Genomic DNA, 57,350 nt, shown 5'->3' with positions numbered 1-57,350 from the left:
TTCCCCTTGTTGAGCAGCCCCGGGAAGTTCCGCATGCCGTAGTAGACGCCGCCGACGTCGTCGCGGGCCTCCACCACCTCGCCCGCCACCGGCGCGTGGTACCAGTGGTAGGTGTCGGGCATCAGCACGCAGGACACCGCCGTGCCGCCGGGCCTGACCACCTCGCCCGCCGCGTCCCGCTCCGGGACGAACCTCCGGTAGTGCGGGGAGTCCGCGAGGAGCTGTCGGACGTTCATGGTGACCGTCTTGACGGGGATCGGCGTCTCCTCCGTCAGGTCGTCGACGATCATGTTGATGACGCAGTCGGTCGGCGCGACCACCACGCTGTCGTCGTCCTCGGCGTCGATCGGCCGCCTGGTGTCGTCCCGCAGGTTCCGGGTGAAGAAGTCGTTGAAGCTCCGCCACGGGCCCGGCTCGAAGTCGTCCATCCGGGAGCCGAGTTCCTCCCGCCAGCTGGCGATGAGCCGCTGGCCCCGCTCCCCCTCGTCGTCCATCTGGGCGCCCTGGAGGGCGGTGAAGTCGGCCGTCATCCGCAGCCCGGGTCCGGTGGTCACGAAGACCATGCCGTAGTCGTTCTCGTAGGTGAGCCAGCTGAACTTCTCGATGTGGTGCAGGCCCTCGCTCGGTCGGGTCGTCCACCCCGCCTCGTACCACTCCCGGAAGAAGTCGCACAGGTCCTCGATCGACCTGCCCCGCCAGTCGTACCGCGCCTCGGGCGGCGTGTCCTCCGGGTACGGCACCACGTTGGCGATCGCCGCGTCGTACATGGTCGCGAAGCCGTCACGGTCCTCGCCGTACCACCGCCTGACCCTGCCGAGGAACTCGTCCAGGGTCCTCGAACAGCTCTCTTCGCCCGTCATCGCCTCTCCCGGTCGTCGGACACACACACGGCACGACGGATATGTGCCCGTCCAGGGCCCCGGCCAGGGGCAGATCCGGTCGCTTCACCGAAAAGTGGCCGCCTTCCCACGCATCCGAGGGGGCCCTCTCGCCATCCGGATGACGGACGTGACCCGCCGCGCCCGACGGCGGCCCGTAGGCTGGCCCACGCAGCTGGTTCGCCCCGTCCGCCAGGCGGGAGGCGTCGCAAGAGGGAACCCGGTGGGAATCCGGGACTGCCCCGCAGCGGTGAGCGGGAACGACCGCCGTCATACGCACTGGGTCCGGGAACCGGGCCTGGGAAGCGACGGCCAGTAGGTGTCCTCCGGTCCGGAGGGCGGGCCCGCGAGTCCGAAGACCTGCCAACTGCCCGCGCCCGGCCACCCGTGCGCGGACCTCCCGGTGACCCCGAGGGCGGGTCGGCGACACACCAGGCGGACGGCGGCGCCTCGCGCGCCAGGCCATGCCCGCCCGGTCACCGTCCCCCTTCGCGTCCTCGTCCCGTCGCCGGGATCCCAGGGAACCATCTCGCGAAGGAGAGCTCCGTGACCCCCAAGCCCGCAGCCGCGGCAGCACGGGCCACCGTGTACGGCTACCCCCGACAGGGCCACGACCGGGAGTTGAAGAAGGCCACCGAGGGCTACTGGAAGGGCCGCGTCACCGCCGACGCCCTCCGGGCCACCGCCGCCGAACTGCGCCGCGCCACCTGGCGACGGCTGGCCGAGGCCGGCGTCGCCGAGGTCCCCACCGGTGACTTCTCCCACTACGACCACGTGCTGGACACCACCGTCATGGTCGGCGCGATCCCCGACCGGCACCGCGCCGCCTTCGCCGCCGACCCGCTCGACGGCTACTTCGCCATGGCGCGCGGCACCCGGGACGTCGCGCCGCTGGAGATGACCAAGTGGTTCGACACCAACTACCACTACCTGGTCCCCGAACTCGGCCCGGACACCGTGTTCTCACCCGACTCCACCAAGCAGGTCGGCGAGCTGACGGAGGCCCTCGCGCTCGGCCTGACGGCCCGTCCCGTCCTCGTCGGCCCCGTCACCTACCTGCTGCTGGCCAAGCCCGCGCCGGGCGCGCCCGCCGACTTCGAGCCGCTGACCCTGCTGGACCGCCTGCTGCCGGTGTACGCCGAGGTCCTCGCGGACCTGCGGGCGGCCGGCGCCGAGTGGGTGCAGCTGGACGAGCCGGCCCTGGTGCAGGACCGCACCCCGGCCGAGCTCGACGCCACCGCCCACGCCTACCAGCGGCTCGGCTCCCTCGCCGACCGGCCGCGGATCCTGGTCGCCTCCTACTTCGACCGGCTCGGCGACGCCCTCCAGGTCCTGGCCAAGGCCCCCGTCGACGGGCTCGCCGTGGACTTCACCGGCGCCGCCGCGGCCAACCTCGACGCGCTGGCGGCCGTCGGCGGGCTGCCGGGCAAGCGCCTGGTCGCCGGCGTCGTCGACGGCCGCAACATCTGGATCAACGACCTGTCGAAGTCCCTCACCACCCTCGGCACCCTGCTCGGCCTCGCCGACCGGGTCGACGTCGCCGCCTCCTGCTCCCTGCTGCACGTCCCCCTGGACGCCGCGGCGGAGCGCGACATCGACCCCCAGATCCTGCGCTGGCTCGCCTTCGCCCGGCAGAAGACCACCGAACTCGTCACCCTCGCCAGGGGCCTCTCCCTGGGCACCGACGCCATCGCGGCCGAACTCGCCGCCAACCGCGCCGACCTGGCCTCCCGCGCCGGCTCCCCCATCACCCGCGACCCGGCCGTCCGCGCCCGCGCCGGCGCGGTGACCGCGGCCGACGCCCGCCGTCCCCACCCCTACCCCGAGCGGGCCACCGCCCAGCGGGCCCGACTCGGCCTGCCGCTGCTGCCCACGACGACCATCGGCTCCTTCCCGCAGACCGCCGAGCTGCGCGCCGCCCGCGCCGACCTGCGCGCCGGCCGCGTCGACCCGGCCGGCTACGAGGAGCGCGTGAGGGCCGAGATCCGGGAGGTCGTCGCCTTCCAGGAGCGGGTCGGCATCGATGTCCTGGTGCACGGCGAGGCCGAACGCAACGACATGGTCCAGTACTTCGCCGAGCAGCTCACCGGCTACCTCGCCACCCGGCACGGCTGGGTGCAGTCCTACGGCACCCGCTACGTCCGCCCGCCGATCCTGGCCGGCGACGTCTCCCGCCCCGAGCCGATGACGACGCGCTGGACGACGTACGCCCAGTCCCTCACCCCGCGCCCGGTCAAGGGCATGCTGACCGGCCCGGTGACCATGCTCGCCTGGTCCTTCGTCCGCGACGACCAGCCGCTGGCCGACACCGCGCGCCAGGTCGCCCTCGCCCTGCGCGACGAGGTGGCCGACCTGGAGGCGGCCGGCACCGCGGTGATCCAGGTGGACGAGCCCGCGCTGCGCGAGACCCTCCCGCTGCGGGCCGCCGACCGGTCCTGGTACCTGGCGTGGGCCACCGAGGCGTTCCGGCTCACCACCGCCGGCGTGCGCCCCGACACCCAGATCCACACCCACATGTGCTACGCCGAGTTCGGCGACATCGTGCGGGCCATCGACGACCTCGACGCCGACGTCATCAGCCTGGAGGCGGCCCGCTCCCACATGCAGGTGGCCCGCGAACTCGCCGCGCACGGCTATCCGCGGGAGGCGGGCCCCGGCGTCTACGACATCCACTCCCCGCGCGTGCCGAGCGCCGAGGAGGCCGCCGAACTGCTGCGCACCGGGCTGCGGGCCATCCCGGCCGAACGCCTGTGGGTCAACCCCGACTGCGGCCTGAAGACCCGCGGTTGGCCCGAGACCCGCGCCTCGCTTGAGAACCTGGTGCGGGCCGCGCACGCCGTGCGCGCCGAGCTGTCCACGGCCTGACCCGAACCCGCCCGCCGGGGCCGGCTCGCCAACCGACCGGCCCCGGCGGCGTCACCCCGCCGCGCGGGTTGACGGTGGCCGGTCAGGCCGTTACGTTGCCAGCGCGCGAGTGGGAGCGCTCCCAAAGCGGTGACCGCGAGCGTTTCAGTGACCCCGAGCGTTCAGGAGGCGGAACAGTGACGTTACCTCCCAACGAGTCCACGGGAACGGGTCCCGGATCGCCGAGTCGGCGGTCGGTGCTGGCGACGCTGGGCGCCCTGCCGGTCATCGCCACCGCCACGCCGGCCGTGGCGGCGCCCGGGGCACCGATCACGGCGGCGGCCACCGTGGTCGTCGACCCCTCGGCGTCCCGGCAGACGATCCGGGGCTTCGGCGGCATGAACCACACCGTCTGGATCAGCGACCTGACGGCCGCCCAGCGCGACACGGCCTTCGGCAACGGCACCGGGCAGCTGGGCTTCACCGTGCTGCGGATCCCCGTCCACGAGGACCGGAACAACTGGAGCCGCGAGGTCGCCACCGCCCGCCGCGCCGTCGAACTCGGCGCGACCGTCATCGCCTCCCCCTGGAATCCCCCGGCCAGCATGGTCGAGACCTTCGTGCGCGGCAGCCAGACCGACGCCCGGCGGCTGCGGTACGACAGCTACGGCGCCTACGCCCAGTACCTCAACGACTTCGTCGTCTTCATGCGCAACAACGGCGTCAACCTGTACGCGATCTCGGTGCAGAACGAGCCCGACTACGCGCATGACTGGACGTGGTGGACCCCGACCGAGATGGTCCGCTTCCTGCGCGAGAACGCCGGCTCGATCAGCACCCGGGTCATCGCCCCGGAGTCCTTCCAGTACGTGAAGAGCTTCTCCGACCCCATCCTCAACGACGCCCAGGCGCTGGCGAACATGGACATCCTGGGCGCCCACCTCTACGGCACCCAGTTCCAGAACTTCCCCTACCTCCTCTTCCAACAGCGGGGCGCCGGCAAGGAACTGTGGATGACCGAGGTGTACCACCCCAACAGCAGCGACTCGGCCGACCTCTGGCCGCAGGCGCTCGACGTCGGGGAGCACATCCACCGCGCCCTGGTCGACGGCCAGTTCCAGGCGTACGTGTGGTGGTACATCCGCCGCGGCTACGGGCCGATGCGCGAGGACGGGCAGATCAGCAAGCGCGGCGCCAACATGGCGCACTTCTCGAAGTTCGTCCGCCCGGGCCACGTGCGTGTCGACGCCACCCCCAGCGTCCAGTCCAGCCTCTACACCTCCGCCTACCGCGCCCCCAACGGACAGATCACCATCGTCGCCGTCAACAAGGGGACCTCGGCGGTGAGTCAACCGTTCACCCTCACCAACAACGCCTCGGCGCGGGTCTCCTCCTGGGTCACCGACGCCGGCCGCAACCTCGCGTCGGGCACCGCGCTCACCATGTCCAACGGCTCCTTCACCGCCCAACTCCCCGCCCGCAGCGTCACCACCTTCGTCACCGGGTGAGGTCCGCCCATCCGGCCGGGGGCCGGGTGGGCAACCTCCGGGGGCGCCGGATGGTCAAACCGGGCGACATCCGCCCCGACCTCGTTGGAGGACCCATGTCCGCACGCCGACTCCTCGCCACCGCCCTCGCCGCCGCCTGCGCCCTGGCCGCGGCGCTCACCGTCTCCGATGTCGCCCCGATCCTCATCGGCGGTGTGCTGATCGGAGCCTGAGCCTTCCCCGACGGGCCCGTGGGCCTCGCGGACGGCCGGTCAGGCGCGCGGGGCCCGGGGTCCGCCGACGCGGCGGACGGAGCCGAGCTGGTTGCGGTCCAGGTTGGTGTCGGTGAACCGCTCGGCCACCGCGTGCAGGATGTCGATCATGGCGAGCGTGGCCGGCGTGGGCATCCGGTTCTCGGGGCGGGCCAGCAGGATCCGGCGGATCGGCGCGGGCACGTCGGCGCCGAGCCGCACCAGTCGTACGTCGTTGCGCCGGTTGGTGAGCGCGAGCCGGGGCGCGATGGCGATGCCGAGGCCGGCGGCGACCATGGCCTGCGCCTCCTGGTAGTCGTGTGACTCGTAGGCGATCCGTGGCTCGAAGCCGGCGAGCCGGCAGCTGCGCCGCAGCACCTCGGCGACCGGATGGTTGTCGGCCCGGATGATCCAGTGCTGGGCGGCCAGGGAGCGCAGGCTGACCTCGGGCTCGTCGAGGAGCCGGGAGTTGGCCGGGACGACGAGCACGGTGGGGTCGTTGAGCAGGTGGGTCAGGGCCAGGGCCTCGTCGCTGACCCGGTTCCACCGGTAGTCCCACAGCAGGGCGAGCTCGACCTCGCCGGTGTGCAGCATCTCCCGCAGCTGGGCGAGCATCGCCGACCTGACCACCACCTCGGCGCCGGCGTGGGCGCGGGCGAACCGGGTGAGGGCCAGCGGCAGCAGCGAGGCGCTGACGGTGGGGAAGGAGCCGAGCCGCAGGGTGCCGCGGTCGAGTCGGGCGAAGGCGTCGAGATCCGCCTGGGCGGCGCGCAGCTCGCGGCGGATCGCCCGGCCCCGGGCCACCAGCGCCTCCCCGGCGCCGGTCAGCCGCACGCCGCGGGGCAGCCGTTCGAGCAGCGGCTGGCCGACCTCGGCCTCCAGCCGGGACATCTGCTGGGAGGCGGCGGACGCGGTCATCCCGGCGGCGGACGCGGCGCCGGTCAGCGAGCCGTGTTCGGCGATCTCGGTGAGCAGCAGCAGTCTCCGTACGTTGAGCACGCGTCGAGTCTAGCCTTTAGCTGCGCTAAACCCCTTCTAAGAAAATGGGTATTGTTCTCAACTCTTCACGGTGCCATCGTGAGCGCGTCCACGGCCCGTAACAAGCACAGAAGGACGGCTGAGGTGCGCGTTTCCGCGAGTCTGGTGCGTGGTGGCACGAGCAAGTGCTGGCTGTTCGACCACCGGCACGTCCCCGCCACGCTGGACGGTCTCGAGCGGCTGCTGGTCGACGCGTACGGCGCGAAGGACCCGGTCCACCTGGACGGCGTCGGCGGTGCCACGCCCACCACGTCCAAGGCCGCGGTCGTCAAGCCCTGCCCGGACGAGGGTGTCGACGTCGAGTACCTCTTCGGCCAGGTCGGCATCGGCGTCGACCGGGTCGAGTGGGGCAGCAACTGCGGCAACTGCGCCACGGCGATCGCCCTGTGGTCGGTGACCAGGGGGCTGGTCCCGATCAGCGGCGACCTGACCAGGGTCGTGATGCGCAACACCAACACGGGCGCGCTGCTGGAGGCCACCGTCGACACCGCCGGCGGTCTGGTGCCCGAGTTCGGCACCCAGACCGTGCCGGGCACCAGGTCCGGCGGGGTCGCGGTCGGCCTGACCTTCCTCGACCCGGCGGGGCGGACGACGGGCGCGCTGCTGCCCACCGGTAACGCCGACGACGAGCTGCGGTTGGCGGGCGAGACGGTCCGGGTGACCATGCTGGACGCCGGCGCGCCGGTCGTCCTGGTCGACGCGGCCGCGGCCGGCCTGACCGGCGCCGAGCCGGTCGCCGCGCTGCGCGGCGAGGTGGGCTGGCTGCGCTCGGTGCGGCACGCCGCCGCGCCCCGGATGGGACTGCTCCGTGCCGGCGAGGAGCCGGGCGACGCGGTGCCCAAGGTGGGGCTCGTCGGCGCGCCGGTGCCCTACGTCAGCTCCACCGGCGACCGGGTGGCCGCGAGCGACTACGACGTCTCGGTGCGGATGCTCACGATGAACGACCCGCACCCGGCGATCGGCCTCACCTCGGCGGTCGCCATCGCCGCGGCGCACCTCGTTGACGGATCGGTGGTGCGGCGGGTATCAACGGCCACAGCCGACTCCCAGCTGCGCATCGGCACACCCGCCGGTGTGGTGCTGGTCAGCGCGACCGACATCGGCCCATCGGGACCTCACCGGGTCACCGTGCGTCGTGCCGCACGCGTCCTGTGCGACGCCGAGATCCTCGTGCCGGAACCGGCCCTTCCGACAGCGGCCTGACGGTTCCGCCCCCTCTCTCCCCCGGTAAGGACGACAACGATGTCTGCTGAAGCCATATCCATCGCCGCGCTGTTGGTCATGTTCCTGGTCGGCACCGTGCTGCCGATCAACATCGGCATCCTCGCCTTCGTCGCCACGTTCGTGGTCGGCACCTCGGCGCTGGAGATGACCGAGGACGAGATCTTCGCGGGGTTCCCGGTGAACCTGTTCGTGACGATCGTCGGCGTCACCTATCTGTTCTCGATCGCGCGCCGCAACGGCACCATCGACCTGCTGGTCGCCGCCGGCGTGCGGCTGGTGCGGGGGAAGGTCGCGCTGATCCCCTGGGTGCTCTTCGTCGTGGCCTCGGTGTTGACGGCGTTCGGCACCTTCACGCCGGCGGCCGTGGCCATCCTGGCGCCGATCGGCATGAACTTCGCCTTCCAGCACCGGCTCAACCCGCTGATGATGGGGATGATGGTGATCAGCGGGGCCCACGCGGGCGCGTTCTCGCCGATCGCCGTGTCGGGCGCGCTCGTCCTGGACATGGTCGAGGACACGACGCTCTCGGTGTCGGCGCCCACCCTGTTCTTCGCCAGCTTCGGCTTCAACCTGCTGCTGTCCGCCCTGACCTTCGTGCTCCTGCACTGGCGGGCGCGCGTCCGGGTCCCGGCGGCCGCGGCCGCGGACACCACCGCCCCCGAGGGCCCCGGCTCAGCGGAGGACCCCGGTACCGGCGTGACCTGGCGGCAGGCGCTGACGCTCGTCGCGCTGCTCGTCCTGGTGGTCGGCGCGCTGGTCTTCGAGCTGCAGATCGGCTTCCTCGCCCTGGCGGCCGGCGCGGTGCTGGCCCTGGTCGACATGAAGAACCAGGAGAAGGCCGTCGAGGGCATCGGCTGGTCCACCATCCTGCTCGTCGCGGGCATGATGACCTACGTCGCGATGCTGGAGCACGCCGGGACCATCGAGATGATCTCCGAGCACGCGGCCAACGTCGGCGCGCCGCTGGTCGTCGCCCTGCTGCTGTGCTTCACGGTGGCGGTGACCTCGGCCTTCGCGTCGTCCACGGCCATCCTGACGGCGATCATCCCGATCGCCGTGCCGCTGCTGCTCGCCAGCCACCTCAGCCCGGCCGGCCTCATCGCGGCGCTGGCGATCTCCACGACCATCGTGGACGTGTCGCCGTTCTCGACCAACGGCGCCCTGGTGCTGAGCAACGCCAGGGGCGTCGACCGGCAGGGCTTCTACCGCCAGGTCATGAGCTACACCGCCGGCATCGTCGGCCTCGGCCCGGTCCTCGCCTGGGGCACCCTGGTGCTGGTGCCGTGGTCCTTCTGAGCGGGTCGTAGGGGACGCGGCGGGCGCGTCGCCACTCCGCCGTCAGGCCGTCAGTAACAGAACCAGGCGTCGGGCAGTTCGTCGTACGCCTCCCGCGACTCCGTGACGTCGTCGTCGTAGGTGACGTACCCGGCCGACAACCGCTCCGGTCTGAAGGCCAGACCACCGCCACGCCCCGAGACCGTGCTGGCGCGTATCTCGTACGTGGTCCCGGCGTGGAGCTCGACGGTCAGCGGATGCCGGGTGGTGTATCCGTCCGGCTCCCCGCCGAGGCCGAGCTCGCGCACCGGCTCGCCCCCGTCGGCCTCGACGCGCCATAACAGCAGCCGCTTGCCGGTCCTCCCCGTCGAGGCCGAGCTCGTGTCGCCGCGCAGGTACAGGCTCATCTCCGTGATGCCACCACCGGACTGGCAGTCCCGCACGCCGATGACCGCGTTCTCGGCGTCGTCGCCCTGGACGAAGAACACGCCGTAGTACGGGCCGCACGCGCTCAGCAGGGGCATCAGGCAGAGGGCCGTGACCGCTCTTCCCCACCTCATGCCGTGGAGCCTACGAGCGGCAGGGCACCGTGCGGTTCCGCGGGCGTCTCGGTCCGGCGGCGATCGGTGCCCCGACGTCGCTGCCGGGGGTCAGACGGCGAGGGTGGCGACGATCGTGCCGTAGAGGGCGATGAGGAGGACGCCGTCGAAGCCGACGCGCAGCCAGCCGCGTTCCTGGCGGACGAGGAGGCCGCCGAGCAGGATCGTGGTCATCACGAGGGCGCCGGCGGTGAGGAACAGCTCGTCGGGGCTGGCCGCGTGGTAGAGGGATCCGCCGCGGTAGGCGAGGTCGCCGACGACGAGGTTGAGCGCGTCGAGGCAGTTGCCGCCGATGACGGCGGCGACCGCGAGGGTCACCGCGCCCCGGCGGACGGCGGCGATGGCGGTGACGGTCTCCGGCAGCGCGTTCACGATGCCCAGCAGGACGGCGCCGACGAAGCCGGCGGCCAGGCCGGTGGCGGCCACGAAGGTCTCCGCGGCCCGGACGACGACCCAGCCTCCGGCCACCACGACGACCGCGATGCCGAGGAACTCGGCCCACAGCCGGCCGTTGCCCCGCCGCGCGGTGGCCGGTCCTTCGTCGGGCACGTCCGGCACGGTCTCGCTGGTCCTGACGGCCACCCACAGGGCGCGGCGCCGGTCGCTGATCAGCCGCAGGCCGCCCCAGTAGAAGAACACCAGGACGGCGGAGGCCGGGTGCACGCCCCACAGGGTGACGTCGGGGCTGAAGGCGGCCATCAGCGCGATGCCGAGCAGGGCGATGAGCAGGCAGCCGAAGAGCAGGTTCGGCAGCGAGGCCGCCGCGTGTTCGAGGTTGACCCGCCGGTAGGCGAGGTCGGCGGCGGCGACGGCCAGGGTCTGCGCGGCGATGCCGCCGACCGCGTTGGAGTAGGCGAGGTCGGGGTGGTTGTCGGCGGCGCTCACCGCGGTCATGACGATCCCGGAGAGGGACGTCACCAGGCCGAAGAAGACGGCGCCGAACAGCGCCTCGCCCTGGCCGGTGCGGTCGGCCAGGACGTCGCCCAGGGTCGCCAGGCGGACGCTGCACAGCACGGTGAGCGCGCCCGCCACCAGGAAGAGGACGATGCTCCAGCCGAGCGGCCATTCTCCGGTCACCAGGTCGGACACCGTCAACTCCTCGTCTCGGAAACGCCGTACCGGGACCGTTTCGGGTACCCGGGGCACGGTGTCGCACGCTTCCGAGCCGGAGTTCAGCGGGCCGTGGGCCTCACTCCCGCGCCACGGAGCCGGGCCGCACGGCGGGTGCCCCGACCAGTTCCGCCAGGACGTCCTCCATGGTCACGAAGCCGAGCAGGGTGCCCTTGTCGCTGGTGACGGCGGCCAGGTGGGTGGAGGCGGCGCGCATCGCGGTGAGCGCGTCGTCCAGCGGGGTCTCCGGCCGGACCCGGATCACCGGGTGCGCGGCCTCCCGGGGGAAGGGACGGTCGCGCTCGACGGCGGCCAGCGCGTCCTTGACGTGCAGGAAGCCCAGCACGGTGGCGCCCGGGCCGGTCACCGGGAAGCGGGAGAACCCGGAGGTCGCGGCCGCCCGTTCCAGCTCCCGCGGCGTGACGCGGTGGCTGACGGTCGTCATCCGGCTCAGCGGCACGGTGATCTCGGCGACGGCGCGGGTGCCGAGTGCCAGCGCCGTGCGCAGCCGCTCGCTCTCCGCGGTCTCCAGCAGGCCGGCGTCGGACGAGCTCTGGACGATGCGGGCCAGTTCCTCGTCGGTGAACACGGAGGCCACCTCGTCCTTCGGCTCGACCCGCAGCAGTCGCAGCAGGGCGTTGGCGAAGGCGTTGATCCCGAAGATCACCGGGCGCAGCGCCCGGGTGAGGCGCACCAGCGCGGGGCCGAGCGCGAGCGCGGTGCGCTCGGGCGCGGCCAGCGCGATGTTCTTCGGCACCATCTCGCCGACGAGCATGTGCAGGTAGGTCGCCACCGAGAGGGCAATGGCGAACGCGATCGGGTGCACCAGGCCGTGCGGCACGTGGGCCGCCTCGAACCCCGGCTCCAGCAGGTGCGCGATGGCCGGTTCGGCGACCGCGCCGAGCACCAGCGAGGAGACGGTGATGCCCAGTTGGGCGGTGGCCATCATCGGCGAGAGGTGCTGCAGCGCCCACAGCACGGTGCGGGCCCGCCGCTCGCCGGCGGCGGCGCGCGGCTCGATCTGGTCGCGGCGCACCGAGATCAGCGCGAACTCGGCGGCCACGAAGAACGCGTTGGTGAACAGGGTCAGGACGCCGAGGGCGAGTTGGAAGGCGGTCACCGGTCGTCCTCCTGGCGGGTCTCGTCCCGGCGGGTCTCGTCCGGGCGGGGGGCGGTGATCCTGACCCGGTCCGCGCGGTGGTGCTCGGTGGCCAGCACGGTCAGCCGCCAGCCGGTCACGTCGGTGGTGTCCCCGGCGTCGGGTATCCGTTCGAGGCGGTGGGCGACGAACCCGGCGACGGTCTCGTACGGGCCCTCGGGGACGGTCAGGCCGACCGCCTCCCGCAGCTCGTCCACCCGCAGGCCGCCGTCGACCTCCCAGGCGCCCGGGCCGGTGGCGGTCAGCTCGGGGCGCTCGGCCGGGTCGTGCTCGTCACGGACCTCGCCGACGACCTCCTCCACGATGTCCTCCAGCGTCACCACGCCGGCGGTGCCGCCGTACTCGTCGACGACCACCGCCATCGGGCCCTCGTCGCGCAGCCGCTCGAGCAGCCGGTCGACCGGGGCGCTGTCGGGGACCAGCGGCGGCTGCCTGACCAGCTCGGCGACCGGGGTGGTGCGGCGCTTCTCCTCGTCGAGGGCGAGGACGTCCTTGATGTGCACGATGCCGTCGATGTCGTCGAGACCGGTGTCGTAGACCGGGAACCGGGAGTGGCCGGTGGCCAGCGTGAGGTTGGCCGCGTCGGCGGCGGTGGCCGAGGCGTGCAGGGCGTGGACGTCCACCCGGGGGGTCATCACGTTCTCCGCGGTCAGCTCCCCGAGGTGCAGGGTGCGCACGAACAGCTCGGCGGAGTCGCGCGGCAGCACCCCCTCGGCGGCCGAGTGTCGCGCGAGGGCCACCAGTTCCTGCGGGGTGCGCGCCGACGCCAGCTCCTCGGCCGGCTCGAGGCCGAACCGCCGCACCAGCCGGTTGGCCGTGTCGTTCAGGTGCCGGATCAGTGGGCCGAACGCGGCGGTGAAGCCGCGCTGCGGGCCGGCGACGACCTTGGCGACGGCGACCGGCCGGGAGATCGCCCAGTTCTTCGGGACCAGCTCGCCGATGACCATGAGCAGGATCGTGGAGACGGCGACCCCGAGGGCGACGGCGACCGAGGAGGCCGCGCCCTCGGGCAGCCCGGTCGCGCGCAGCGGGCCGGCCAGCAGCCGGGCCAGCGAGGGCTCGGCGAGCATGCCGATGACCAGGGACGTCACCGTGATGCCGAGCTGGGCGCCGGACAGCTGGAACGTCAGGCGGCGCACGGCCGCCAGCGCGCCGGCCGCGCCCTTCTCGCCGGCCTCGGCGGCGCGCTCCAGCGCACCGCGCTCCACCGTGGTCAGGGAGAACTCCGCCGCGACGAACACCGCGCAGGCCAGCATCAACGCGACGGCCAGCGCCAACAACAGCACTTCGGTCACCGTGTCACCCCCCACCCCGGCTGCTCGGTTCGGTCGTTCGGGGGGACACGGCGGGTACTGGGTGGCTCGTCCACGGGGAGTGAGCACGCTCCGTTCGGTCGTCCTGGGCTGTTCGGGTGAGCCCATGCTAAAGGGACGACCGGCGAGCGGCCTCGTGGCCGTCGTCACCCGGAACGCGAGCAGGAACGCGAACCGGGGCCCGCACCAGACGGTGCGGGCCCCGGTGGGCGATGCTTCGAAGGCGATCAGGCGGGGGTGATGTTCTCCGCCTGCGGGCCCTTCTGGCCCTGGGTCACGTCGAAGGAGACCCGCTGGCCCTCCTGCAGCTCACGGAAGCCCTGAGCCGCGATGTTCGAGTAGTGGGCGAAGACGTCGGGGCCGCCGCCGTCCTGCTCGATGAAGCCGAAGCCCTTTTCGGAGTTGAACCACTTAACGGTGCCCTGAGCCATGACATTCTCCTTCGGTAGGCAGAGGCCCCATCCGGAGAAGCCGGAAAAACAAATAATGCGCCTGAGCGAAGCAATCTCGTCAGGCGCACATAAGTCTATGGGTACCACAACTGCAACTGCCTTCAGCCTAGCACGATCCGGCCCGGAAGGGGCTCGAAGGCCGGCACCTCGGCGTGTTCAGTCGGGCAGGGGTTCCGCGTAGTGGCGGAAGGCGCCGCGGGTCCGGTGTATGTCGTACAGCCGCTCGGCCAGCGCGGTGGGGCTGCTGTGCTCGGCGTCGGCCCGGATGGCGCCGGGGACGATCAGCTGTGCGGCGTGGATGTTCTCGGGGGTCAGGGCGTCGTGGAGCATGCGGGCGTAGGCGCTCTCCGCGGCGAAGGCGACGGAGGTGCCGGCCCGCTCGGGGTGGGGGCGCACCGCGCTGCCGCCGTTGACGAACAGCAGGGTGCCCCCGCCCAGCTCGCGCATCCCGGGCAGGACGGCGTTCACGCAGGTCACGGGGGACCTGAGGGAGAAGGTGAGCGGGTCCTCCAGGTCGTCGGCGCCGGTGTCGAGGACCGGCCTCATGAAATCGGCGCGGGGTACCGGGCTGTACTGCAGGATCTCGACAGGGCCCAGCGCGGTGGCCGCCTCGGCGAGCGCGGCGGTCAGCGAGGCGGGGTGGAGGGCGTCCGCGGTGAAGCCGCGGGCGGTGATGCCCGCGCCGGCCAGCTCGGCGGTCAGCGCGTCCAGGTGTCGGCGGTCACGGGCGACGAGGGCGACGGAGTGGCCGGCCGCGCCGAAGCGGCGGGCGGCGGCCAGGCCGAGGCCGGGTCCGGCGCCGACGAGGGCGTAGGTGGTCATGACGGGGCTCCCTGAGGGGGGACGGGTGGGGTGGCCGGCTTCGCGGCGGGTCAGTCGTGCGTCGTCGTGGTGGGCCGGGCGCTCTCGGCCCGCGCCCGGTCGCCCGTGGCGCCGGACTCGCGGGTCGCCGCCCAGCTGGCGAGCAGTGCGAACTTGTCGGCGGACTCCGTGCCGGGGTCGACGCTGTAGGTGACGATCTGGAGGCCCGCCTCGCCCGGCATCTCGAAGACGTCGAACGAGACCTCGACCACGCCGACCTCCGGGTGTCGGAAGGACTTGACGCCGGTGCGGTGCGCGTGCACGTCGTGTCCAGCCCAGTCCTTCCTGAACTGCGGGCTGCACGCGGAGAGCTCGCCGATGAGCGCGGTGAGCTCGCGGTTGAGCGGGTCGCGGCCCGCTTCGAGGCGCATGATGGCCGCCACCGTGCGCCGGGCCTGGGGCCAGTCGACGTAGTAGTCCCGGGCGCGGGGGTCGAGGAAGACGAACCGGGCGATGTTCGGCTGCCGCTCGGTGTCGAAGTGTGGCGCGTACAGCGCCCGTCCCATGAGGTTGGCGGCGACCAGGTCCTGGGTGGCGTTGTGCACGATCGCCGGGACCGCCAGGTTGTCCAGCACGCGCCGGACCGACGCGCGGACCGACCGCTGCGGCCCGCCGCGGCGCGCGGTCGGCGCTGCGGGGGCGGTGCGGGCCAGGTCGAACAGGTGGGCGCGCTCGACGTCGTTGAGCTGGAGCGCCCGCGCGATGGCGTTGAGCACGCTCTCGGAGGCGCCGCGGATGTTGCCCCGCTCCAGGCGCGTGTAGTAGTCCACGCTGACCCCGGCGAGCAGGGCGACCTCCTCGCGGCGCAGCCCTGGCACCCGCCGCTCCCCGCCGAAGTCGGGGAGGCCCGCCTGCTCGGGGGTGACGTTCGCGCGGCGGGAGACCAGGAACTCCCGCACCTCGTCCTTGGTGCTCATGACCTCAACGGTAGATCGGTCCCCGGCCCGGGTGGGGGGCCCTGTCGGAACCCCCCACCGGGCGCCCTCGCGGGCGAAGCTCAGGCCGCGGCGAAGGTGCTGGCGTCGATGACGAACCGGTAGCGCACGTCGGAGGAGAGCACCCGCTCCCAGGCCTCGTTGATCCCCGCCGCGGGGATGATCTCGACCTCGGGGGCGATGCCGTGCTCGGCGCAGAAGTCGAGCATCTCCTGCGTCTCGGCGATGGAGCCGATCTTCGACCCGGCGAAGGAGCGCTGGTTCTCGAACAGGGTGAACAGGGTCACCGGGACGGCCTCGGGCGGGGCGCCGACGCTGACGATGGTGCCGCCGAACGACAGCAGCCCCAGGTAGGCGTCCAGGTCGAGGGGCGCGCTGACGGTGTTGACGATCAGGTCGAACGAGTTCGCCAGCCGCTCGAACGTCGCGGGGTCGCTGGTGGCGTGGTAGTGGTCGGCGCCGAACCGCAGGCCGTCCTCCCGCTTGCGCAGGCTCTGCGAGAGCACGGTCACCTCGGCGCCCAGGGCGTGGGCGATCTTCACGGCCATGTGCCCGAGGCCGCCCAGGCCGACGACGGCGACCTTCCGGCCGGGGCCGGCGTTCCAGCGGCGCAGCGGCGAGTACGTGGTGATCCCGGCGCACAGCAGCGGGGCGGCCTTCTCGAACGGGATCGCCTCGGGGATCCGCAGCACGAAGTGCTCGTCGACGACGATCCCGGCGGCGTAGCCGCCCTGGGTGACCCGGCCGTCACGGTCCTTGCCGTTGTAGGTGTCGGTGAAGCCGTTCAGGCAGTACTGCTCGCGCCCGGCGCGGCAGTTCTCGCACTCCCGGCAGGAGTCGACCATGCAGCCGACGCCGACCCGGTCGCCGACCCGGTGCCGCGTGACCTCGGAGCCGACCTCGGTCACCACGCCGGCGATCTCGTGCCCGACCGTCAGCGGGTAGGGGACGGGCCCCCAGTCGCCGCGGACGGTGTGGATGTCGGAGTGACAGATGCCGGCCCACCGGATGTCGATGCGGACGTCCTTCGGGCCCACGGCACGCCGCTCGACCACCCCGGGAACGAGCGGCTCCGTGGCGGAGGTGGCGGTGTACGCGGGTACGGAAGTCATGGTTGTCCTCGGAAAAGACGATCGGGGAACGGGTGGTCGACGGCCACGTTTCACCCCGAAGATAGGCGGACAGAGGCGCTGGGTGGGAGGCCCCGTCAGAACCCCCCGCGCGCGGAAGACGCGCCGTTGACGTCGGCCAACCACCGGACCCAACGTCGAACAGGGATGTTCCCCATGCAGCAGCGCTCCATCGGAGATGTGCGGGTCAGTGCCATCGGGCTCGGCGGGATGCCGATGTCGGTCGAGGGCCGCCCGGACGAGGCCCGCTCCGTCGCCACGATCCACGCCGCCCTGGACGCCGGCGTCACGCTCATCGACACCGCCGACGCCTACCACCTCGGCGCCGCCGAGGTCGGCCACGACGAGACCGGCCACAACGAGTCCCTGATCGCCAGGGCACTGCGGACGTGGGGCGGCGACACCTCCGAGGTCCTCGTCGCCACCAAGGGCGGCCACCTGCGCACCCAGGACGGCACCTGGATCCTCGACGGCCGGCCGGAACACCTGAAGCGGGCCGCCAGGGAGTCCGCCGTCCGCCTCGGCGTCGAGGCCATCGGCCTCTACCAGCACCACCGCCCCGACCCCGAGGTCCCCTACGCGGAGACCGTCGGGGCCCTCGCCGAACTCCTGGACGAGGGCGTGATCCGCCTGGCCGGCATCTCCAACGCCGACCCGGACCAGATCCGGCTGGCCAACGAGGTCCTCGGCGGCCGGCTGGCCGCCGTGCAGAACCAGTTCTCGCCCGCCTTCCGCTCCAGCCTGCCCGAGCTGGAGCTGTGCGCCGACCTCGGCGTCGCCTTCCTCCCCTGGAGCCCGCTCGGCGGCATGCGGCACGCCGGGGAGCTCGCCACCCGGCACGCCGCGTTCGACGCGGTCGCCAGGCGGCGCGGGGTCAGCCCGCAGCAGGTCTGCCTCGCCTGGGAGCTCGCCCTCTCGCCGACGGTCGTCCCGATCCCCGGGGCCTCCCGGCCCGAGACGATCCGGGACTCCCTGGGCGCCCTGGACCTGACGCTCACCGCCGAGGAGCTCGCGTACCTGAACGCGGCGGGCTGAGGGACGGCGACCCGCGCGCCCCCACCTCGTAACCGACAAATATTCTCGCCTTGACAAAAATTATTGTCGGTACGAGGCTGGGGGCGTGCTGGACGTCGCTGTGATCGAAGAACCCGCCGCGGCCGAGGCGTCCCTGGACCCGACCCGGTCCCGGATCCTCGCCGCCCTGGCCGAGCCGGGCTCGGCCGCCATGCTGGCCGGCCGCCTCGGGCTGCCCCGGCAGAAGGTCAACTACCACCTCAAGGAGCTGGAGCGGCACGACCTGGTCGAGCTGGCCGAGGAGCGGCGCAAGGGCAACGTCACCGAGCGGGTGTACCGCGCCACCGCCGCCTCCTACGTGATCTCCCCGAGCGCCCTGGCCGCCGTCCGCCCGGACCCGTCCCGGTCCCCCGACCAGCTCTCCGCCCGCTGGCTGCTGGCCCTCGGGGCCCGGCTCGTGCAGGAGGTCGGCGCCCTGCTGACCGGCGCCGCCCGGGCCAGGCAGCGGGTCGCCACCTTCGGTGTCGACGCGGAGGTGCGGTTCGCCTCCGCCGCCGACCGCACGGCCTTCGCCGAGGAGCTGGCCCAGGCCGTCACGGGCCTCGTCAGCCGCTACCACGACGAGTTCGCCCCCGGCGGCCGGAGCCACCGGGTGGTCGTCGGGCTCCACCAGATCCCGGCCGAGCGGCCCGGCACCGAGGCGACGCCGGAGCAGGCGTCCGACGCGCGACAGGAGAACCCGCGATGACGCGCCCCTTCGAGATCGAGCAGCAGGCCGACCTCCCGGCCAGCCCGGAACAGGTCTGGGAGGCCATCGCCACCGGCCCTGGGATCGACTCCTGGTTCATGGGGCGCAACGAGGTCGAGCCGCGCGAGGGCGGCACCACCACCATGGAGACCGGGGGCCAGCGGGAGGAGGGCGTGGTCACCGCCTACGAGCCCGGCAAGCGCTTCGCCACCCGCACGCCCACCGCCGAGGACGGCCGCTTCATGGCCTTCGAGTACCTGATCGAGGCGCGCGACGGCGGCAGCACCGTGCTCCGCGTCGTCCACAGCGGCCTGCTCGGCGACGACTGGCAGGACGAGTACGACGCGTTGCGCCGCGGCTGGCCGTTCCACCTCCACACGCTGCGCGAGTACCTGGCCCACTTCCCCGGCCGCACCGGCACCCCCGTCTTCGCCGTGGCGCCGTCCGGCGAACAGCGGATCAGGGCGGCCCTCACCCGCGCCCTCTCGCTGCCGAGCCGGGTCGCCGTGGGCGCGCGGGCCCACGCCGAGCCGGCCGGGCTGCCGCCGCTGGACGGCGAGGTGACCTGGGCGGACGACGAGCGCTTCGCGGTCCGCACCGCCGACGGCATCTACACCTTCCACCACTTCCCCGGCGTGGCGCTGATGTTCCACCACCTCTTCGGCCCCGCCCCGGAGGCCGCCGAGGCCGCCTGGCAGCGGTGGCTGACCGACCTCGTGGCCTGACCGGACCCGACCAGCCCCCTACCGAGACAACCGGAGAAACCCATGCGCACCCTGATCAGCACCGCCTTCGTGTCGCTCGACGGCGTCGTGGAGGCACCGGGCGGCGAGCCCGGCTACCGCAACGCGGGATGGACCTTCAAGGAGGTCGAGTACCTCCCCGAGGCCTTCGAGATCAAGGACCGGGAGCAGCAGGAGTCCACCGCGCTCCTGCTGGGCCGGGTCAGCTACGAGTCGTTCAGCCCGGTCTGGCCCGGCATGCCGGACTTCGCGCACTACAACACGCTGCCGAAGTACGTCGTCTCCACCACCCTCACCGAGGACCGGCTGGTCACCGACTGGGGCGAGACCACCATCCTGCGCTCCCTCGACGAGGTCGCCGCGCTGAAGGAGACCGAGGGCGGCCCGATCATCGTCCACGGCAGCGCGACCCTGAACCACGGCCTCTCGGACGCCGGCCTGATCGACCGCTACCACCTGCTCGTCTTCCCGCTGCTGCTGGGCGCGGGCAAGCGCCTGTTCAGCACCACGGACAAGGACACCCAGCGGCTGCGTCTCGTGGAGCACGAGGTCTACGGCAACGGCCTGCAGAAGCAGGTGCTCGACGTCGTCCGCTGACCCGGCGACGCCCTACCGCGCCAGGCACCCGGCCCCGGTGACTCCCGGGGGACGGTCTCGTTCACCGGTCATGACGCCGAGAACGACCGGACGCGCGGAACAGGCTCCGCCCGCCACGACCGTCCACCTGCCGCGCGGCGGCCCCGACGCGTCCTGGTGGGACCGCCGGTTCGAGACCGACCGGGTGGAGTACATCGACCGCCCGGACGCCGAGGCCCGGTGCCGGCGGGTGCTCCGCGGCCTTGACCGGTTCCAGCGCCTCACGGGCGCCTACCGGGTCTTCAGCCGCCTCGCCCTCGCCGAGGTCGAGGGGGTGCCCGAGCCGCGCGTGCTGGAGCTCGGCGCCGGCTACGGCTGTCTGGCGCGGCACCTCGTCGACCGGCACCCCACCGTCAGGATCACCGTCAGCGACGTGAACCCCGCCGTGGTCGACGCCGTCCGCCGGGGACCGATCGGGCACCACCCCCGGGTGGACTGCTCGGTGGTCGACGCCACCGCGATCGACGCCGGCGACGGGGCGTACGACCTGGCGGTGCTGACCACGTCGCTGCACCATCTGGCGCCGGACGGGGTGGCGGCGTTGCTCAGGGAGGGCACCAGGGCCGCCAGGACCCTGCTGGTCGTGGACGGCTGGCGCAGCCCGCTGCTGCTCGGGGCCGTGCCGCTGATGTTCCTGACCGGCGGCCCTGCGCAGGCCCACGACGGCATCCTCAGCGTGCGCAAGCTGTACGGCTCCGCGGCCCTGCACGCGCTGGCCGAGCGGTGCGGGGCGCCGGTGCGGCTGCGCACCAGGTTCGCGCTGCCCGGCTACCTGGTCGCCACCGCGGCGCGCGACCCGCGGCCGCCCCGGAGGGCGGGCGGGTGAGCGGCCCGGCCGGGCGGCGGCTCAGCACCCAGGTCGCGATCGTCGGCGCCGGGCCCGCGGGGCTGGTGCTCGCCTGCGCGCTGGGGCGGGTCGGCGTCGACGCGCTCGTCCTGGAGCGGCATCCCCGCGAGGTCGTCGAGCGGCGCCCCAGGGCCGGGCTCCTGGAGCCGCGGGTCGTCGCGTACCTGCGCTCGCTCGGCCTGGCGGGCCGGCTGCTGGTCGAGGGCACCCGGCACGGCTGGTGCGACTTCCTGTGCCGGGGCGAGCGGCTGCGCGTCGACTACGCCGCACACAGCGGCGGGCTCCGGCACTGGGTATATCCGCAGCAGTCGCTGGTGCGCGACCTGGTCGCCGCCCTGTGCGGAGCGGGGCGCCCGCCGCTGTTCGGCCGGCCGGTGACCGCCGTGCCGGCTCCGGCCACGGGCCGTCCGCGCGTCGAGTGCGAGGGTCTGGAGATCGACTGCGAGTACGTGGTGGGCTGCGACGGCGCGCACGGCGTGACCGGGGACGCGTTGCCGAGGGCCCTGAGCGGCCGCGGCGTCCGCCGCTACCCCTACGACTGGCTCACCGTGCTGGCGGAGGTGGACCGTCCGGTGGAGGGCGTGCTCTACGCCCTCCACGAGGAGGGCTTCGCCGGTCTGATGCCGCGGAGCCACCACGTCGCCCGGCTCTACCTCCAGGTCCCGGCCGGCGACGACCCCGAGCGCTGGCCCGCCCACCGGATCCACGAGCGGCTGCGGGTCCGCCTCGCCGGGGTCCTCGGGGAGCTGCCGCGGATCGGCCGCGTCACCGGGACGGGCGTGCTGCGCATGCGGAGCAGCATCAGGGACCACCTGGTGAGCGGCCGCCTCCTGCTGGCCGGCGACGCGGCGCACGTCCTGACCCCCTCGGGCGCCAAGGGCATGAACCTCGCCATCGCCGACGCCGCCGAGCTGGCCCACGCCTTCGCGCGCCGGTACCTGGACGGCGACCGGCAGGGGCTCGCCGCCTACGCCGCCCGCCGACTGCCGCACGTGCACGCCACCCAGCGGTTCTCGGACCGGCTGCTGCGGCTGCTGCACCTGTCGCCGCGCGACCTGCACGACCCCGTGCGCGCCCTGGCCCTCAGGGCCGCCGAGATCCGCCGGCTGGCCGAACCGGGCCGGCACGCCACCGCCTTCGCCCGCCAGTACGTCGGCGCGGGACCCGAACTGCCGCCCCTCCCGGCCGCCACGGCGAGGGGCGTACGGTCGGGGGCGTGGACGACCGCGGCGAGGCCCCGACCGGTTCACGCGTCCCACACCACCCAGACGGGAGACGACTGACATGGCACTGGTCCTGGTCACCGGGGCGTCCACCGGGCTCGGGCGCGGCACGGCCGAGGCGTTGGCCGCCGACGGGCACGACGTGGTCGTCCACGCCCGCAACCCCGCCCGGATCACGGACACCGCCCGATGGAAGGGCGCCGTCTTCGGGGACCTCGCCGATCCGGACGAGACCCGGGGCGTCGCCCGGCAGGCCGCCGGGTTCGGCCGCTTCGACGCCGTCATCCACAACGCCGGCGTCCTGGGTTCCCCCGACGTGGTGGCCGTCAACGTCCTCGCGCCCTACCTGCTGACCGCCCTGATGGAGAAGCCGGGCAGGCTCGTCTACCTCAGCAGCTCCATGCACCGCACCGGCTCGACCGACCTGCGGCGGCTGACCGCCGGCACCGCCTCGTACGACGACACCAAGCTGTGGGTCACCGCGCTCGCCCTCGCGTGCGCCGCCCGCTGGGACGGGACGTCGAGCCACGCGGTCGACCCCGGCTGGGTCCCCACCCGCATGGGCGGCGCCGGCGCCCCTGACGACCTGGTCGCCGGCCACCGCACCCAGGCCTGGCTCGCCACCCACCACGACGTGACCCCGCCCACCGGCGGCTACTGGCACCACCAGCGGACGCAGACGCCACACCCCGCCGCGCTGGACGAGGACTTCCAGGCCCGCCTCGTCCGAACCCTGGAGACCCACACCGGCGTCGCCCTCGACTGACCGCGCGCGGCGCCGTGTCCGGCCCGGGTCCCGCACCTGGACGACGGTCGGCGGGCCACCAGCCGCAGCTCCGGCGGGCTCGTGACGGCCTCGGCCACGGATCCGCGGGCGGCCTGTTCAGCCGAGTTCGGCCAGGCGCCGTACCGCCGGCGCCGCCCGCTCTTCGATCCAGCGGGCCGGCCGGGGCTCCGCCGTGGCCACGATGACGGCGTCGATGCCGAGTCCGGCGTAGTCGGCCATCTCCCGGCCGAAGGCGTCGAGATCGCCGAGCGCGTCCCCCCGGTAGATGACCGTCTTGCGGATCCGGTCGTAGTCCCGGCCGAGGTCGTCGCAGTGGCGGCGCAGCACGTCCAGCTTGTGCGCGGTCTCCCGCGGGGTGGAGCTGAGCAGGTTGCAGGCGTCGGCGTACTGGGCCACCAGCCGCAGCGTCTTCTTCTCGCCGCTGCCGCCGATCATGATCTCCGGGTGCGGACGGCTCAGCGGCGCGGGCACGTCGCGGGGTTCGGCCAGGCGGTAGTGCTCGCCCTCGAAGGGGCCGTTGTCCTCGGGGTCCCAGACCCGCAGGCAGATCCGCAACGTCTCCTCGAGACGCTCGAAGCGCTCGGCGACCGGCGGGAACGGCACGCCGAGCCCGAGGTGCTCGCGTTCGTACCAGGCGGCGCCGATGCCGAGGGTGGCCCGGCCGCCGGAGAGGGTGTCCAGGGTGCTGACGATCTTGGCCAGCAGCCCCGGATGGCGGTAGGTCACCCCGGTCACCAGCGCGCCGAGCCGCACGGTGGACGTGTGCGCGGCCAGGTAGCCGAGGGTGGTGTAGCACTCGAGCATGGCGAGTTCGGGGCCGCCCAGCTGCTCCATCTGGAAGTAGTGGTCCATCACCGACAGCCAGCTCGCCCCCGCCGCCTCGGCCGCCGCTCCCGCGGCGGCCAGCTCGGGGCCCAGCGCCGCCGGCCCGTCCGGGTGGTCGAACCCCGTGATGTGAACGCCCAGCTGCATGTTCCCACTCCTCGTCGTGAGGTCCTGTCCGGGTGCGGATCACCCACCCGGCCGTTCGTGAGCGTGCGGTTTCGGCCCGGGGAAAGCCCGGTCCTGGCGCGGGCGTTCGCCCGGCGTCGGCGGACGCCTTCGGGAGGCGGGCCTTCCCGCGAAAGGCCACGATAAGCAGATCCGGAAGGGAGCACGACCATGCGTGGTGCCGTGATGTACGCCCCGGGCGACGTCCGGGTGGAGGAGCGTCAGGACCCGACGATCGTCGAGCCGACCGACGCGGTCATCCGGCTGTCGGCCACCTGCGTCTGCGGGTCCGACCTGTGGCCCTGGCGCGGGATCGACCCGCTTCGGGAGCCCTCCCCCATGGGCCACGAGTACGTCGGCATCGTCGAGGAGGTCGGCGACCAGGTGCGGAACGTCCGGCCGGGACAGTTCGTGGTCGGGTCGTTCTTCGCCTCCGACAACACCTGCGAGATCTGCCGCGCCGGCTACCAGAGCTCCTGCGTCCACCGCGTCCTGATGGGCCCGCTCGGCGCGCAGGCCGAGCGTCTTCGGGTCCCGCTGGCCGACGGGACCCTGGTCGCCACCCCCGGCCTTCCCACCGACGACCTGATCCCCAGCCTCCTCGCGGCCTCCGACGTCCTCGGCACCGGCTGGTTCGGCGCCGTCGCGGCGGAGGCGGGCCCCGGCAAGACCGTCGCCGTGGTCGGCGACGGCGCGGTCGGGCTGCTCGCCGTGCTCGCCGCGAAGCAGCTGGGCGCCGAGCGGATCATCGCGATGAGCCGGCACGAGGCCCGGCAGCGGCTCGCCGTCGAGTACGGCGCGACCGACATCGTCGCCGAGCGCGGCGCCGAGGGCGTGGAACGGATCAAGGAGCTCACCGGCGGGCTCGGCGCGCACTCGGTCGTCGAGGCCGTCGGCACCCAGGAGTCGATGATGCAGGCCATCCACGCCACCCGGCCCGGCGGGCACGTCGGCTACGTCGGCGTCGCCCACGGCGTCGAGCTCCCCGGCGAGGAGCTCTTCTACTCGCACGTCCACCTGCACGGCGGCCCCGCCCCGGTGCGCCGCTTCCTGCCCGAGCTCGTCGACCTGATCTGGAACCGCCGGATCGACCCGGGCCGGGTCTTCGACCTCGCCCTGCCCCTCGACCAGGCCGCCGACGGCTACCGCGCCATGGACGAACGCCGCGCCACCAAGGTGCTCCTGCGCGTCTGACGGCCCCCCGCGAACACCTGGTCAGCGGGGCCTGACGTGCCAGGACCGCCGCCGGACCCAGGTAGTTAATTTCATGTGCCAATTATCTCGGGCAGGTTCCCAGGCCCGTTGGCCGCGCTTACGGTCTCCTGCAAGCACGTCGCACCACAGGAGGCAACATGAGTATCAGCCGTCGCACATTCGCCAAGCGGGGCGGGCAGTTGGCGGTCGGCGCCGCGTGGTTGGCCAGTGGGGCGGCGGGGTTGGCGGCGCCGGCGCGGGCGGCCGCGCGCGGGCGGAGCGAGCAGGTGACCGTCAGTGAGATGACCAACGCCTCGGTGGCGCTCTCCCCCGACGGGCGGATCCTCGCGTTCGACCTGCTCAACCTGCTGTGGACCGTGCCCGCCTCCGGCGGCGAGGCCACCCGCCTCACCGGCGTCGAACAGGAGGCGACGGAGCCGGACTTCTCGCCCGACGGCCGTCGGATCGTCTTCGTCTCCTACACCGGGGACAACTTCCACCTGTGGCTGGTCAACACGGACGGGACCGGCCTGCGCCAGCTCACCAGCGGTTCCGCCGACCACCGCGAGCCCCGGTTCTCCCCGGACGGCACCCGGATCGCCTGCGCCGTCGAGACCGGCGGCCGGTACGCCGTCCACGTGCTGCCGGCGGACGGCGGCGAGAGCGAGGTCTGGACCGAGGGATCGGCCCAGGAGGCCCAGCCGGTGTGGACCCCGGACGGGTCCGCGATCGCGTTCACCTCAGGCACCGGCAGCGCGCCCCGGGCCGTCGAGCAGGTCGACGCCTCGGGACGGCGCACCACCCTGGCCACCGTCTCCGAGGGCTTCCTGGCCGGCCCCTCCTTCTCGCCCGACGGCCGCCGCCTCGCCTATGTGCACCTGACCTCCGGCGGGACCGCCCTGGTCGTCGACGGCGAGACCGTCAGCGCGGCGGGCGAGGACGTCTTCCCGTTCCCCGCCCGCTGGGTGTCCGACGACGAGCTGCTGTACACCGCCGACGGCCGGCCGCGCGCCCGGGTGCTCGGCGGCGCGGCGCGCGACATCCCGTTCACCGCCCGCGTCACCGTGCCGCGCGTCGAAGAGCGCCCGTCCGCCCGGGACTTCGACTCCACCGCGCCCCGGCCGGTCAGGGGCGTCGTGAGCCCGGCCCTCTCCCCCGACGGCGCCCGGGTCGCCTTCGCGGCCCTGGGCGACATCTGGATCACCCGCCGCAGTGGCACGCCCGAGGCCGTGGTCTCCGACGGGCACCACAACACCGCTCCCGCCTGGTCCCCGGACGGCCGCACGCTGGTCCACGTCAGCGACCGGACCGGCGCCGAGGAGCTGTGGCTGTACGCGACCGAGGACGGCACCCGACGGCAGCTCACCGCGCTCGACGGCTCGGTCGCCACCCCCGTGTTCAGCCCGGACGGCGCCACCGTCGCCTTCGTCAACTCCGCCGACCTGTACACCGTCGACGTCGCCACGGGCGACCTCCGCAAGGTCACCGGGCCGCTCAACTCCCCGGGCCGCCCCAGCTTCACGGCCGACGGCCGGCGGCTCTCCGCCGCCGTCCTGGTGCCCGTCACCCCGCGCTTCCGCGAGGGCCGCAACCAGATCCTCACCGTCGACCTCGACACCGGCGAGGCGCACTACAGCGAACCGGTGCCCGGCGCCTCGCTGAGCAACCGCGTCGACGCCGGCCCGGTCCACTCGCCGGACGGCCGCCGGATCGCCTACGTCGTCGGCGGCACGCTGCGGCTCAGCGCGGTCGACGCCGCCGGCCGGCCGACCGGGGAGGCCACCGAGCTCAACGGCGAGACCGCCGACGCCCCCACCTGGAGCGCCGACTCCCGCTCGCTGCTCTACCTGTCCGACGGCCGGCTGCGCCTCGCGGACGCCGACGACGGCCGCGCCAGGGACGTGCCGGTGCGGCTGACCTGGCGTCAGGCCCGACCCACCGGGCGCACCGTGATCCGGGCCGGGGCGCTGTGGGACGGCACGGGCGACACGCTGCGCCGCGAGGTCGACATCGTGCTGGACGGCAACCGGGTCGCCGAGGTCGCGCCGCGCGGCGCGGCCCGCACCCGCCCGGGCGACCGGATCGTCGACGCCCGCCACCTCACCGCGCTGCCCGGCATGATCGCCGTGCACGAGCACGGGCCCTGGGGCCGCAACGCCACCAGCCGCCTCTGGCTGTCGTTCGGCGTCACCGCCGTGCGCTCCCCTGGCACGGCCAACTACCACGCGGTCGAGGCCAAGGAGGCCGTCGACTCGGGGCGCCGCACCGGCCCCCGGGTGTTCGCGGCCGGCGACCTCGTCGACGGCTCACGGGTCTACTACTCCTCGGGCCGGCCGGTGACCGACGAGGCGGAGCTGCGGCGCGAGCTGGCGAAGGCGCGGGCGCTCGGCCACGACCTGGTCAAGACGTACGTCCGGCTGCCCTACACGTTGCAGCGCGCGGCCATCGAGGGCGCGCACCGCCTCGGGCTGCGCACCACGTCGCACTACCTGTTCGGCCCGCTCGCCCTCGGCGGGGACGGCGTGGAACACATCGGCGGCACCAGCCGCTACGGCCGCCGCCAGAAGGAGACCCACCTCGGGCACACCTACCAGGACGTGACCGGCCCGCTGGCCGGCTCCGGCATGCCCCTCACCCCGACGCTCGGTCTCTCGGGGCTCGGCCTGCCCAGCGTGCGGGCCGGGCTCTACCGGTACGCCGAGTGGGCGCTGGACGACCCGCGGTTGACGGCGCTCATGTCGCCCGCGGAGTACCAGGAGTTCGCCGAGGACGTGGCGGCCGCGCTGGCCGAGGAGCCGGCGGCGGAGGTCGCGTTCGTCCGGCGCCACGCGGAGACGGTCCGCCGGCTGATCGACGCCGGCGGGCGCGTCGTCCTCGGTACGGACAGCCCCCTGGTGCCGCCCGCCGTCTACTACCACCTGAACATGCAGGCCCTGGTGCGCAACGGGGTCAGCCCGCACCAGGCGCTGCGCTCGGCCACCGTGGAGGGCGCCCGCGCCCTCGGGCTCAGCGAGGACCTCGGCACCGTGGAGCCGGGCAAGCTGGCGGACCTCGTGCTCGTCGAGGGCGACCCGCTGGCGGACATCGCGGCGGCGGCCGCGGTGCGGCAGGTCGTGGTCGGCGGCACGGTGCACAGCGTGGACGACCTGGCGGCGGGCCAGGCCACGACGAGGACCACGGCCGCGGCCGGTGCGGCGACCGTACGCAACGCGGCGCTCCCCGAGGTTCCCCAGGCCCCCGCCCGGGACCGCTTCTGGTGGCACCACGAGGAGCACGCGCCCCACTCCTGCTGCTGACCGGCGCGCGGCGGTGGGCCGGGTGGTCAGGAGACGCGGTCCCTGATCCACACCCCGGCCTCCTTGAGGGAGGCCGGGTCGGCCCACCGCCCGCTGTCGCAGGTGCCGGGCTGGAAGACGGCGCCGGAGCGGAAGTCGTCGGAGTAGTTCCAGTTGGTCCAGCTGATGCCCTTCTCCGCCATCAGGTCGAGGTACCGCTGGGCCATGGCGAAGTCGTTCGGTCCATCGCCGCTGTAGTCCTGGGTGCCGAACTCGGTGACGAACATCGGGAGCCGGTCCGCCGCCCGGGAGAGCGCCTGGAGGTAGTCGTCGCGGTGGGAGGCGGCGTAGAAGTGGAAGGTGTACATGATGTTGTCGGCGTCCACCGGGTCCGCCACCACCTCGGACTCGTCGGAGCCGTCCGAGACGCCGAGCGAGGACCAGGCCCGGGTGCCGACGAGGACGACGGCGTCCGGGTCCCCGGCGCGCACGACCGGGATCATCTCCTCGGCGTAGCTCCTGATGGCGTCCCAGCTGACGCCGTTGGGCTCGTTGGCGATCTCGTAGAGCACGTTGTCCTGGTCGCCGTGGCGGGCGGTGATGTCGGTGAAGAACCGCTTGGCCAGCTCGGTGTTGGCGTTGGGGTCGCCGGGGGTGAGCAGGTGCCAGTCCACGACGACGTAGAGGCCGCGCTCGGTCGCCTGGTCGATGACGCGGCTCGCCAGGTCGGTGAAGTAGGCGGGGTCGGTCTCGTACCCGTCCTCCTGGACGTAGGTCGACACGCGCACCACGTTCGCCCCCCAGTCCCGGGCGAGGACGTCGAGCGAGGCGCCGGTCACGCAGTTCTCGTACCACTGCGTGCCGTGGGTGCTCATGCCGCGCAGCCGCACCGGCTCGCCGTCCTCGCCGCACAGGGTGGTGCCGCAGACCGCGATCCTTCCGTGCTCCTGGTACGGGGTGGCCGCCTCGGGCGGCGCGGCCCAGACCGAGGCGGGTCCCACGACGGCCGCGCAGCCGGCGAGCACGCCGGCGGTCCAGGCGAGACGATGCGACTTCGGCACGATCCTTACCGTCCTCTCCGGTACGCCGGGCCCGTCGACCGGCCCGCGCGGTGGGGGCGATGGAGCTGAGGTCGTGGTGACCGTACGATCGACCGCCCACCCGGTCAACGGGCCCCGCGTGCCGCCGGCTCGGCGGGCGGCGGTTCTCGGTCAGGGCGTGGCGCGCACCGCCGCGCGCAGGCGGGGCAGGGCTTCGGGGTCGGCGAGCGCGGAGCCGATGGCGACGGCGGAGCAGCCGGCGCGGAGGAAGTCGGCGGCGTTGTCGGGGCCGACTCCGCCGGTGGCGACGAAGCGGACGTCGGGGAAGGGCGCGCGCTGGGCGGTGATCCAGCCGGGGCCGAGCTGGCCGGCGGGGAAGGCCTTGACCCAGGTGAGTCCCGCGGCCTCGGCGGCGGCGATGTCGGTGGCGGTGGCGACGCCCGGCAGGTGCGGCAGGCCGAGCTCCGCCGAGGCCGCGACGACGGGCGGGTGCAGCCCGGGGGCCACGGTGAACGCCGCGCCCAGCTCGTGGGCGGCGCGCAGGCGTCGTTCCGTGGTGACGGTGCCGGCGCCGACGTGCCTGCCCTGCTGCCGCGCGGCTTCGACGGCGGCCGCCAGGGAGGGCAGGGCGGCGTCGGACTGGATCGGTATCTCGACCAGGTCGACGCCGAACTCCCAGGCGCGGTGGCAGAGTTCGACCGTGGCCCGAGGGTCGAGGCCGCGGAAGATGCCGATCACCGGGGTCTCGGCCAGATGGCGGGCGAAGAAGGCGGCGCTGACGTCGGTGGTGGTCATCGGGGGGTTCCCTTCCAGCCGAGCTTGGCGCTGACGCGCTCGGCGGCGGTGCGGAACTCGTCGAGGTGGGCTCGGAGTTCGGTGAGCGGGGCGACGGCGGCCAGCGCCGTCACGGAGATGGCGTGGGTGACCTTGCCGCGCGCGTCGAAGACCGGCAGCGCGACGCAGTTGACGTGTCCCTCGTGTTCGCCGTCGTCCTCGGCCCAGCCCCGGGAGCGGGTCAGGGCGAGTTCCTCGACGAGCGACTCACGGCTGGTGCGGGTGGTCGCGGTGTAGCGCTCGAACGTGGCGCGGTCCAGGATGCGTTGCCGGGTGGCCTCGTCCTGGTGGGCGGTGATCGCCTTGGCGACGGCAGCGGTGTGGGTGCGGGCGGGCAGCCCGATCCGGGAGCCCATGGCGACGCTGCCGCGCCCGTCGATCTTGTCGACGTAGATCACGCGGTCGCCGACGAGCTCGCCCAGGTGCACGGTGTGGCCGTGGCGCTCGCTCAGCTCCTGGAGCACGGGGTGGGCCAGCGACCTGGCCTCCACCTGGTCCAGGGCGAGTTGACCGTAGGCGATCAGCTGGAAGCCCATGGCGTACCGGCCGTCGACGCCCCGGCGGACGAAGCCGGCGTCCTCCAGGGTGCGCAGCAGCCGGAGCGCGGTCGACTTGTGCACCCCGAGCCGATCGGCGACCTCGGTCAGCGAACGCGACCTGTCCGAGACGAAGCCGACGATCTCGATGGCGCGGGCGACGGTCTGCGACACGGTGCCGCTCCCTATCCGCCGGTCGGGACGCCGCTGGGGGCCGGCTCGTCCGCCAACCCGGCGACTATCTCCGCGGCGCGGGGCAGTTCCGCGAGGTCGGAGGCGGAGGCGAGGACCTGGGCCGCGGCGTGGTGCCCGAGCCCCAGACAGAGCGTCTCCTGGTGGCCGTGGAGCCAGCCGCTGAGCCAGCCGGCGGCGAAGGCGTCGCCCGCGCCGACGGCGTCGACGACCCGCACCCGGCGGGACGGCACGCGGGTGACCCGGCTGCCGGTGAACGCCACCGCCTCGACGGCCGCGTCCTTGACCACCAGGCGCTCGGGCCCGTCGACGAGGGCGCGGACGCTCTCGGCGTCGGTGGTGCCCCACAGCGCCTCGGCCTCGTCCCGGCCGACGAAGACGATGTCGCTGCGCTGGGCGAGTTCCAGCAGCGTCTCGGCGGCGCCGGCGGGCTGGCCCGACCACAGCACCGGGCGGTGGTTGACGTCGAAGCTCACGGGCACGTCTCCCCAGGGCCGGTCGAACACGATGTGCCTGGTCAGCGCGGCGCAACTCGGGGAGAGCGCGGGGAGGATCCCGGAGAGGTGCACGACCCGGGGGCGGACGGCGCTCCACGCGGCGACGTCCGCCGGGCCGAGGCCGGCGGCCGCGGAGCCCGAGCGGTAGTAGGAGACGCGGGTGCCCTCGGGGGTCGGGTCCTTGAAGTACACGCCGGTGGGCCGCCCCGGGTCGCGGCGCACGAGTGAGGTGTCGACGCCGTGTCCGGCGAGCACGGTGGTGATGAGGTCGCCGAGCCGGTCGGCGCCCAGCGCGCTGGCCCAGTGGGCGCGGTGGCCGAGCTGGGCGAGCGAGGCGGCGACGTTGGACTCGGCGCCGCCGGGGCGCAGCAGGTAGGTGGAGTCGGCGTCGAGGCGGCCGCCGGCCTCGGGGGTGACCATCGCCATGGTCTCGCCGATCGTCAGGACGTCGGTGTCGGCGGCGGGGGTCCGGTGCTCGGTCATCGTGTGTTCACTGCCATCCGCCTTCTCGCTGTCACCGCACCCTCCCGCGTTGCATCATGTGCAACGGCAGTGCGACATACGCAAAACCTAGGTGGCGTCCGCTGGTCGTGTCAACGGTCGGCGGACGCGACGTCACAGCAGGACCACGCCCGTCACCATCGCGGCCGTCCCGGCGAGCAGCAGGATGACGATGAAGCCGATGGCCCGCTCGTTCCCGCGACGCTCGAACGCGAGGTCGGGGGTGTACACGGTCAGGTCGGAGGGGGCGTAGTGGAGCTCACGGCCGAGGGACCGGCCCGGTTCCGGGATGCCGTCCCGGGAGAGGACGGTGACCCGGGTGCCGTCGAGGGTGGTGAAGGTGACGACGGGGGCGTGGTTGACGATCTCGCCGCCCTCGCCGTCGGTGTAGACGTCCCTGGTGACGGCCACGACCCGGGCCGGGACGGCGACGGCCGAGGCCAGCAGGGCGTCGCGGGCGCGCGCGGCGCGGATGTCGGGGCTGACCGCCGCGAAGGCGGTGACCAGCGCGCCGAAGCCGAGCAGCGCCCCCGGCCAGCCCCAGAGGACGGTCGCGTGGGTGGCCAGTCCGACGAGGAGCAGGATGACCGCGCAGTTCGGGCCGGCCCGGCCGTGCCGGTCGTCCACGGTGTGGAGCACGACGCGGAACCGGTCGGGCCGCCCGCGCGGGTAGCGCACCGCGACCTCACGGCCGACCCAGGCCACCTCGACGGAGTCGCCGTGCTTGCCGGCGTTGGGCAGGGTGAACTCCCGCCCGGTGGCCGGGTCCCGGAAGGCGACCGTCACCGGTATCCCCGGCCGCTTGGAGGCGAAGTGCGCCGGCACCTCCACCGCCACGATCCGCCCCGTCACCCAGACCGCGCGCTGGGCCCGGCTCAGCCCGGCCAGCGACAGCCCGTAGCCGAGCAGCGCCAGCGCCGAGGGCACCACCCACCACAACCGCACCACCTCGTACACGTTCGTCGCCCCCGCTTTCTTCGTGCGGGTCGCCGCTCAGAGGTCGACCCGGAACAGGTTGTCGGCCGGGTCGACCACCGCCCCGAGCCGGAGCCCCACCCGCAGGGCGGGGTGGTGCGACCGCTTCCAGGTCGACTCGAACGTCCGGAACCCCGGGCCGCTGACCCGCAGCCCGACGACGACACCGGTCGACTCCCCGTCGTCCCAGTCGGTCAGGCTGGTCACTTCCGCGGTCGCCGCGACCCCGGCGGCGTCGAGCCGCCGGTTGTTCTCCCTTTCGTGGGAGGTGCTGAACCAGATGACGAGGCCCAGGGGCGTGCAGAGCACCGTGCACAGGACGCCCCCGATCAGGAGGCCGGCGCCGGCGAGAACGGCGCCGACCAGCAGGACGGGGCCGGACACGACCAGCGCCACGGAGACGGAGTACAGGAACAGGGCACCGAGCGGACCGATCCTCGACGCCTGCGCGGGCCCCGGGCCTTCACCGTCGTCCGTCATCTCGGCCCTCCGCTCGCTCGGCGACGCTCCGCGCCAGCGCCTCGTACGGCGGGGTCGGCGTCACGGCGCCACCCCGTCCCCGGCGTAGAGGTAGCCGCCGGGCCTGGCGGGGTCGGCGACCAGCAGCACCTGGTCGCCGACGCGGGGGATCCGCAGCTTGGAGACGACCGTCTGGAGGGCGATCGGCTCGGTCGCCCCGGCCGGCTGGAGGACCAGGTCGACGACCGGGTCGAAGTTGACCAGCCTGCCGGTGTCCCCGATCGACACGACGGCGGCGGGTGTGGTCGGCGCCCCGGCGGCGAGCAACTGCTGGACGTACTGACCGGAGTTGTAGGCGCCGATCGACTGCTGGACCCTGGCGAAGTCCTCGGCCCCGAGCAACGCGCGCGTGGTGCGGCCGTAGAAGCCCTTGCCGCTCGCCACCTTGCCCGCGATCTCGGCGGCCCGCTCCTCACGGCTCTTGCGCCGTCCGAAGATTCCCATGGCCTCTTCCCCTCCGGCGATGTCGCCCTCGTTGGGCGTTCCTGCCTGACGGCATGGACACTAGACGGGCGGGAACGCCTACCGATCCCAGGTTCGTCCGCCGGTCTCCCGACGTACGCTCCTCCCATGCCGTCCCCCAGCCAGCCGACCGGTGAGCGCCGACCGCGCGCCCTGGTCATCGACCACGCCTGGCGCGCCCTCGGACCGGGCGTCGAGCCGTTGAGCGGCCCGGGCGGGGCGCCGCTCACCCGGACGGTCAAGCTGATCGTGCTGCCGCTGATCGTCAGGCCGGCGCTCCGTCCGGAGCTCGCCGGGGACTTCCTCGACTCCGAGCAGGCCGGGCGCCTCGACGAGCTGATCCGGGAGTCCGGTGCGCGGCTCGTCGCGACGGCGCGGTGGTTCACGCTGCTCAAACGGGCCCGCCGGGCGCGGGGCATCGTCTCGGGACACCCCCAGGACCTGTACTTCCAGCGCTGCTTCGAGCTGGCCACCGAGCACGGACCGCCCGCGGCCGGCGCGGAGGCGACGGCCCTGGCCGTGGTCGAGGAGGTGGCGGACACCGCCGGCGGGCGCACGGTGGCGGCGCTGCGGGAGTACCTGGCGGACGCCGCCCAACGGGCCAGGATCGACGGGGAGTTGGCCGCCGCCTGGGAGCACCGGCCCCCGCCTGCCGACGCGGCCCCCGCGGTGGCGCGGGCCGCCGAGGTCCTGGACGCCTGCGGCGGGCCGGCCCCGGCCGGCGGCACACCGGCGCACGCCGCCATGGTCGAGGCGGGACACGGCGCGCTGTTCGGCCGGGCCCTGTGGGCGTACACCAGCGGGGTCTGGGGCCGCGACGACCTGCCGACGCACCTGGGTCTGACGGCGCGGCGGGTGCCGGCGCGCCCGGAGGTCGGCCGGGGCGCGGCGACGGCGACGCTGCCCGCGCCGCTGGACCGCTCGCTCTTCGAGCGGCTCTTCGTCGTCCTCCAGTCGGCGGCCAGGCGGGAGGAGTTGCCGGCGCTGCCGGAGCTCGTCTGCCGGGAGGTGGACCGCGGTTGCGCCCCGCTCGGCCTGCGCGACGAGACGCTACGGGTCGCCGTGGTCCTCGGCTGCCGGCTCGCGGCCGGACTCGATCCGCTGGGCAGCGGGGAGCCCGCGGCGGGCCGCACGGCGGCGCACCGGGCGGTCAACGGCCGCTGGCGGCGGGAGGCTTCGGCCCTCCGCGCCCGCCGCATGACCGTCTCCGCTCGCCCCGACCCGGACGGCGGCGTCCTGGAGGCACTCGCCCATGACCTGCGTGCCCCGTGGGCCGCCTACACGCGGCGGCTGTGGGTGCGGCTGCACGGGCGTGACGTCCGCGGCGCGCCACTGGCGGACGCGGCGTCGGTCTGGGCGGTGCTCGACGGGGTCGCCCGCTCGGTGATGATGGACCACCGCGCCCGCGTCAGGGCCGCGCTGCGCGGCCTGTCGGCGGCCCCCGCGCGACCGGCCGAGCCGAGGAGCGCGTGATGGCGCGGGGCGGCGTCGACCTCCTGGTCGCGCGGGACGCGGACGGCACGGTACGGATCGCCGCCGGACCCGCCCCCGACCAGGTCGGGGCGTCCGACGAACTCGTCGCCGTGGGACCCGACTTCACCCGGGCCGTCCTCGACGTCGCGGGCGCCGTGCTGGTCTGGCCGGTACTCGGCGAGCCCGGCCCGCCGTCGGCCTGGGTCCACGATCCGGGGCGGGCCCAGCAGTGGCTGTGGGCGCTCTACGGCGAGCGCGTCGCCGCCGCCGTGCACGACCGGCCCGCGCCGGACCTGGCCGGCGTGCGGGTGGCGGCGGAGCCGACCGCCCTCGCCGGCGGCGCCGCCCGGCTCGGCCTCGGGCACTGGGCGGCCCGGTGGTGGCCGGCGTCGTACGCGGACTCCATACCGGCGCTCGAACCCGACGTGCACGGCCTGGAGTTGGCCGCGCTCACGCACCGCTGCCAGCAGCTCTTCGACGACGGGGACGATCAGCCCGACGACTGCGCGGCCGAACTGATCGGGGAGCACCGGGCCGCGCTCGACCCCCTCGTCCGGTGGTGGCTCGGGGCACCGGGGCCGGCGGCCACGGCACGCCAGCTGGAGAGCGTGCTGCGGCTGATCGACGCCGCCGCGGACGGCGCCGGCCTCGACGGGCCTGAGCTGCGCCGCCTCCGGTCGGCCCTGGAGCGGCCCGGCCCGACCGGCCCGCCGCTCGCCCCAGGCGAACTCTTCGCCCCGCACGACCGCTACGCCCTCGCGGCGGGCGAACCGCCCGCCGCGGGCGGCCGGGTGATCGCCCGTGGCACCGGCACCAACGACTGGCGCCGCTACCCGCCCGGCCTCGTCGACGCGGCCGAGAGCGCGGTGTCCTGGACCGTCAGGGCGGTCGGCGCGCGCCGGCGGATCGAGGTCGAGGTCCTGGCGTCCGGCGCGGCATCCGCCGCCGCGCCGCTCGTCGCCGAGGTCTTGGTGAACGGCGGCGGGCCGCTCCGGGCGCCCCTCAGCAGGCGGGACGAGCTGTGGACCGGCGGTTCCGAGCTGGGCCCGGAGCTGGCGGACGGGGCGACGCCGTCGCGCGTCGAGGTCGGCGTCCTGCTGCCCGGCTTCGACCCGGCCCCCGGCGCGTCGGACGAGGCCGACGCCCGCGCCGCCCGGGAAGCCGTCCGCGCCCTGGCCGGGCGGCGACTGGCCGCCGCGGCGCACCCGCCTTCGGACGAGGGCTCGCCGCACGACACCCGTGCCGCGCCGTTCCTCGCCGAGACCACGGCCGCCGCCACCGACGAGGAGTACTGACCCATGCCGGACGCGCGCGAGGACGAGGCCGCGGCGGTGCCCCGGCTGTACGGGGACCCGTTCGACGGCGGCTTCGCCCTGGCCGAGGAGCACCAGCGGGCGGCCGACCTACCGGCCGCGTGCGCCGTCTACGAGGAGTTGCTCACCCTGGCCGAGTCCCTGGAGGACTCGCCCGACGTGCGGTTCCTGCGGGCGCACCTGCTGTCCGACCTCGCCAGCGTCCGGCTCGACGCCACGGACCTGGCCGGGGCCGAGGACGCCGTCGGGCGCTCCCGCGAGCTGCTCGACTCCGTCGCGTCGGCGCCGATGGGGCCGCGCGGCCGTCAACTGTGGCTTGAGGTCCTGCTGAAGACGCTGCTCGCCAGGGCCGACCTGCTGCGCACCAGGGGTCGGCTCGACGAGGCGGGGGCCTGTCTCGACGAGGCGGCGGCGAGGCTGCCCGAGTTCGACGATCCCGAGGGGGTGCGCGCCGCCGAACTCGGCCTGAACCGGGTGCATCTGCTGATGGAGCGGGCCGAGTGGGGGGCGGCCGAGGAGCAGGCGAGGGTGCTGCTGTCCGGCCTGCCGCGGACGGCGGTGGAGACCGCGCCGCGGCTGCTGACCGCCCTCGGCCTGATCTGCGCCGCGACCGGGCGGTTCGACCCGGCCGAGGACCACCTCGCCCGCGCGGCGGACGGCTACCGGGCGCTGGGCGCCACCGGTGCGCAGCACTCGCTGCTCGCCAACCGGGGGTACGTGGCGCTGCGCCGCGGCGATCTCGACCTGGCGGAGCGGTTGTTCGCGGAGGCGTCCGCCTTCTTCGAGCGGCACCGGCGGTTCGGTGACCTGGCGGTCTGCGAACAGGCCCGGGCCTTCATCGCCGGCCGGCGCGGCGACCTGGCCCGCGCGGGCGACCTGACGGCGGCGAGCCTGGCCCGGTTCGAACGTCTCGGCGCCTCGATCGCCGCCGCGGACACCATGCTGCTGGGCGCCCAACACGCCTACGAGCGGGGCGACATCGCCGAGATGCAGCGGCTGGCCCAGGCGGCCCGCGACGTGTACCAGGAGCGGGAGGTGCCCGAGCGGTGCGCGCAGGTCGACCTGATGCTCGCGCGGACCCTCGAGGACAACCTGAACCGGACCGACCACGGCGACCACGAGCGGCGGTCCGTCGACACCGCGCTCTCCCTCGCCGTGCCCGCCGCGCTGGCCCTCCAGGCGGCGCGCTACGACTTCGCCACCGCGCACGCCCGCAGCCAGTGGCTCCGACTGGCCGAGGACGCCATGGAGTTGGTGTTCCGGCTGGCCGTTCGCCGGCAGGACCAGGGGCTGCTCTTCGAACTGGTGGAACACCGCAGCGCGGGCGCCGCCCTGGCACTGGACCGCACGGCGCAGGCGCCGCCGGCCGGGCCCGCGGGGGACGCCGGCTCGGTCTTCCCGACCGCGGCCATGAAGACGTACGGGCACGCCGAGGGACCGATGACGCTCGGCGGGGTGGCCGCTGAGGCCGCTGTCTCCGCCGGCCTGCGGGTGGCCCCGCCGCCGAAGGTGCGGATGTCGGCGGAGTCCGACCGGGTCGCGCTCCAGGAGTACGTCGCGGCGGCCGAGTTCCGCTATCACCGCCGGATCGTGAGCGAGGAGGAGGTGCCGTTCTGGGCCACCGACGACCTGACGAGCCGCCCGGTGGTCCAGGTCCGCCTGGTCGACGCCGGCGACCTGTTCATGACCTGGATCTGGGCCGGCGGCGCCCGCGGCTACGGCACGGGACACGGGCCCGCGGACGAGGTCGACCGGGCGGTGCGCGCGCTGGCCGGCGCGCTGCCGGGGGCGGGCGAGGGCGCGGAGGGCATGCGGCGCGCGGTGGTCTCGGGCGCGTTGGCCGAGCCCGGGAGCGAGCGGCGGCTCGCGCGGCTGCTGGCAGAGGCGCTGTGGCCGGCGGGTCTGACGGCGCAGATCCGGCAGGTGTCGGCGCGCGCCGGCCGTCCGCTGGTGCGGATCCAGCCGTCCCCCCGGGTCGCCCAGGTCCCCTGGGAGCTGCTGGCCGTCGACGACGACAACGACGTCCGGCTCATCGAGCTGGCGGACGTCGTGACCACCGCGCCGGCGTCGTCGCGGTCACGGCACGCCCCGGCGCGCCCGACACCGGACGCGGACCCCGGCCCCGGCGCCGCCCCGGTCGTTCTCGTCCTCGACCCCCGGGTCCCCGGCTTCCGGGCCGACTCCTCGCTCGGCTCCGTGCTGGGACGGCCGGGTTCGGACCCGGAGTTGCTGGCGCTCGTCCGGCGCCGGCTCGACGCGGGCCCCGTCGCGCCGTCCCTCACCACCCCGGCGGACGGCTTCCGCCGCGCCGACCTGGACCGGGACTGGCTGAGCGACGTGCTCCGCGGCGGCGCCCGCAGACTGGTCTACGTCGGGCACGTGAGCGGCGCGCCGGTCGAGGGCGGGCAGAGCGAGGACGGCGCCCTCCACCTGTGCTGCGGCCCCGGCACCACCGGCCTGGCCGAGCCGGTCCGGGCCCACCGGCCGCTGTCCGCCAAGGACCTCCTGCTGGGCACCCTCCCGCTGCGAGCCGACGGGGAGCCGGGCGCGCGGCTCTGGCCGGCGCCGCCCCGGGTCGCCCTCATCGGCTGCGAGAGCGGCGGCGACCTCCGGTTCGCCGAGTCGTTCGGCCTGGCGACGGCGATGATCCACAACGGCGCCGAACTGGTCACCGCCACCCGCTGGACGCTGCCGACCAGCTTCGCTTTCCACCGTCTCGCCGGCCTGCCCGAGTCCGTCCGCCCGCTGTCCGAGGCGGTCGTCGCCGTCGACACCGCCCACGAACACCCCGACCCCGTGGGCCGGTTGGGCCGCTGGCAGCGCGAACGACTCGACCACTGGCGCACCGCCGGCCGGATCGAGCACTCGCCCCTGCTGTGGGCGGCGCTGACCTGCGTCACCCGGTGACCCCGGCCACCGGGCCGGATGGAACCACACGATCCGCTTACCTTATTCAAATGATTACCTGATTTTGATCACTCTTGATCACCTCTTTTCTGTGTGCTGGTGGGCCACATCCAAGGCTTGGGGCGGCACCAGTCCGGTGCCTCGTCGACCCCTTCCACGAGGTGCGCCCACATGTCCCCTCGCGTCACGCGCGCGCGTATGTCCGCCATAGCCGGAGTCGCCACCCTCACGGTCGTCACGGCCGCCTTCAGCCCGGGGAGCGACGACACGGCCAGCGCCGCCTCCCCGCGCACCGAGCAGCGGGAAACCGTCCACTGGAGCTACCGCGGCCACACCGGGCCTGAGTACTGGGCGACGCTCTCGGAGGACTTCGCGGCCTGCGGCGAGGGCCTGGAGCAGTCGCCCATAGATCTCCCGGAGGACTCCGCGATCGGCGCCTCGACCGACGCGGCCATCACCATCGACTACGAGCCCGTGACCGCGAACCTGGTGAACAACGGCCACACCGTGCAGGCCAACGTGTCCCCCGGCAGCCGGATCATCGTCCAGGAGACGGCCTACGAGCTGCGGCAGTTCCACTTCCACCTCCCGAGCGAGCACACGGAGGACGGCGAACACACCGCGATGGAGGTGCACTTCGTCCACGCGGACGCGGAGGGCGATCTCGCCGTCGTCGGCGTGCTGATGGAGAAGGAGCGGGGAGAGTCCGCCTTCACCGATCTCTGGCCGAGCCTGCCGACCGAGGAGGGCGACGAGGCGGCGATCGACGAGCCGTTCGACCTCACCGAGTTCCTGCCGGACGACCGTGACCAGTACCAGTACGACGGCTCCCTGACGACCCCGCCGTGCACCGAGGGCGTGCGGTGGATCGTGCTCGACGACCCGGTCTCCGTCACCCCGCGTCAGGTCGCCACCTACCGGCAGATCTTCCACACGAGCAACCGGCCGACCCAGCCGCTCAACGACCGACTGGTGACCGTCGTCGAGGACTGACGACGACGGCGGAGGACAGTGGTCGGATCGCCCTCGTGGCGGGTGGACAGGGCCACCATGAAGCCGCAGAGGAGGAAGGCGCCCCCGGCCATGCCGCCGGCGGCGGTGGCGGTCGGGCCGCCGAGCACGGCGTGCGCGTGCCGGGCGTCGCAGTCGGGCACGCCGGCCCGCTGCGCCGCCGAAGGCGTGCGGACCTCAGGGAGCGTCCTTCCGCAACGCCATGAGGAGGCGGTCGAGGTCGCCCCGCGCCGTGTAGGTACGGATCGGGTCGATGTAGTCGCGTGACTCGATGATCCGACCGTCCCGGACCCGCATGACGAAGACGCAGGGCACCTTGGCCGTGGAGTCGTCCGGCAGGGTGAACTCGTAGGCGAACTCGGCGACGATCACCTCGGGATCGGCGGTCTCGTGCACGACGACGTCGACGACCCGCCGCTTCGGCAATGACGCCCGCACCTCCGGCGGAACGGTGAAGTGCTCCCGGAGCGCCCGCCGGCTCGTCAACGGCTCGGACTCCGGCGTCGCCATCGGATGACGCACATCGGTCACCTCGCCGTACAGGTCGGGCAGCTCGTCGAAGTTCTCGTCGGCGACCCCGTGCACGAGCCGGAGAAACACCTCGCGTGGACTCTGACCCCGACTCACAGAAGACCCCCCAAAGTGACACCCACGGACCGTTCGTGAGCATTATGGGTGATCCAGGTGCTGCTTCTGGCCGTCACCGTCGACCGCCCCGGCGTCGGCACCGGCTCGCGACCGCGTGTCAGCGCCCGGTTCCCCGGCTCGGCACCCCATGCTGATCACGGCCGTCGACGTGCCGAGCAGGGGAGCGCGATATGAGGCTGGTCAAGCTGGGAGAGCTGGAGGTCTCCGCCCTCGGGCTGGGTGCCATGGGGCTGACCGAGTACGCTCCGGGCGGCGCGGAGGACGAGGCGGAGGCCGTTCGCGCCGTCCACCGGGCCCTGGACCTGGGCGTCAACCACATCGACACGGCCGAGGTCTACGGCCCCTACGACAACGAGGGACTGGTGGGCCGCGCCCTGCGCGGCCGGCGCGACGAGGTGGTGCTGGCCAGCAAGTTCGGGATCCTCTCACACACCGGCCACGGCCCGGTGGACGGCGGGCGGGCCAACGTGCGGCTCGCCCTCGAGGGGTCGCTGCGCCGGCTCGGCACCGACCACGTCGACCTCTACTACCAGCACGGCGAGGACCCCGACGTGCCCGTCGAGGAGACCGTCGGTGCCCTCGCCGAGCTGGTCGGCGAGGGCAAGATCCGCGCCGTCGGCCTGTGCGAGGTCCGGGCCGACACCATCCGCCGGGCCCACGCCACCCACCCGCTGGCCGCCGTGCAGACGGAGTACTCGCTGTGGACCCGCGGCGCGGAGGCGTGGCTGCTGCCGCTCCTGCGCGATCTCGGCATCGCCCCGGTGTGCGCGGCACCGCTCGGCCATGGCTTCCTCACCGGCCGGATCCGCGCCCCCGAGTACTTCGCCCACCGTGACCGGCGCCGGCACAACCCCCGCTTCAGCGAGGAGAACCTGCGGCACAACCTCCGGATCGCGGACGAACTGGCCGCCGTCGCCGAGGAGTTGGACGCCACCCCGGCACAGGTCGCGCTGGCCTGGCTGCTGGCCCACGGCAGCGACATCGCCGCCGTCCCCGGGGCACGGCGGGCGGAGTTCGTGACCGAGAACGTCGCCGCGGAACGGCTCGCCCTCCCCCACCCGCAGATGGCCCGCCTCAACCGGCTGCCGGCGGCCGCCGGCGCCCCGTTGACCGACGCCCGCACCTGGCGGTTCGGCCACTGACGCGGCCCGCGGCGGTCCCCCGACCTTGACGCCGCGGGGCGCGGCGGGAGGCCTCCTGTCCCGGAAGGGACCGGCCGGCCGACCGGGAGAGAAGAGAGGTACCCCCCTGACATCCGCGCCCCTCACCCGCCGGACCGCCGGCCCGGCGCGCGTCTACCTCGGGGCCTGCACCGGCGACGACGCCGAGCGCGGCCTCGGGGTCGCCCGGGTCGACGACGCCACCGGCGCGCTCCGGCTCGACGCCGTGACGCCCGCGCGGACCCGTCGTTCCTGGGCCCTCGCCCCGTCGGGGCGCGTGCTGTTCGCGGTGCACGAGACCAGCGGCGAGGGCCGGGGGTCGGCGTTCGCGCTCGACACCGGGACGGCGGCGTCACGGGGCCCCTGGGGAGCTGCCCGAGCGGCGGCGGCGCGCCGTGCCACCTCGGCGCGCACCCGGCGGGCCGGCACCTGTTCACCGCCAACTACGCGACGGGCACCGTCGGGATGGTGACGCTCGCGCCGGACGGCGCGCCCCTGGGGGTGAGCCAGGTCGTCCGGCGCGTCGGGTCGGGTCCCGACCCGGACCGGCAGGAAGGACCGCACGCGCACATGGTGCTGACCGACCCGGCCACCCCCGACCGCGTCCTGGCCGTCGACCTCGGCACCGACTCCGTCCACGGCTACGCCTTCGACGCCGCACGCGGCCGGCTGACCGGGGAGCGGGAGACGCGGATGGCACCCGGCTCCGGCCCCCGGCACCTGGCACTGCATCCCCTGGCGGGCGCCGCCTACGTGCTGGGCGAGCTGGACTCCCCCCTCACCGTCTGCGCGTACGACCGGGCCACCGGGGCCCGCACGCCCGGGTCCGTCGTCTCGCTGCTGCCCGCCGGCGCCGCCTCGGCGGGCAACATGCCCGCCGAGGTGCTGGTCTCCTCCGACGGCCGGTTGTGTACGCCTCCAACCGGGGCCACGACAGCGTCGCGGTCTTCGCGGTCCAGGGTCCTGAGGGCACCGGGCTGCGGCTCCTCGGCCACCAGCCGTGCGGCGGACGCGGCCCACGCCATCTGAGCCTGGACCCCGACGAGCGCCGGATGTTCGTGGCGAACCAGGACTCCGGCTCCGTCGCGGTCCTCACCCGGGACCCCGCCACCGGCACACTCGCCCCCTCGGCCACGACGCTGCGCTACCCGGAGGTCGTCTGCGTGCTCCCGACGGCACCGGCGGCCTGAGGCCGGCCAGGCCGCGCGCCCCGCCGCCCCGTTCCTGGGGAATCCGGGGAACGCGCGTCCGGACCCGTGTCCGGATCCATGTCCCGACACGCCGCTGACCAGGCCGGACGCCGGTCGGCTGTCCGGGACAGCCGACGACCGTTGCCCGGCGCCGTTCGACCGCCACAGACTCGATTCCGCCACCGACGGCCGAGTTCGAGCCGCCGGTGGCGGGGTCGGCGCGCGGGGCAGGCGCCGCCCACGTGCTGGACGGGCTGTCACCGGCCGGGAGACGGACGCGGACGCGGCGGGCGCGCTGACCGGCGCCCTTCCGGTTCCCCGCGCGACGACCGACCCGGCGCGGAAAGCATCGACAACGAAAGGCAGGGGGACATGGCGTACGGCGGCGACATCATCAGGTTTGCCAACGAGGGCCTTGACGCGATCCAGACGCAGACGAGGAGCCAGCAGGAGCAGTACACCGAGATCTGGAACAACGTGCACACGCAGCTGCTCGGCCTCGTCGAGCAGGGGCAGGTGGACGCCAGCATCGGGCAGGTGCTCAACGAGCGCGACGAGCAGTTCCGCCGCGAGTCCGCCGGGTTCGACGACAGCGTGATCGCGCAGAACACCGCGCTGCGCGACGTGCAGACGATCGGCAACGAGGGCGGCGCCGCGATGGTGCGGGCGGCCATGGGCGGCGGACGCTGAGCCATGACCGAATCACGCGACGTGGAGCTCAACCCCGGCGCGGCGCGGCAGGCGGGGGATCACGCCCGGGACAGCGAGCGACTCGCCGCGATGCGTGCGGCGTTCGGCGGTGTCGGCGGCGCCCGCGGGCTGTTCGGTGACGTGCCGGGCGGCGACCTCGCCGAGCAGGCGCTGGAGTCGGCCGCCGCCACCATGGCGGACGAGCTGGGCCGGACCGGGCTGACCGTGCAGGACATCAGCGACAGCGCCTATCTGATGGCCGAGATCGCGGACGAGACCGACCAGGCGGCGCACGGCCGGCTCGTCGCGGCGGGCGAGGCCGCCCAGCGCCGGTCCCCCGCCCCGGGCGGGGCGCCGGCGCCCTCGACGAACGGAACGGAGTGAGTGCGATGGCGACCGACGAGGAGTTCATGGCAGTCATCGCACGCATCCTCAGCGCCCAGCACGTGTCGATCCACGCGGTGGCCGAGGCGTGGACCGCCCTGGCCACCGCGGGGACCACCGAACGGGACCGGCTCGCGAGCGCCGCCGCGAACGCCGAGGCCGAGCGGGGCGTCGGTCTAGCCGAGCTCGCCGACCGGCTCGGCGGGACGGCGGCCTGGGCCGAGGGCGCGAGCGCCGTGGCCCAGCAGGTCGCCGGCCAGCTGCGCACCGCGGGCGAGGCGGCGGCCCGGGCCACGGAGCGGGCGTTGACGCTGCTCGTCGAGTACGAGGCGGCCCAGGTCGACCTGCCGGCCGACGCGATCAGCCCCGCCATGGTGAGCGCGGCGGCGCGCGGAGAGGCGGAGCAGGAGCGGCTGCTCGCGGAGGCCCGCGGCGTGCTGGACCAACTGAGCCAGGACGTGAGCAGGGTGACCGGCGGCGACGCGCCGGCCTCGCCCGAGCGGAGCGGCACGGTCAGGGCGGACGCGTCCCGGGAGACCGCGTCGAGAAGCGACGACCAGCGCGCCACGACGGATAACAGGCCGAGACCCCAGCGGCCCGATCCGACGGCGGACGACCGGGACAACCTGATCGAGGGACACCCGCCGTCCCCCAACGCCCAGACGACAAACGGGGAGTACCCCTCCTATCTCTCCGTGCAGGGCCCGGAGGCCGGCGAGTTCGACGGCTGGGTGCAGAGCCCCAACACCGGCTACCTGGTCGATCCGGCGACGGGCCGCGAGTTCGACCCGGGCGGCGGCCGGTGGATCGACCCCGTCACCGGGCTGCCGTTCGGTGAGTCGACCGAGTACGCGACCCGGCTCTCCGGGCTCGGCACCGGGCCCAGCGCGATGGCCACCGGCGTCGGCCTCGGCGCGCTCGGCGGCGCGGGCGCCGTCGGCGGAGGCGGCGGGCTCGGCGGTCTTTACGGCGGGGTGCTGCCGCCGAGCGTGGCCCACCCGGGTCCCGCGCAGCAGCAGGTCATCCGCGAGGCGCAGCGCAACCTGGGCCAACGCGCCGCGGTCGCCCAACGGTTCGCGATGCGCGAGGCGGCGCAGGGCGGTCGTCCGTTCGCCCCGCCACCGGGCGCGATGGGCGCGGCGGGCCGGTCGAACGGTGAAGGGTCCCGCGAGTCGGGCCGGCAGGGCCGGCCCACCGACCTCACCGAGGACCCCGAGGTGTGGTCCGCGCACCGGCGGGCCGCCAACGGCGTGCTGGGCGAGTAGACGAGACGAGCAGGCTGGAGAGGGGAAAGCCGTGTCCGATGACGGTCTGTGCTTCATCCCGGAGCGGTTCCGGGAGTCGGGCCGGATGAGCCTGGACGCCGCGGAGGAGGCGGAGGTCGTGCGCCGCCAGCTGGGCAACGCCCAGCCGGAGGCCGGCCGCTTCGGCGGCGCCGACGCCTTCGTCGCCTCGCTGAACGCGACCCGCGACCGGCAGCGGCGCGAGGTGGGGCAGGCGGCCGAGGGGCGGGAGAACATGTCCGACGCCGACCACCGGACCGCGGACATCGGCGAGGAGACGGACGTGGCCGCCGAGGCGGCCGTGGTCCGGGCCGACACGGCGGTCGCGCGGGCGATCGCCGACGGGATATAGGGGGACGGGGGTCCGCCATGGACGTCACATTCACCAGGGCCGATGTGGAAGCGGCGAGCAGCGCCAAGCCGTGGACCCACCGCGAGGAGTTCGCCGCCGAGGTGGACACGGACCACATGGCGGACACCGCGTCGATCTTCGCGCGGGCCGCGCGGGGGGCGGAGACCGCCGGTGAGCTTTCCCAACGCGCGACGGAGATCGGGAAGCAGGCGGGCGCGCTCAACGGCGCCGCGTTCGTCGAGGACGACCGCGTCGACGAAACCGCCGCCGGCCTCCAGGGAAACGGCGAGGGCATCGACAGGGTCGTCCGGATGCTCGTCCGCGCCATGAACCACGCCACGGACACCAGAGAGGAGGTGGACGCGCAGATCGACGGAGGAGGGGGGAAAGCCGGCATGCAGCAGATCCTCGAGCGCAACTCGACGGCGGCGGTGCGGACGTGGGGGCAGGCCCAGCAGTTCTTCGCGAGCCAGCCGGTGCCCGCCGTCGGCCTGGCCAGGCCCGCGCTCGCCTCGGCGGTGCCCCGGTTCCTCTTCAACAACGTGGAGTACGAGGGCGTGCTCTCGGGAAACGCGTGGACCCCTCCGCCGAACCTTCCCACCGACATCCGCGAGTCCTACCTGAACATGACGGCCGACGAGGCCCACTGGGCGGACGAGGAGATCACCGACGCCATCCGGCAGTACCGGCAGAAGCTGGCCGAGTACGGAACCGCGCTGGAGGAGGCCGGTTTCGACACGTCCCAGGGACCGTTGGGGATCTGGCGCAGCGACGAGATGGCCGCGTTCAACGCCGCCGAGGTGAAGCGGCTCCTCGCCGAGGGGAACCCGGACCCCGAGCTGCTGGCGCGCTACACGTCCGGGCTCAACAGCGTCGCGGAGGACGTGGACGCGAAGGACGGGGACAAGACCCCGACGCCCGAGCAACAGGCGTACCTGAACGCGTTCTTCCGCGATATGAGCACGGACGACCTGCTCGGGATCGGGCGGCTCGGCGACTCCTACAAGGACTTCCGGAGCTCGGTCGCCAACGGTGTCATCGCCGCCTCGACCGGTCCCGAACCATTGAGCCAGGTCCGGGAGTTCTTCGAGGACAAGCCGATCTCCGACCAGGGGAAGGACGGGCGGAGCGTCAGGCTCCAGGCCGAGCGGTTCGACGAGTTCGGCGCGCTCCTGAGCCACAGCACGATCACCCCGAACGAGAACTTCAGCACGTCGCTGATCAACGCGGCCATCGACGCCCGGAAGGACTACCAGTCCACGTCGACGACCTTCGCGCTCACCCCGCTCGAAGGAGCCGACACCTTCCTGTCGCTGGCCGCCAGGAACGAGGACGCCGCCGCGACCTTCCTGAGCGACAAGAACCAGATCGGCCGGCTGCTCGACCCGTCCCTCAGCTCGTCCTGGGCGGACGGCGGCCGGGCCGTGGGCGACCTGATGCGGGCCGGCACCCTGCCCGAGGGCGAGACGTTCACCGCTGCGGAGGCGAACAGGCTGAACGCCGGCCACACCCTGATGCAGTACGTGGCGGACAACGCCGACGACTATGTCGACAACCGGCGGGAGTTCGCGCCGGGGGCCGCGGACGCCCTCACGAACATCGCGGGGAACAGGGAGTACCTGAACCGCCTCTCCGCCGTCGCCACAGCGGGCCCAGACGAACCCCCCGTGACCCGGAGCGACGGGTTCCCGCTCTCGGCGAACGAGCGAAGCAATCTGTTCTCGGTGCTGCTGGACCCCAGCCGACAGAATGCCGAAGCGTTCAGATCCCAGGTCGGCGACTACATCGAGCATCGGGCGCGGAGCGTTTTCGAAGGCGCCCCGGGGACCGGAACGGTGCCCGCCGAGATCCGGCAGCTCGGTCAGCTGAGCGGCGCCGTCACCAACGCCGAGTTGGCCGCGGCATACCGGGAGGACAAGCGGAGCGACGAAGTCGCGAAGCAGAGTTACCAAGCGGTGAAGACAGGGCTCTCCATAGCCGGCGAATGGAACCGGGCTACCGCAGTGGTGGACGGGGCCTCGAATCTCGTCAGCGAGCCCGAGCCCACCGCCGAGAGGAACGACGAACTGCGCCGCTACTGGGAGAACCGGCGGGGTGACACGGAGGAGCTGCAAAGAATCTACGACGTCGCGCGGCGCACCGGATATGAGGGAATGGACGACACCCCGGCCGGTCGCATCATCCCGTACAACGGCGAGAAGTGGGACCTGGATCCGCAGCAGTGGGAACAGATCGGCACCTCCACCGGCCGGAACCAACGGCAGGCAATCACGGACGCCCTGGGCCCCCTGAGCGACCACTTCCACGATGAGCGCGTCGACGAACTCGGGCGGGAGGGCGTCGAGAACGACTACGACGGCCAGCAGGAGGTCTCGGAAGTGACCAGCCGGGGGGACGAAAACTGGCGGAGCCGGCAATGAGCGGGCCGACGACCGTGGTGCGGCGGCCGGCGCGGGTGGCGCGTCCTGTGGTGCCGACGAAGGAGCTGGTGCTGAAGCCACCCCCGCTGCTGCCGAAGCCGGAGGAGGCCAACATCTGGCTGACCGTGCTGCCCGCGCTCAGCGGCTTCGGCTCGGTGTTCTACATGCTGGCGATGCGGCGCGGCCCCATCGGCTACATCGTCGGCGGGCTGTTCCTGGTGTCCTGCGTCGCGATGGTCGTTGGGTTCCTGATGCGGCAGCGCGGCACGGTGAAGGGCCAGGCCCGCAACGACCGGCGCGAGTACCTGCGGCACCTGGAGCGCACCAGGACCGAGGTGCGGCGCACGGCCGAGGCGCAGCGCGAGGCGCTGGAGTGGGGCGCGCCCGAGCCGCGCCAGCTGTGGTGCCTCGCCGACAGCCGCCGGCTGTGGGAACGCCGCAGCGGCGACCCGGACTTCGGCGTGGTGCGGGTCGGTCTCGGCCCGCACCACCTGGCGCGGCCGCTGGTTCCCGGCGAGTCCGCGCCCGTGGAGGACCTGGACCCGCTGTGCGCCGCCGCGCTCAAGCGGTTCGTCACGACGTACTCGGTCGTCCCGGACCTGCCGGTGCAGGTCGCGCTGCGGCGCTTCGCGGCCGTGTCGGTCACCGACGACGAGGAGCGGGCGGCGGCGCGGGCGTTGTTCCGCGCGATCATCGCCCACGCGGTGACGTTCCACTCCCCGCGGGACCTGCGGGTCGTGGCGTGCGTCCGGGACGTCGAGGGGCCCGAGTGGGGGTGGCTGAAGTGGCTGCCGCACCTCCAGCACCCCGACGAACTGGACCACGTGGGCCCGGTGCGGATGATCCACCCGTCGCTGGCCGTGCTGGAGGAGTGGCTGGGCACCGAGCTGAGCCGCAGGACCCGGTTCCACCGCGGCGCCACGCCCGACCCCGACCTCCCGCACCTGCTGGTCGTCCTGGACGGCGGCCTGGTCGGCGGCGGCGAGGCGCTGCTCGACCCCAACGGCATGCAGGCCGTCACGGTGCTCGACGTGGACGGCCAGGCCGCCGCGCTGACCGAGGCGCACGGCGTGCGGTTCGAGATCCGGGAGACGACGCTCGCGGTCCGCGCCGGCGACACCGTCGACGACCTCGGCACCGCCGACACGCTCACCGTGGCCGAGGCGGAGGCGCTGGCGATGCAACTCGCCCCCTGCCGCGCGGACGTGGACACCACCGGGGACGCCGAGGACCTGACGACCACCGTCAACACGCTGCCCGCCCTGCTCGGCATCCAGGACCCCGGGCACCTCGACCTCGACACCCTGTGGCGGGCCAGGCCCATGCGGGACAGCCTGCGGGTGCCCATCGGGGTGTCCGCGGACGGTGGGCTGCTCGAACTGGACATCAAGGAGTCGGCGCAGAGCGGCATGGGCCCGCACGGCCTGGTGGTCGGCGCCACGGGCTCTGGCAAGTCCGAGCTGCTGCGGACCCTGGTGCTCGGCATGGCGGCCACGCACTCGCCCCAGCAGCTCAACTTCGTCCTGGTCGACTTCAAGGGCGGCGCCACCTTCGCCGGCATGGCCGAGCTGCCGCACGTGGCGGCCGTCATCACCAACCTGGAGGACGACCTCAGCCTCGTGGACCGGATGCGGGAGGCGCTCTCCGGCGAGATGAACCGCCGGCAGGAGGTGCTGCGCGACGCGGGCAACCTCGTCTCCGTCCGGGACTACGAACGCGCCCGCCAGCGCGGGGCCGAACTGCCGCCGCTGCCCAGCCTGTTCATCGTCGTCGACGAGTTCTCCGAACTCCTCACGCAGAAGCCGGACTTCGCCGAGCTCTTCGTCCAGATGGGCCGGCTCGGCCGGTCGCTCGGCCTGCACCTGCTGCTGGCCTCGCAGCGTCTGGACGAGAGCAAGCTGCGTGGACTCGAGGCCCACCTGTCCTACCGCGTCGGCCTGCGCACGTTCTCCGAGGCCGAGAGCCGCACCGCCATCGGCGTCCCCGACGCCGCGCGGCTCCCCAGCGCCCCGGGACACGGCTACCTCAAGACCGACACCACCACCCTCAGGCGGTTCCGCGCCGCCTACGTCTCCGGCGCCTACCGCACCGGCGACGACGGCGCCTCGGCCGTGCTCGGCGGCAGCACGGACATCCGGCCGTTCCGCGCCGGCTACGTGCCGGTGCCCGTCGACGAACGCCCGCCGGAGCCCGAACCGGAGCCGGCGCCCGACGAGTTCGGCGACGGCGAGGACCCGGGCAGCACGGTGCTCAACGTGATGGTCGGCCAGATGGCCGGCCAGGGGCCGCAGGCCCACCAGGTCTGGCTGCCGCCCCTGGACCAGCCCGAGCCCCTGGACGCGCTGCACGCCGAGCCCGCCGGACGGTCGCGACGCGCCGGCGACGACGCGGGGTTGACCGCCGTCATCGGCGTCGTCGACCGGCCGTTCCACCAGCGTCGCGACCCGCTGGAGCTGGACCTGGCGGGTGCCGGCGGCCACGTCGCGGTCGTCGGCGGCCCGCACAGCGGCAAGTCGACGGCCGTCCGGTCGCTGATCGCCTCCCTCGCGCTGCGCCACACGCCGGCGGAAGTGCAGTTCTACTGCCTCGACTTCAGCGGCACCCTGTTCCCCCTCGCCGGGCTGCCACACGTGGGCGGCGTCGCCGGGCGGCTGGACGCGGAGGTGGTCAACCGGACCGTCGCCGAGGTCCTGGAGGTCATGGAGGCCCGCGAGACCCGCTTCCGCGAGCTCGGCATCGAGTCGATGGCCGCCTACCGTCGCGCCCGCGCCGAGGGGAACCACACCGACGACTCCCACGGCGACGTCTTCCTGGTCGTCGACGGCTGGGCGGTGCTGCGGCAGAACTACCCGGAGCTCGAGCAGACGTTGACGGCCGTCGCCGGCCGGATGCTCACCTACGGCGTCCACCTGGTCGTCACCGGGAACCGCTGGCTCGACATGCGCATGGGTCTACGCGACCTGCTCGGCACCAAGGTGGAGCTGAAGCTCGGCGACGCCCTGGACTCCGAGGTGGACCGCAAGGCGCAGCGCACCATCCCCACCGACCGGCCGGGCCGGGGCATCACCCACGAGAAGCTGCACTTCCTCACCGCCGTCCCCCGGGTGGACGGCGTCCGCTCCGCCGCCGGGCTCGCCGAGGGCGTGGCGCGGCTGGTGCGCCACGTGGACGACGCCTGGTCGGGCGGCCGCGCCCCCGGGGTCCGGCTGCTGCCCACCAGCTTCCCGGCGGAGGACCTGCCGGCGGCCGCGACCGGGCAGCCCGGCGTGACCATCGGCGTGGAGGGCAACCGCCTTGAGCCGGTCGTGCTCACCCCTGGCGAGGACGCCGGGCTGATCGTCATCGGCGACAGCGAGTCGGGGAAGACGTCGCTGCTGCGCGGCATCGCCCGCCAGATCACCACGACCCGCACCCCCGAGCAGGCCAAGCTGATCATCCTGGACCACCGCATGACCATGCTCCGCGAGTTCGACGGGCCCAGCCTGCTCGGCTACTCCGCCTCCCACGAACGCTCACTGGAGGTGGTCGGCGGCCTCGTCGAAGGGCTCAGGAAACGCCTCCCGGGCCGCGACGTCACCCCGGAGCAGCTGCGCGACCGCTCCTGGTGGACCGGCCCCGAGGTCTACCTCCTCGTCGACGACTACGACCTCGTCGCCACCTCGCGTGGCAACCCGCTCAAGGCGCTCCTCGACATGCTCCCGCAGGCCCGCGGCATCGGACTCCACCTCGTCGTCACCCGGCAGGCCGGCGGCTCGGCCCGCGCCGTCGCCGACCCGGTGCTCGGCCGCCTCAAGGAACTCGGCACGCCCGCCGTCCTGCTCAGCATCCCCAAGGACGAGCTGCCCCTGTGGGGCATCAAGCCGGCGCAGCGCCCCAAGGGCCGCGGCCTGCTCCTGCACCGCAGGCTCGGCAACGTCCCGGTGCAGCTCGTCCGCGCCGACTCGCCCCTGACCACCCTCGCCCAGCCCACCGGGACCCCCTCATGAGCGGCAGCCTCACCCAGCAGCAACCGACGTCCACGGGCGCGACGTTCGTCCGGGTCGGCGTCGCGGGCCCCACGGGCCGCGCCGACCTGGCCGTCCCGGCCACCGTCCCGCTGGCCCGACTGATGCCGGCCCTCCTGCGACACGCCGGCCAGGATCCCGGCCCCGACGGCGGGGTCCGGCACGGCGGCTGGGTGCTGCGCCGCGCCGACGGCACCCGGCTCGACACCGCGGGCACGCTCGCCGGCCAGGACGTGCGCGAGGGCGACCTGCTGTTCGTCGGGCACGGCACGGACGACGCCACGGCGCCGCTGTACGACGACGTCGTGGAGGTCATCGGCACGGACGCGGTCCGCGCCGCCTGGCCCACCGCCGCCACCCGCCGGGTCACCGGCGCGCTGGCCACCGGGGCCGTGCTCACCGTCTGCGGCGCGCTCGACGCGGCGCCGGGACCGCTGTCCGGCTGGCTGGGCCTCGTCACGGCCCTGTTCGCACTCGTCGTCGGGGTCCTGATGTCCCGGGCCTTCGCCGACCCGCCCGCCGGCACCCTCGCCGTCGTGCTGGCGGCGCCGCCGGCCGTGCTCGGCGCGGTCCGGCTGCTCGGCGGCGAGCCCGGGATCCTCACCGGCGGCACGGCCGGGCAACTGCTCCTCGCCTGCGGGGTGCTGGCCCTGATCGGGGCGGTCGGGCCGCTGCTGGTGGAGGGCGGCGACGGGACGTTCGCGGCCCTGGTGGTCACCGGGCCGCTCGCCGCGACCGGGGCGCTGGTGTGCGCGGTCTGGGACGTTCCGCCGGCGAGCGCCGCCGCCGTCGCCGCCCCGCTCGCCCTGGCCCTCACCACCCTGTGGCCCACGCTCGCCGTGCGCCTGGCCCGTATCCCCGCCCCGCAGATCGCGGCCACCGTCGAGGAGTTGGAGGCGTTGCCGAGCCAGCTCGAACACGACCGGCTGCGGGCCAGGATCGGCGCCGCCCGGCGGCTGCTGCTCGGCATGCTGGCCGGCAGCCACCTGGTGGCCGGCGCCGGCGCCTGCGTGCTGTTCGCCTCGAACCGGCTGTGGCCCGGCGTGCTCGGGGCGGTGCTGGTGCTGCTGACGCTGATGCGTTCCCGCCTGTTCAGGGAGCCGGCCCAGGTCGCCGTCCCGCTGGCCACCGCGCTGCTCGCGGCGGGCGGCGCCGCGTTCGCCTCGGTGACCGGCCACTTCGGCGAGCGGGCCCCCATGCTGGGCGTGGTCCTGCCGGTCGCGCTGCTGACCGCCCTGGTGACCGGGGCCGTCGGCGTCCTCGCCGGCCGCGTCCCGCTGAACCCCCGGCTCTCCCGCGCGATCGACGTGCTGGAGACGACGCTGCTGCTGTCCGTCGTCCCGCTCTGCCTCGCCGTGTGGGACGTCTACTCCACCGTGCTCGACCTGCGGCCGTGAGAGAGGTGACCACGGTGAAGCGGAAGCGGGAGCGGCGGCGGCCGTCGCCCCGCGCGGCTCTGGCCCTGGTCGCCGCCGCGGCCTCCCTCCTGACCGTCCCCGGGCTCGCGCCACCGGCCGCGGCCACGCCGTGCCGCACCCAGGTCGTCGAGGACGACCTGGGGGAGAACACCGGCCCGCACCGGCTGATCGGCCAGCTCGGGCTGCGCCAGGCGTGGGACCTGTCCACCGGCGAGGACGTCCTCGTCGGCGTCGTCGACTCCGGCGTCGACGCCCGCCACCCCGACCTGGCCGACGGGGCGGTCGTCAGGGGCAGCGAGTTCACCACGGTGGCGACCGAACGCGCGGCCCGGCGCGGCACGCCGCCGCCCGAGCAGGACTGCTCGGGACACGGCACGGCCGTGGCCGGGCTGATCGCGGCCCGCCGGGCGGCGGGTGACCGGATGACGGGCGTCGCCCCCGCCGCCGTCGTCTACCCCGTGCGGCTCGACGGCACGGTCGAACAGGTGCCGCCCGAGACCATCGCCGCCGCCATCGACGACGCCGTCGCGGCGGGCGTCGACGTGCTCAACCTCTCCTTCGGCCGCCCGGTCGACGACCCGCCGGTCCGGGAGGCGGTGGCCGACGCGCTGGCCAGCGACGTCGTCGTGGTCGCCGCCGCCGGCAACGAGGGCGACCAGGGCCCGGCGGGTGGCCTGATGTACCCGGCCGCCTACGACGGCGTGCTCGCCGTCGGCGCGGTCACCGACGACGGGCAGCCCATGGAGTCGTCCAACACCGGCGACTGGCTCGACCTGGCGGCCTACGGCGACACGCTGACCGTGGTCGCCCCGGAAGGCTCCGGCTACCGCGTCGAGTCGGGCAACAGCTTCGCCGCCGCGCAGGTCTCCGGCGTGGCCGCGCTGGTCAGGGCCCGCTTCCCCGAGCTCACCGCCCAGGAGGTGGCCCGGCGGCTGACGGAGACCGCGTCGCCGGTCGGCGGCGGCCCCAACGAGGCCACCGGAGCCGGCATCGTCGACCCCTTCGGCGCCCTGACCTACCTGGGGCCGAGCGAGGCCGACGACCGGGAGCCAGGGGCCGACCCGGGCGGTGCCGGCGCCGTCGCCGTCCGCCCCGTCCCGCCCGACGAGCCGCTGGTCGGCGCCGCCACCGCCACGGCCCTGACGTGGAGCGGCGCGCTGCTGCTCGCCGTCGCGCTCAGCCTGCTCGGCGTGCCCGCGGTGCGCCGGGCCACCGCACGCGGCTGGCGCGCCTGGCCGGGTCCTGAGGACCGCCGGACGGCGCCCGCCACGCCCCGGCGCGCCGCCCCGAGCCTGCGCTGGCTCGACGGCGACGACGCCACCACCACGCCGCGCGACGGGAAAGGGGACTGACGGATGGCCACGACACGCGAACGGGCGGACGCGTACGCCTACGACCACCTCCGCAGAAGCACCAGCGTCTTCCGCGGCACGGACGAGGCCGTCCTCGACCCGCGCCGCCGGCTGAACCGGGCGCTGGCCGGCGGCACGGCCCTCGCCGTCCTGATCCTGGCCGGCTTCGGCATCGTCGGCTGGCTCGGCGGCGGCCGGGGCCCGGCCCTGCCCACGGCCGGCGCCGTCGTGGTCGGCGACGACGGGGACAGCTACGTCGTCAGCGACGGGATCGTGCACCCGGCGCTCAACCTCAGCTCGGCGCTGCTGGTCGGCGGCGGCGAGCTCACCAGGGTGCGGCAGGCCACCCTCGACCAGGCGCCGCGCGGACTGCCCGTGGGCATCCCCGGCGCCCCGGACGCGCTGCCCGGCGCCGACCAACTCGTCGACGACGACTGGACGTTGTGCGTCACCCCGGCGGAGACCGAAGGACCGCCGACCGAGACCGCGCTGTACGTGTCCGTGCCCGGCGTGGCGCCCGGCGACGGCACGGCGGGTAGCACGGTGCTGGCCAGGACCGACGACGGCGGTCTCTGGCTGCTCGCCGAGGGCCGCCGGTACTCCCTGACCGAGGCCGTCCGCGACCTGCTCGGCCTCCAGCGCGTGCGCGCCGTCCCGCTGCCGCGGGAGGTCGTCGCGACCGTGCCGGAGGGGCCGGAGATCACCGTCCTGGACTCCGGCGGCGCCGGCCGCGCCCCCGAGGTCGAGCTGCCGTTTCCCGCCGAGGTCGGGGACCTGGCCCACACCGGGACCGGCGGCGCGGAGCCGCAGTACTACCTGGTGCGCCCGGACGGCCTGCTGTCCGTCTCCCCGCTGGTGCACGCGCTGCTGGGGGCCAGCGCGCCGGCGGACCACGAGCTCAGCGGCACCCAGGCGGCCGCGGCCCCACGCTCCGAGGAGCCGGCGCCCGGCGACGCGGCGTGGCCCGACGCCCGGCCCGCGGCGGAGGAACCGGGCCGCGACCAGCCGGTGTGCGTGAGCACCCCGCCCGGCAGCCGACCGGGCGACGCGCCCTGGCAGGCCACCGTCCACCTGCCGGAGGCGATGCCGGAGCCGCCCGGGCTCACGCCGGTCAGCCCGGCGAACGGCGACCGCCTCGGCCTGCTCAACGCCGTCTACCTGCCGGCCGGCGCCGGCGCCGTCGTGCTGGCCACCACCTCCGGGGGCACCGGCGGCACCCACCTGCTGATCACCGACGCCGGGACCGCCTACCCGTTCGCCTCCCCCGACGCCGTTCGACGACTGCGCTACGCGCCCGAGGACGCGCCCACGATGCCGGGCGCCTTCGTGGACCTGCTGCCCGCGGGCCCGGTGCTCGACCCGAGCGCCGCCGCCGAGGAACAGCGCACCCCGACCGCGAGCGAGGAAGCAACGGGCGAAGAGAGCGAAGAGGAGGTGGCGCCATGAGGCTCCGCACCGCGTGGACACGCTTCGGCCGGGCCCGGCTGGTGGCCGTGGAGAGCGGCCTCGCCCTGCTCGTGGCCGGGCTCGCGCTCCACGACCATCGGGGCTGGGCCCCGGCCGCCGCCGGAGTCCTGGTCCTCACCGGAGCGCTGCTGCGGCGCCGGGGCGCCTTCGCCGACCGACGGCTGCTCGACCGGCTGCGGAACGACGCCTTCGCCCCCGCCGCCCCCGCCCCGCCCGCCCCCGACTTGGGGCAGGAGCGGCTCGGGCTCGCGCACACGCTGCTCCGCACTCTGGACGTCACCGAGGTCGCCGACCGCAACCTGCCCGCCGACGTCCCCGACCTCGGCGTGCTGTCCGACGGGCGCGGCTGCGCCGCGGTCCTCGCGTTCCCCGCCGGCACGCTGCCAGGACTGCCCGCCGCGATCGTCCGCGACTGGCTCGACAGTGACCCGGCGCGGCCGGCCGCCGCCCAGCTCGTCGTCGAGCAGTTCGGCCTGCCGCCCTGGGACTTCCAGCACGGCTACCAGCCCACCGCCGCCTACCGACAGCTGCCCGGCGGCCCCCGGCCGGTCGCCGTGCGCTCCTGGCTGGTGCTGCGCTGCGAGAGCCTCGGCACGCCCGACGCCGCCGAGCGGCGGGGCGGCGGCACCGCCGGCGCGCGCGCGGCGACGGCCGCCGCCCCCCCCCGCGGCCGGGGCCGCCACGCCGCGGCCGCCGCCCCCCCCAACTC

Annotated in this window: 46 protein-coding genes, 2 pseudogenes and 1 riboswitch (1 of these 49 running past the window's edge); of the genes and pseudogenes, 29 read left to right on the top strand and 19 right to left on the bottom strand. The window is 74.3% G+C overall.

All coding sequences use genetic code 11. The features are described from left to right. Positions 1–860, bottom strand: the 5' portion of a protein-coding gene (locus ACFWI8_RS24460) for a phosphatidylserine decarboxylase (RefSeq protein WP_387095180.1). The gene continues 391 nt to the left of window position 1, outside the view; 860 of the gene's 1,251 nt are visible here — the first part of the coding sequence; its start codon is at positions 858–860; its stop codon lies beyond the left edge, outside the window. Between the two features lie 228 nt (positions 861–1,088). Beyond that, a riboswitch (cobalamin riboswitch) is annotated at positions 1,089–1,240 on the top strand. A 184-nt stretch (positions 1,241–1,424) separates the two neighbouring features. On the opposite strand from ACFWI8_RS24460, the gene metE reads away from it, so the two are divergent. After that, positions 1,425–3,743 carry a 5-methyltetrahydropteroyltriglutamate--homocysteine S-methyltransferase gene (gene metE, locus ACFWI8_RS24455; RefSeq protein ID WP_387095177.1) on the top strand — a complete coding sequence of 773 codons (2,319 nt, stop codon included), beginning with the start codon at positions 1,425–1,427 and terminating at the stop codon, positions 3,741–3,743. A 176-nt stretch (positions 3,744–3,919) separates the two neighbouring features. Then, positions 3,920–5,230 carry a glycoside hydrolase family 30 beta sandwich domain-containing protein gene (locus tag ACFWI8_RS24450; protein ID WP_387095175.1) on the top strand — a complete coding sequence of 437 codons (1,311 nt, stop codon included), beginning with the start codon at positions 3,920–3,922 and terminating at the stop codon, positions 5,228–5,230. Positions 5,231–5,481: 251 nt separating this feature from the next. On the opposite strand, the gene ACFWI8_RS24445 is transcribed toward ACFWI8_RS24450, so the two are convergent. After that, positions 5,482–6,459, bottom strand: coding sequence for a LysR family transcriptional regulator (locus ACFWI8_RS24445; RefSeq protein WP_387095172.1), 978 nt, complete (start codon positions 6,457–6,459; stop codon positions 5,482–5,484). A 123-nt stretch (positions 6,460–6,582) separates the two neighbouring features. On the opposite strand from ACFWI8_RS24445, the gene ACFWI8_RS24440 reads away from it, so the two are divergent. Further along, positions 6,583–7,701, top strand: a complete 1,119-nt coding sequence (locus tag ACFWI8_RS24440; protein WP_387095167.1) for a PrpF domain-containing protein — start codon at positions 6,583–6,585, stop codon at positions 7,699–7,701. A 39-nt stretch (positions 7,702–7,740) separates the two neighbouring features. Beyond that, positions 7,741–9,018, top strand: coding sequence for an SLC13 family permease (locus ACFWI8_RS24435; protein WP_387095164.1), 1,278 nt, complete (start codon positions 7,741–7,743; stop codon positions 9,016–9,018). A gap of 50 nt (positions 9,019–9,068) precedes the next feature. Here the strand turns inward: ACFWI8_RS24435 and ACFWI8_RS24430 are convergent, their stop codons facing one another. The 8 genes from ACFWI8_RS24430 to ACFWI8_RS24395 all read right to left on the bottom strand — a co-directional run bounded on the left by ACFWI8_RS24430 (position 9,069) and on the right by ACFWI8_RS24395 (position 16,538). Continuing rightward, positions 9,069–9,557 (bottom strand): hypothetical protein, encoded by a 489-nt coding sequence (locus ACFWI8_RS24430; RefSeq protein WP_387095161.1) that lies wholly within the window; start codon positions 9,555–9,557, stop codon positions 9,069–9,071. A gap of 90 nt (positions 9,558–9,647) precedes the next feature. Beyond that, positions 9,648–10,676 carry a sodium:calcium antiporter gene (locus tag ACFWI8_RS24425; protein ID WP_387095198.1) on the bottom strand — a complete coding sequence of 343 codons (1,029 nt, stop codon included), beginning with the start codon at positions 10,674–10,676 and terminating at the stop codon, positions 9,648–9,650. Between the two features lie 109 nt (positions 10,677–10,785). Beyond that, positions 10,786–11,826, bottom strand: a complete 1,041-nt coding sequence (locus ACFWI8_RS24420) for a hemolysin family protein (RefSeq protein ID WP_387095158.1) — start codon at positions 11,824–11,826, stop codon at positions 10,786–10,788. Beyond that, the gene (locus tag ACFWI8_RS24415; RefSeq protein WP_387095155.1) at positions 11,823–13,160 is read right to left on the bottom strand and encodes a hemolysin family protein; all 1,338 of its coding nucleotides are present in this window, start codon (positions 13,158–13,160) and stop codon (positions 11,823–11,825) included. Before ACFWI8_RS24415 ends, ACFWI8_RS24420 begins: the two co-directional genes overlap by 4 nt. A gap of 245 nt (positions 13,161–13,405) precedes the next feature. Next, a complete protein-coding gene (locus tag ACFWI8_RS24410; protein WP_311597666.1) occupies positions 13,406–13,609 on the bottom strand; it encodes a cold-shock protein in 204 nt (67 codons plus the stop codon). Between the two features lie 177 nt (positions 13,610–13,786). Continuing rightward, a complete protein-coding gene (locus ACFWI8_RS24405; protein WP_387095152.1) occupies positions 13,787–14,452 on the bottom strand; it encodes an SDR family NAD(P)-dependent oxidoreductase in 666 nt (221 codons plus the stop codon). A gap of 50 nt (positions 14,453–14,502) precedes the next feature. After that, the gene (locus tag ACFWI8_RS24400) at positions 14,503–15,408 is read right to left on the bottom strand and encodes a helix-turn-helix transcriptional regulator (protein WP_387095150.1); all 906 of its coding nucleotides are present in this window, start codon (positions 15,406–15,408) and stop codon (positions 14,503–14,505) included. 80 nt (positions 15,409–15,488) lie between these two features. After that, positions 15,489–16,538: an NAD(P)-dependent alcohol dehydrogenase gene (locus ACFWI8_RS24395; RefSeq protein ID WP_387095147.1), complete on the bottom strand. Its 1,050-nt coding sequence runs from the start codon at positions 16,536–16,538 to the stop codon at positions 15,489–15,491. Between the two features lie 174 nt (positions 16,539–16,712). On the opposite strand from ACFWI8_RS24395, the gene ACFWI8_RS24390 reads away from it, so the two are divergent. The 7 genes from ACFWI8_RS24390 to ACFWI8_RS24360 all read left to right on the top strand — a co-directional run bounded on the left by ACFWI8_RS24390 (position 16,713) and on the right by ACFWI8_RS24360 (position 22,533). Beyond that, positions 16,713–17,591 carry an aldo/keto reductase gene (locus ACFWI8_RS24390; protein ID WP_387095144.1) on the top strand — a complete coding sequence of 293 codons (879 nt, stop codon included), beginning with the start codon at positions 16,713–16,715 and terminating at the stop codon, positions 17,589–17,591. A gap of 85 nt (positions 17,592–17,676) precedes the next feature. After that, on the top strand, positions 17,677–18,318 hold the full coding sequence (locus ACFWI8_RS24385; protein ID WP_387095141.1) for an ArsR/SmtB family transcription factor: 642 nt from the start codon (positions 17,677–17,679) through the stop codon (positions 18,316–18,318). Continuing rightward, positions 18,315–19,043 carry an SRPBCC domain-containing protein gene (locus ACFWI8_RS24380; RefSeq protein ID WP_387095138.1) on the top strand — a complete coding sequence of 243 codons (729 nt, stop codon included), beginning with the start codon at positions 18,315–18,317 and terminating at the stop codon, positions 19,041–19,043. The genes ACFWI8_RS24385 and ACFWI8_RS24380 overlap by 4 nt, the downstream gene beginning before the upstream one ends. A gap of 42 nt (positions 19,044–19,085) precedes the next feature. Beyond that, entirely contained in the window at positions 19,086–19,658 is a 573-nt protein-coding gene (locus ACFWI8_RS24375; RefSeq protein WP_387095134.1) for a dihydrofolate reductase family protein, read from the top strand. Between the two features lie 70 nt (positions 19,659–19,728). Then, a complete protein-coding gene (locus ACFWI8_RS24370) occupies positions 19,729–20,523 on the top strand; it encodes a class I SAM-dependent methyltransferase (protein ID WP_387095131.1) in 795 nt (264 codons plus the stop codon). After that, the gene (locus tag ACFWI8_RS24365; protein ID WP_387095128.1) at positions 20,520–21,827 is read left to right on the top strand and encodes an FAD-dependent monooxygenase; all 1,308 of its coding nucleotides are present in this window, start codon (positions 20,520–20,522) and stop codon (positions 21,825–21,827) included. Before ACFWI8_RS24370 ends, ACFWI8_RS24365 begins: the two co-directional genes overlap by 4 nt. A 1-nt stretch (position 21,828) precedes the next feature. Then, a complete protein-coding gene (locus ACFWI8_RS24360) occupies positions 21,829–22,533 on the top strand; it encodes an SDR family NAD(P)-dependent oxidoreductase (protein ID WP_387095125.1) in 705 nt (234 codons plus the stop codon). Between the two features lie 117 nt (positions 22,534–22,650). Here the strand turns inward: ACFWI8_RS24360 and ACFWI8_RS24355 are convergent, their stop codons facing one another. Beyond that, complete coding sequence (locus tag ACFWI8_RS24355; RefSeq protein ID WP_387095123.1) at positions 22,651–23,526, bottom strand: LLM class F420-dependent oxidoreductase; 876 nt, start codon at positions 23,524–23,526, stop codon at positions 22,651–22,653. A 189-nt stretch (positions 23,527–23,715) separates the two neighbouring features. On the opposite strand from ACFWI8_RS24355, the gene ACFWI8_RS24350 reads away from it, so the two are divergent. Both ACFWI8_RS24350 and ACFWI8_RS24345 read left to right on the top strand, forming a co-directional pair. Further along, positions 23,716–24,738, top strand: a complete 1,023-nt coding sequence (locus tag ACFWI8_RS24350; protein ID WP_387095121.1) for a zinc-dependent alcohol dehydrogenase family protein — start codon at positions 23,716–23,718, stop codon at positions 24,736–24,738. A 158-nt stretch (positions 24,739–24,896) separates the two neighbouring features. Then, positions 24,897–28,034, top strand: coding sequence for an amidohydrolase family protein (locus ACFWI8_RS24345; protein ID WP_387095119.1), 3,138 nt, complete (start codon positions 24,897–24,899; stop codon positions 28,032–28,034). Positions 28,035–28,060: 26 nt separating this feature from the next. Here ACFWI8_RS24345 and ACFWI8_RS24340 read toward each other — a convergent pair whose 3' ends face one another. From ACFWI8_RS24340 to ACFWI8_RS24310, 7 genes are all read right to left on the bottom strand, one after another. Then, positions 28,061–29,038: a glycoside hydrolase family 5 protein gene (locus ACFWI8_RS24340; protein WP_387095196.1), complete on the bottom strand. Its 978-nt coding sequence runs from the start codon at positions 29,036–29,038 to the stop codon at positions 28,061–28,063. A gap of 186 nt (positions 29,039–29,224) precedes the next feature. Next, positions 29,225–29,848 carry a bifunctional 4-hydroxy-2-oxoglutarate aldolase/2-dehydro-3-deoxy-phosphogluconate aldolase gene (locus ACFWI8_RS24335; protein ID WP_387095117.1) on the bottom strand — a complete coding sequence of 208 codons (624 nt, stop codon included), beginning with the start codon at positions 29,846–29,848 and terminating at the stop codon, positions 29,225–29,227. Continuing rightward, positions 29,845–30,597 carry an IclR family transcriptional regulator gene (locus ACFWI8_RS24330; protein ID WP_387095116.1) on the bottom strand — a complete coding sequence of 251 codons (753 nt, stop codon included), beginning with the start codon at positions 30,595–30,597 and terminating at the stop codon, positions 29,845–29,847. The genes ACFWI8_RS24335 and ACFWI8_RS24330 overlap by 4 nt, the downstream gene beginning before the upstream one ends. 11 nt (positions 30,598–30,608) lie before the next feature. After that, positions 30,609–31,595: a sugar kinase gene (locus ACFWI8_RS24325; protein WP_387095114.1), complete on the bottom strand. Its 987-nt coding sequence runs from the start codon at positions 31,593–31,595 to the stop codon at positions 30,609–30,611. Between the two features lie 132 nt (positions 31,596–31,727). Then, positions 31,728–32,570 carry a DUF3592 domain-containing protein gene (locus ACFWI8_RS24320; protein WP_387095112.1) on the bottom strand — a complete coding sequence of 281 codons (843 nt, stop codon included), beginning with the start codon at positions 32,568–32,570 and terminating at the stop codon, positions 31,728–31,730. 36 nt (positions 32,571–32,606) lie between these two features. Next, a complete protein-coding gene (locus ACFWI8_RS24315; protein ID WP_387095110.1) occupies positions 32,607–33,068 on the bottom strand; it encodes a hypothetical protein in 462 nt (153 codons plus the stop codon). Between the two features lie 60 nt (positions 33,069–33,128). Continuing rightward, on the bottom strand, positions 33,129–33,551 hold the full coding sequence (locus ACFWI8_RS24310) for a hypothetical protein (RefSeq protein ID WP_387095108.1): 423 nt from the start codon (positions 33,549–33,551) through the stop codon (positions 33,129–33,131). A gap of 126 nt (positions 33,552–33,677) precedes the next feature. Between ACFWI8_RS24310 and ACFWI8_RS24305 the strand changes: the two genes are divergently transcribed. The 4 genes from ACFWI8_RS24305 (at position 33,678) to ACFWI8_RS24290 (ending at position 40,255) form a co-directional block, all read left to right on the top strand. Further along, positions 33,678–35,042, top strand: coding sequence for a hypothetical protein (locus ACFWI8_RS24305; RefSeq protein WP_387095107.1), 1,365 nt, complete (start codon positions 33,678–33,680; stop codon positions 35,040–35,042). Continuing rightward, positions 35,042–36,337, top strand: coding sequence for a hypothetical protein (locus tag ACFWI8_RS24300; protein WP_387095105.1), 1,296 nt, complete (start codon positions 35,042–35,044; stop codon positions 36,335–36,337). The genes ACFWI8_RS24305 and ACFWI8_RS24300 overlap by 1 nt, the downstream gene beginning before the upstream one ends. 3 nt (positions 36,338–36,340) lie before the next feature. After that, entirely contained in the window at positions 36,341–39,262 is a 2,922-nt protein-coding gene (locus ACFWI8_RS24295) for a hypothetical protein (RefSeq protein WP_387095103.1), read from the top strand. Between the two features lie 198 nt (positions 39,263–39,460). Beyond that, on the top strand, positions 39,461–40,255 hold the full coding sequence (locus ACFWI8_RS24290) for a carbonic anhydrase (protein WP_387095101.1): 795 nt from the start codon (positions 39,461–39,463) through the stop codon (positions 40,253–40,255). A gap of 195 nt (positions 40,256–40,450) precedes the next feature. On the opposite strand, the gene ACFWI8_RS24285 is transcribed toward ACFWI8_RS24290, so the two are convergent. Continuing rightward, positions 40,451–40,873 (bottom strand): nuclear transport factor 2 family protein, encoded by a 423-nt coding sequence (locus ACFWI8_RS24285; RefSeq protein WP_387095100.1) that lies wholly within the window; start codon positions 40,871–40,873, stop codon positions 40,451–40,453. Between the two features lie 218 nt (positions 40,874–41,091). Between ACFWI8_RS24285 and ACFWI8_RS24280 the strand changes: the two genes are divergently transcribed. The 12 genes and pseudogenes from ACFWI8_RS24280 to ACFWI8_RS24225 form a co-directional block, all read left to right on the top strand. After that, the gene (locus ACFWI8_RS24280) at positions 41,092–42,063 is read left to right on the top strand and encodes an aldo/keto reductase (protein ID WP_387095098.1); all 972 of its coding nucleotides are present in this window, start codon (positions 41,092–41,094) and stop codon (positions 42,061–42,063) included. A 111-nt stretch (positions 42,064–42,174) separates the two neighbouring features. After that, positions 42,175–43,271 (top strand): annotated as a pseudogene (locus tag ACFWI8_RS24275) (lactonase family protein). A gap of 372 nt (positions 43,272–43,643) precedes the next feature. Continuing rightward, positions 43,644–43,961 (top strand): hypothetical protein, encoded by a 318-nt coding sequence (locus tag ACFWI8_RS24270; RefSeq protein ID WP_387095097.1) that lies wholly within the window; start codon positions 43,644–43,646, stop codon positions 43,959–43,961. 3 nt (positions 43,962–43,964) lie between these two features. Beyond that, positions 43,965–44,345, top strand: coding sequence for a hypothetical protein (locus tag ACFWI8_RS24265; protein WP_387095095.1), 381 nt, complete (start codon positions 43,965–43,967; stop codon positions 44,343–44,345). 5 nt (positions 44,346–44,350) lie between these two features. Next, positions 44,351–45,610 (top strand): hypothetical protein, encoded by a 1,260-nt coding sequence (locus tag ACFWI8_RS24260; protein WP_387095093.1) that lies wholly within the window; start codon positions 44,351–44,353, stop codon positions 45,608–45,610. Positions 45,611–45,641: 31 nt separating this feature from the next. After that, entirely contained in the window at positions 45,642–45,980 is a 339-nt protein-coding gene (locus ACFWI8_RS24255) for a hypothetical protein (RefSeq protein WP_387095092.1), read from the top strand. A gap of 17 nt (positions 45,981–45,997) precedes the next feature. Next, entirely contained in the window at positions 45,998–48,400 is a 2,403-nt protein-coding gene (locus ACFWI8_RS24250) for a hypothetical protein (RefSeq protein ID WP_387095091.1), read from the top strand. Then, positions 48,397–52,386 carry a type VII secretion protein EccCa gene (gene eccCa, locus ACFWI8_RS24245; protein WP_387095089.1) on the top strand — a complete coding sequence of 1,330 codons (3,990 nt, stop codon included), beginning with the start codon at positions 48,397–48,399 and terminating at the stop codon, positions 52,384–52,386. The genes ACFWI8_RS24250 and eccCa overlap by 4 nt, the downstream gene beginning before the upstream one ends. Then, positions 52,383–53,801 carry a type VII secretion integral membrane protein EccD gene (gene eccD / locus ACFWI8_RS24240; RefSeq protein ID WP_387095087.1) on the top strand — a complete coding sequence of 473 codons (1,419 nt, stop codon included), beginning with the start codon at positions 52,383–52,385 and terminating at the stop codon, positions 53,799–53,801. The genes eccCa and eccD overlap by 4 nt, the downstream gene beginning before the upstream one ends. A 14-nt stretch (positions 53,802–53,815) precedes the next feature. Next, positions 53,816–55,174 (top strand): S8 family serine peptidase, encoded by a 1,359-nt coding sequence (locus ACFWI8_RS24235; RefSeq protein WP_387095085.1) that lies wholly within the window; start codon positions 53,816–53,818, stop codon positions 55,172–55,174. A gap of 3 nt (positions 55,175–55,177) precedes the next feature. Next, entirely contained in the window at positions 55,178–56,620 is a 1,443-nt protein-coding gene (gene eccB, locus ACFWI8_RS24230) for a type VII secretion protein EccB (protein ID WP_387095083.1), read from the top strand. Beyond that, positions 56,617–57,350 (top strand): annotated as a pseudogene (locus ACFWI8_RS24225) (hypothetical protein); the annotation flags it as partial. The gene eccB and the pseudogene ACFWI8_RS24225, both read left to right, overlap by 4 nt.

Source organism: Streptomyces sp. NPDC127098 (genome assembly GCF_042722465.1).
Taxonomy (GTDB): domain Bacteria; phylum Actinomycetota; class Actinomycetes; order Streptomycetales; family Streptomycetaceae; genus Streptomyces; species Streptomyces millisiae.
Note: the sequence above shows the minus strand (reverse complement) of the source record. Positions and strands in the feature narration are given on the sequence as shown.

What these genes read in the sequence shown, in the direction of transcription:
- eccB (WP_387095083.1), top strand. Translation starts at nt 55,178, where the DNA reads ATGGCCACGACACGCGAACGGGCGGACGCGTACGCCTACGACCACCTC.
- ACFWI8_RS24350 (WP_387095121.1), top strand. Translation starts at nt 23,716, where the DNA reads ATGCGTGGTGCCGTGATGTACGCCCCGGGCGACGTCCGGGTGGAGGAG.
- ACFWI8_RS24435 (WP_387095164.1), top strand. Translation starts at nt 7,741, where the DNA reads ATGTCTGCTGAAGCCATATCCATCGCCGCGCTGTTGGTCATGTTCCTG.
- ACFWI8_RS24430 (WP_387095161.1), bottom strand. Translation starts at nt 9,557, where the DNA reads ATGAGGTGGGGAAGAGCGGTCACGGCCCTCTGCCTGATGCCCCTGCTG.
- ACFWI8_RS24355 (WP_387095123.1), bottom strand. Translation starts at nt 23,526, where the DNA reads ATGCAGCTGGGCGTTCACATCACGGGGTTCGACCACCCGGACGGGCCG.
- ACFWI8_RS24250 (WP_387095091.1), top strand. Translation starts at nt 45,998, where the DNA reads ATGGACGTCACATTCACCAGGGCCGATGTGGAAGCGGCGAGCAGCGCC.
- eccD (WP_387095087.1), top strand. Translation starts at nt 52,383, where the DNA reads ATGAGCGGCAGCCTCACCCAGCAGCAACCGACGTCCACGGGCGCGACG.
- ACFWI8_RS24260 (WP_387095093.1), top strand. Translation starts at nt 44,351, where the DNA reads ATGGCGACCGACGAGGAGTTCATGGCAGTCATCGCACGCATCCTCAGC.
- ACFWI8_RS24270 (WP_387095097.1), top strand. Translation starts at nt 43,644, where the DNA reads ATGGCGTACGGCGGCGACATCATCAGGTTTGCCAACGAGGGCCTTGAC.
- ACFWI8_RS24325 (WP_387095114.1), bottom strand. Translation starts at nt 31,595, where the DNA reads ATGACCGAGCACCGGACCCCCGCCGCCGACACCGACGTCCTGACGATC.
- ACFWI8_RS24290 (WP_387095101.1), top strand. Translation starts at nt 39,461, where the DNA reads ATGTCCGCCATAGCCGGAGTCGCCACCCTCACGGTCGTCACGGCCGCC.
- ACFWI8_RS24375 (WP_387095134.1), top strand. Translation starts at nt 19,086, where the DNA reads ATGCGCACCCTGATCAGCACCGCCTTCGTGTCGCTCGACGGCGTCGTG.
- ACFWI8_RS24345 (WP_387095119.1), top strand. Translation starts at nt 24,897, where the DNA reads ATGAGTATCAGCCGTCGCACATTCGCCAAGCGGGGCGGGCAGTTGGCG.
- ACFWI8_RS24300 (WP_387095105.1), top strand. Translation starts at nt 35,042, where the DNA reads ATGGCGCGGGGCGGCGTCGACCTCCTGGTCGCGCGGGACGCGGACGGC.
- ACFWI8_RS24405 (WP_387095152.1), bottom strand. Translation starts at nt 14,452, where the DNA reads ATGACCACCTACGCCCTCGTCGGCGCCGGACCCGGCCTCGGCCTGGCC.
- ACFWI8_RS24360 (WP_387095125.1), top strand. Translation starts at nt 21,829, where the DNA reads ATGGCACTGGTCCTGGTCACCGGGGCGTCCACCGGGCTCGGGCGCGGC.
- ACFWI8_RS24265 (WP_387095095.1), top strand. Translation starts at nt 43,965, where the DNA reads ATGACCGAATCACGCGACGTGGAGCTCAACCCCGGCGCGGCGCGGCAG.
- eccCa (WP_387095089.1), top strand. Translation starts at nt 48,397, where the DNA reads ATGAGCGGGCCGACGACCGTGGTGCGGCGGCCGGCGCGGGTGGCGCGT.
- ACFWI8_RS24410 (WP_311597666.1), bottom strand. Translation starts at nt 13,609, where the DNA reads ATGGCTCAGGGCACCGTTAAGTGGTTCAACTCCGAAAAGGGCTTCGGC.
- ACFWI8_RS24390 (WP_387095144.1), top strand. Translation starts at nt 16,713, where the DNA reads ATGCAGCAGCGCTCCATCGGAGATGTGCGGGTCAGTGCCATCGGGCTC.
- ACFWI8_RS24380 (WP_387095138.1), top strand. Translation starts at nt 18,315, where the DNA reads ATGACGCGCCCCTTCGAGATCGAGCAGCAGGCCGACCTCCCGGCCAGC.
- ACFWI8_RS24305 (WP_387095107.1), top strand. Translation starts at nt 33,678, where the DNA reads ATGCCGTCCCCCAGCCAGCCGACCGGTGAGCGCCGACCGCGCGCCCTG.
- ACFWI8_RS24280 (WP_387095098.1), top strand. Translation starts at nt 41,092, where the DNA reads ATGAGGCTGGTCAAGCTGGGAGAGCTGGAGGTCTCCGCCCTCGGGCTG.
- ACFWI8_RS24315 (WP_387095110.1), bottom strand. Translation starts at nt 33,068, where the DNA reads ATGACGGACGACGGTGAAGGCCCGGGGCCCGCGCAGGCGTCGAGGATC.
- ACFWI8_RS24295 (WP_387095103.1), top strand. Translation starts at nt 36,341, where the DNA reads ATGCCGGACGCGCGCGAGGACGAGGCCGCGGCGGTGCCCCGGCTGTAC.
- ACFWI8_RS24335 (WP_387095117.1), bottom strand. Translation starts at nt 29,848, where the DNA reads ATGACCACCACCGACGTCAGCGCCGCCTTCTTCGCCCGCCATCTGGCC.
- ACFWI8_RS24370 (WP_387095131.1), top strand. Translation starts at nt 19,729, where the DNA reads ATGACGCCGAGAACGACCGGACGCGCGGAACAGGCTCCGCCCGCCACG.
- ACFWI8_RS24395 (WP_387095147.1), bottom strand. Translation starts at nt 16,538, where the DNA reads ATGACTTCCGTACCCGCGTACACCGCCACCTCCGCCACGGAGCCGCTC.
- ACFWI8_RS24310 (WP_387095108.1), bottom strand. Translation starts at nt 33,551, where the DNA reads ATGGGAATCTTCGGACGGCGCAAGAGCCGTGAGGAGCGGGCCGCCGAG.
- ACFWI8_RS24400 (WP_387095150.1), bottom strand. Translation starts at nt 15,408, where the DNA reads ATGAGCACCAAGGACGAGGTGCGGGAGTTCCTGGTCTCCCGCCGCGCG.